General features: G+C 50.2%; 40 protein-coding genes and 2 pseudogenes (1 of these 42 running past the window's edge). 24 read left to right on the top strand and 18 right to left on the bottom strand.

Features of this window, described 5'->3' with window-relative positions; genetic code table 11:
• The 7 genes from rbsR to K7X24_RS12885 all read right to left on the bottom strand — a co-directional run.
• Window positions 1-995, bottom strand: a 995-nt coding sequence (rbsR, locus tag K7X24_RS12915; RefSeq protein WP_224555223.1) for a ribose operon transcriptional repressor RbsR, incomplete at its 3' end; no start/stop codon positions are given.
• A gap of 3 nt (window positions 996-998) precedes the next feature.
• Entirely contained in the window at window positions 999-1,925 is a 927-nt protein-coding gene (gene rbsK, locus K7X24_RS12910) for a ribokinase (RefSeq protein ID WP_224555221.1), read from the bottom strand.
• A 71-nt stretch (window positions 1,926-1,996) separates the two neighbouring features.
• A complete protein-coding gene (gene rbsB / locus K7X24_RS12905) occupies window positions 1,997-2,884 on the bottom strand; it encodes a ribose ABC transporter substrate-binding protein RbsB (protein ID WP_224555219.1) in 888 nt (295 codons plus the stop codon).
• Between the two features lie 25 nt (window positions 2,885-2,909).
• Window positions 2,910-3,878, bottom strand: a complete 969-nt coding sequence (gene rbsC, locus K7X24_RS12900; protein WP_224555217.1) for a ribose ABC transporter permease — start codon at window positions 3,876-3,878, stop codon at window positions 2,910-2,912.
• 7 nt (window positions 3,879-3,885) lie between these two features.
• The gene (gene rbsA / locus K7X24_RS12895; protein ID WP_010300119.1) at window positions 3,886-5,391 is read right to left on the bottom strand and encodes a ribose ABC transporter ATP-binding protein RbsA; all 1,506 of its coding nucleotides are present in this window, start codon (window positions 5,389-5,391) and stop codon (window positions 3,886-3,888) included.
• A gap of 7 nt (window positions 5,392-5,398) precedes the next feature.
• Entirely contained in the window at window positions 5,399-5,818 is a 420-nt protein-coding gene (rbsD, locus tag K7X24_RS12890; RefSeq protein WP_103943320.1) for a D-ribose pyranase, read from the bottom strand.
• A gap of 204 nt (window positions 5,819-6,022) precedes the next feature.
• Window positions 6,023-6,418 (bottom strand): YgiW/YdeI family stress tolerance OB fold protein, encoded by a 396-nt coding sequence (locus K7X24_RS12885; protein ID WP_010300116.1) that lies wholly within the window; start codon window positions 6,416-6,418, stop codon window positions 6,023-6,025.
• A gap of 257 nt (window positions 6,419-6,675) precedes the next feature.
• On the opposite strand from K7X24_RS12885, the gene qseB reads away from it, so the two are divergent.
• Window positions 6,676-7,338, top strand: coding sequence for a quorum sensing response regulator transcription factor QseB (qseB, locus tag K7X24_RS12880; RefSeq protein ID WP_224555215.1), 663 nt, complete (start codon window positions 6,676-6,678; stop codon window positions 7,336-7,338).
• Window positions 7,335-8,684, top strand: coding sequence for a quorum sensing histidine kinase QseC (qseC, locus tag K7X24_RS12875; protein WP_224555212.1), 1,350 nt, complete (start codon window positions 7,335-7,337; stop codon window positions 8,682-8,684). Before qseB ends, qseC begins: the two co-directional genes overlap by 4 nt.
• A gap of 179 nt (window positions 8,685-8,863) precedes the next feature.
• Here qseC and kup read toward each other — a convergent pair whose 3' ends face one another.
• Window positions 8,864-10,732, bottom strand: a complete 1,869-nt coding sequence (gene kup / locus K7X24_RS12870) for a low affinity potassium transporter Kup (protein WP_039533588.1) — start codon at window positions 10,730-10,732, stop codon at window positions 8,864-8,866.
• Window positions 10,733-11,334: 602 nt separating this feature from the next.
• On the opposite strand from kup, the gene ravA reads away from it, so the two are divergent.
• Together ravA and viaA are read left to right on the top strand one after the other, a co-directional pair.
• On the top strand, window positions 11,335-12,834 hold the full coding sequence (gene ravA, locus K7X24_RS12865) for an ATPase RavA (RefSeq protein WP_130623271.1): 1,500 nt from the start codon (window positions 11,335-11,337) through the stop codon (window positions 12,832-12,834).
• 5 nt (window positions 12,835-12,839) lie between these two features.
• Window positions 12,840-14,318: an ATPase RavA stimulator ViaA gene (gene viaA, locus K7X24_RS12860; RefSeq protein ID WP_130621345.1), complete on the top strand. Its 1,479-nt coding sequence runs from the start codon at window positions 12,840-12,842 to the stop codon at window positions 14,316-14,318.
• Here the strand turns inward: viaA and asnA are convergent.
• Window positions 14,315-15,307: an aspartate--ammonia ligase gene (asnA, locus tag K7X24_RS12855; protein WP_010681470.1), complete on the bottom strand. Its 993-nt coding sequence runs from the start codon at window positions 15,305-15,307 to the stop codon at window positions 14,315-14,317. The genes viaA and asnA overlap by 4 nt on opposite strands.
• Before the next feature lie 152 nt (window positions 15,308-15,459).
• Here asnA and asnC point away from each other — a divergent pair, with 152 nt between their 5' ends.
• The 14 genes from asnC (at window position 15,460) to K7X24_RS12785 (ending at window position 28,143) form a co-directional block, all read left to right on the top strand.
• Entirely contained in the window at window positions 15,460-15,921 is a 462-nt protein-coding gene (gene asnC / locus K7X24_RS12850) for a transcriptional regulator AsnC (RefSeq protein ID WP_010300103.1), read from the top strand.
• 89 nt (window positions 15,922-16,010) lie between these two features.
• Complete coding sequence (mioC, locus tag K7X24_RS12845) at window positions 16,011-16,454, top strand: FMN-binding protein MioC (RefSeq protein WP_039275940.1); 444 nt, start codon at window positions 16,011-16,013, stop codon at window positions 16,452-16,454.
• Between the two features lie 390 nt (window positions 16,455-16,844).
• Window positions 16,845-18,734 (top strand): tRNA uridine-5-carboxymethylaminomethyl(34) synthesis enzyme MnmG, encoded by a 1,890-nt coding sequence (gene mnmG, locus K7X24_RS12840; RefSeq protein ID WP_039275941.1) that lies wholly within the window; start codon window positions 16,845-16,847, stop codon window positions 18,732-18,734.
• 82 nt (window positions 18,735-18,816) lie between these two features.
• Window positions 18,817-19,437, top strand: coding sequence for a 16S rRNA (guanine(527)-N(7))-methyltransferase RsmG (gene rsmG, locus K7X24_RS12835; protein ID WP_224555210.1), 621 nt, complete (start codon window positions 18,817-18,819; stop codon window positions 19,435-19,437).
• A gap of 623 nt (window positions 19,438-20,060) precedes the next feature.
• Window positions 20,061-20,444: a F0F1 ATP synthase subunit I gene (atpI, locus tag K7X24_RS12830; protein WP_039487785.1), complete on the top strand. Its 384-nt coding sequence runs from the start codon at window positions 20,061-20,063 to the stop codon at window positions 20,442-20,444.
• 22 nt (window positions 20,445-20,466) lie between these two features.
• The gene (atpB, locus tag K7X24_RS12825; RefSeq protein ID WP_103862423.1) at window positions 20,467-21,267 is read left to right on the top strand and encodes a F0F1 ATP synthase subunit A; all 801 of its coding nucleotides are present in this window, start codon (window positions 20,467-20,469) and stop codon (window positions 21,265-21,267) included.
• A 49-nt stretch (window positions 21,268-21,316) separates the two neighbouring features.
• On the top strand, window positions 21,317-21,556 hold the full coding sequence (gene atpE / locus K7X24_RS12820; RefSeq protein WP_005976545.1) for a F0F1 ATP synthase subunit C: 240 nt from the start codon (window positions 21,317-21,319) through the stop codon (window positions 21,554-21,556).
• A 63-nt stretch (window positions 21,557-21,619) separates the two neighbouring features.
• Window positions 21,620-22,090, top strand: coding sequence for a F0F1 ATP synthase subunit B (atpF, locus tag K7X24_RS12815; protein WP_010681466.1), 471 nt, complete (start codon window positions 21,620-21,622; stop codon window positions 22,088-22,090).
• 14 nt (window positions 22,091-22,104) lie between these two features.
• A complete protein-coding gene (atpH, locus tag K7X24_RS12810) occupies window positions 22,105-22,638 on the top strand; it encodes a F0F1 ATP synthase subunit delta (protein ID WP_010300085.1) in 534 nt (177 codons plus the stop codon).
• Between the two features lie 12 nt (window positions 22,639-22,650).
• Window positions 22,651-24,192, top strand: coding sequence for a F0F1 ATP synthase subunit alpha (gene atpA / locus K7X24_RS12805; protein ID WP_005976551.1), 1,542 nt, complete (start codon window positions 22,651-22,653; stop codon window positions 24,190-24,192).
• Between the two features lie 52 nt (window positions 24,193-24,244).
• Window positions 24,245-25,108 (top strand): F0F1 ATP synthase subunit gamma, encoded by an 864-nt coding sequence (atpG, locus tag K7X24_RS12800; protein WP_005976554.1) that lies wholly within the window; start codon window positions 24,245-24,247, stop codon window positions 25,106-25,108.
• A 47-nt stretch (window positions 25,109-25,155) separates the two neighbouring features.
• A complete protein-coding gene (gene atpD, locus K7X24_RS12795; protein ID WP_039317443.1) occupies window positions 25,156-26,538 on the top strand; it encodes a F0F1 ATP synthase subunit beta in 1,383 nt (460 codons plus the stop codon).
• Window positions 26,539-26,557: 19 nt separating this feature from the next.
• Complete coding sequence (locus tag K7X24_RS12790; protein WP_005976558.1) at window positions 26,558-26,977, top strand: F0F1 ATP synthase subunit epsilon; 420 nt, start codon at window positions 26,558-26,560, stop codon at window positions 26,975-26,977.
• A 371-nt stretch (window positions 26,978-27,348) separates the two neighbouring features.
• The gene (locus K7X24_RS12785; protein ID WP_224555208.1) at window positions 27,349-28,143 is read left to right on the top strand and encodes a hypothetical protein; all 795 of its coding nucleotides are present in this window, start codon (window positions 27,349-27,351) and stop codon (window positions 28,141-28,143) included.
• A 99-nt stretch (window positions 28,144-28,242) separates the two neighbouring features.
• Here the strand turns inward: K7X24_RS12785 and K7X24_RS12780 are convergent, their stop codons facing one another.
• Both K7X24_RS12780 and pelX read right to left on the bottom strand, forming a co-directional pair.
• Complete coding sequence (locus K7X24_RS12780; RefSeq protein WP_224555206.1) at window positions 28,243-29,283, bottom strand: IS630 family transposase; 1,041 nt, start codon at window positions 29,281-29,283, stop codon at window positions 28,243-28,245.
• Between the two features lie 250 nt (window positions 29,284-29,533).
• Entirely contained in the window at window positions 29,534-31,768 is a 2,235-nt protein-coding gene (pelX, locus tag K7X24_RS12775; RefSeq protein WP_224555204.1) for a pectate disaccharide-lyase PelX, read from the bottom strand.
• 324 nt (window positions 31,769-32,092) lie between these two features.
• Here pelX and glmU point away from each other — a divergent pair, with 324 nt between their 5' ends.
• Together glmU and glmS are read left to right on the top strand one after the other, a co-directional pair.
• Window positions 32,093-33,463, top strand: coding sequence for a bifunctional UDP-N-acetylglucosamine diphosphorylase/glucosamine-1-phosphate N-acetyltransferase GlmU (glmU, locus tag K7X24_RS12770; protein ID WP_224555202.1), 1,371 nt, complete (start codon window positions 32,093-32,095; stop codon window positions 33,461-33,463).
• Between the two features lie 201 nt (window positions 33,464-33,664).
• The gene (glmS, locus tag K7X24_RS12765; protein WP_224555201.1) at window positions 33,665-35,497 is read left to right on the top strand and encodes a glutamine--fructose-6-phosphate transaminase (isomerizing); all 1,833 of its coding nucleotides are present in this window, start codon (window positions 33,665-33,667) and stop codon (window positions 35,495-35,497) included.
• 189 nt (window positions 35,498-35,686) lie between these two features.
• On the opposite strand, the pseudogene K7X24_RS12760 reads toward glmS, so the two are convergent.
• Window positions 35,687-35,800, bottom strand: a pseudogene (locus K7X24_RS12760) (IS3 family transposase); the annotation flags it as partial.
• Between K7X24_RS12760 and K7X24_RS12755 the strand changes: the two are divergent.
• Window positions 35,795-36,034 (top strand): annotated as a pseudogene (locus K7X24_RS12755) (transposase); the annotation flags it as partial. The pseudogenes K7X24_RS12760 and K7X24_RS12755 sit on opposite strands and share 6 nt — an antisense overlap.
• Window positions 36,035-36,136: 102 nt before the next feature.
• Here K7X24_RS12755 and K7X24_RS12750 read toward each other — a convergent pair.
• Window positions 36,137-37,021 (bottom strand): LysR family transcriptional regulator, encoded by an 885-nt coding sequence (locus K7X24_RS12750; protein ID WP_224555200.1) that lies wholly within the window; start codon window positions 37,019-37,021, stop codon window positions 36,137-36,139.
• A gap of 211 nt (window positions 37,022-37,232) precedes the next feature.
• Here K7X24_RS12750 and K7X24_RS12745 point away from each other — a divergent pair, with 211 nt between their 5' ends.
• Window positions 37,233-38,369 carry an alpha/beta hydrolase gene (locus K7X24_RS12745; RefSeq protein ID WP_224555199.1) on the top strand — a complete coding sequence of 379 codons (1,137 nt, stop codon included), beginning with the start codon at window positions 37,233-37,235 and terminating at the stop codon, window positions 38,367-38,369.
• A 271-nt stretch (window positions 38,370-38,640) separates the two neighbouring features.
• Here K7X24_RS12745 and mnmE read toward each other — a convergent pair whose 3' ends face one another.
• The 5 genes from mnmE to rpmH all read right to left on the bottom strand — a co-directional run bounded on the left by mnmE (window position 38,641) and on the right by rpmH (window position 42,511).
• A complete protein-coding gene (gene mnmE, locus K7X24_RS12740; protein WP_224555198.1) occupies window positions 38,641-40,005 on the bottom strand; it encodes a tRNA uridine-5-carboxymethylaminomethyl(34) synthesis GTPase MnmE in 1,365 nt (454 codons plus the stop codon).
• A gap of 129 nt (window positions 40,006-40,134) precedes the next feature.
• Entirely contained in the window at window positions 40,135-41,769 is a 1,635-nt protein-coding gene (yidC, locus tag K7X24_RS12735) for a membrane protein insertase YidC (protein WP_224555197.1), read from the bottom strand.
• 2 nt (window positions 41,770-41,771) lie between these two features.
• The gene (gene yidD, locus K7X24_RS12730; protein ID WP_010302384.1) at window positions 41,772-42,029 is read right to left on the bottom strand and encodes a membrane protein insertion efficiency factor YidD; all 258 of its coding nucleotides are present in this window, start codon (window positions 42,027-42,029) and stop codon (window positions 41,772-41,774) included.
• Window positions 41,993-42,352, bottom strand: a complete 360-nt coding sequence (gene rnpA, locus K7X24_RS12725; protein WP_010302382.1) for a ribonuclease P protein component — start codon at window positions 42,350-42,352, stop codon at window positions 41,993-41,995. Before rnpA ends, yidD begins: the two co-directional genes overlap by 37 nt.
• Before the next feature lie 18 nt (window positions 42,353-42,370).
• A complete protein-coding gene (rpmH, locus tag K7X24_RS12720) occupies window positions 42,371-42,511 on the bottom strand; it encodes a 50S ribosomal protein L34 (protein WP_005976668.1) in 141 nt (46 codons plus the stop codon).
• Between the two features lie 675 nt (window positions 42,512-43,186).
• Here rpmH and dnaA point away from each other — a divergent pair.
• Window positions 43,187-44,584, top strand: coding sequence for a chromosomal replication initiator protein DnaA (dnaA, locus tag K7X24_RS12715; RefSeq protein ID WP_224555196.1), 1,398 nt, complete (start codon window positions 43,187-43,189; stop codon window positions 44,582-44,584).
• Between the two features lie 4 nt (window positions 44,585-44,588).
• Window positions 44,589-45,666 carry the 5' portion of a DNA polymerase III subunit beta gene (gene dnaN, locus K7X24_RS12710; protein ID WP_224555194.1) on the top strand. 23 nt of this gene lie beyond the right edge of the window, so the window shows 1,078 of its 1,101 coding nt (coding positions 1-1,078); it begins with the start codon at window positions 44,589-44,591; its stop codon lies off the right edge, out of view.

Genomic DNA, 45,666 nt, shown 5'->3' with positions numbered 1-45,666 from the left:
CACCGGACAGACTGACGCACCATCAATTCCGGCGTCAACACCAGCGCATTAGGTTCAGTATTGGGATGCTCTAGACGATACAAGAGTGTATCAACCGCTAATTCGCCGAGTTCATCTTTAGGTTGGTGAACGGTAGTAAGAGGTGGAGACATATAGCGGGCCAGTTCAATGTCATCGTAACCAATAACTGCCATGTCTTGCGGAATAGAAAGTCCAGCCTGATAAAGCGCATGGTAAACACCAACGGCCATCGCATCATTACTGGTGAACACCGCTTCAGGTTTATCTTCCAGCGCTAACAACTGCTGCATAGCGCGATAGCCCGCTTCAAACTCAAAATCCCCGAAAATTTCATAATCAGCGGGAACGGATAGCCCTGCGAGCTGCATCGCCTGTCGATAACCTTCTAATCGGTTATAGGCTGTCGTCTTATCTTTCGGACCCGCAATGCAGGCTATCTTTTTATAACCACGGGAAATGAGGTAATTGGTCGCGATCTCTCCACCGAGCAGGGAGTTATCTTTAATGACATCCATGACGCCTTCAAAGGGTGCCCAATCCATCATGACCATAGGTATAGAAGGATAGCGGCTCATCATTTCAGGCAAGGGGCGATGGCTTTCCGTGCACATAAGTAATACGCCGTCGACCCGCTTTTGCAGCAGCGTTTCAAAGCTATGGCTCATTCTGTCGCGATCGCCTTCGGTGTTACACAGAATCAGGCTATAGCCCCGCTCATAACAACAGCGCTCTACGCCACGCACCACTTCGGCATAAAACGGATTATTACTAGCAGTAAGTAACATGCCGATGGTACGGGTCTGGTTTATTTTCAGACTTCTGGCCAGCGCAGACGGCGCATAGTTGAGATCCTCAACGGCCTTCATTACTTTTTCGCGAATGGTATCGCTGACAAAGCGATTGTTATTAATGACGTGAGATACGGTAGAAGTAGAAACGCCCGCAAGACGGGCGACATCTTTCATGGTGGCCAAAGATCACCCCTGGGTTTGCAAAAATGCGTCGATCTCTTCACGCCACGGGACAGAGGGCTGAGCACCTCGGCGAGTAACGGCTATAGCAGCTGCCGCATGGGCAAATTTTACTGCGGAGGACATGGGTTTATTTTCCAGCAATGCAGTCACTAACGCGCCATTAAACGTGTCTCCGGCGGCGATAGTATCCACGGCTTTTACACGATATCCCGGAATTCGCTGACCCTGACCGTTTTCACTTAACCATACGCCACGGCTACCCAATGTGATGAGCACCGTTTCGATACCTTTATCGTGAAGAACCTGTGCTGCGCGAGCCGCATCATCTTCCGTCTCAACGGTAATTCCCGTCAGGAACTGTGCTTCGGTTTCATTCGGCGTGATCATATTGACCAGCGATAACAGTTCATCGGGTAGCTCGCGAGCAGGAGCGGGGTTCAGAATCATTTTTGTTTGGTGTTCATGCGCGAGTTTAGCAGCCGCAATAACCGTTTCCAACGGCGATTCAAGCTGCATAAGCAACGCAGAAGCATCAATAATGTGTTGCTGATGACGATGAAGGTAATCAGGCGTCACCGCAGCATTCGCACCTGCGTTAATCGCAATCATGTTCTCAGCGTCGGCGTTAACAAAAATCAGCGCAACGCCGGTTGTTTCCCCAGAGATAACCTCAACGGCGGAAACATCAATATTATCCTTGGATAGCTGCAGGCAAATACGGGTGCCGATATCATCTTCTCCAACGCAGGCAATAAAGGCGATGTCTGCACCGCTTCGGCCAGCGGCAACGGCCTGATTGGCACCTTTCCCACCGAAAGCAACGCTATATTGCTCACCGATCACCGTTTCGCCCGGGCGGGGAAATTGCTCAAGATTGAGAATATGGTCAGCATTAATACTGCCCAGCACCACCAGCTTACCCGTTTTCATTATGTTGAATCCCGCTACGTTAATAATGCGCCACCACAAACGGGTGGCGCGAGCCCTGCTTTATTCTTTAATTATTTTGCAACCAGCTTAAGGTCAACCGGAATGATGGCCTGCGTTTTTTCGCCTTTCAGCACTTTCGCAGCGGTTTCAATACCAATCACACCGATCTGATCAGGACGCTGAGCAACGGTTGCAGCCAGTTTGCCTGACTCAACGGCCTTCACGCCATCCTGAGTACCGTCAAAGCCCACAACCAGCACATCTGTTTTACCTGCGGTTTGCAATGCACGCAGTGCGCCTAATGCCATTTCATCGTTCTGGGCAAATACAGCCTGAACGTCAGGGTGCGCGGTCAGCAGGTTCTGCATCACGTTCAGCCCTTTAGTACGGTCGAAGTCAGCAGGTTGGCTGGCCAGCATCGCGAATTTATTTTTCTCAGCAGATTTCATGAAGCCCGCCCCACGCTCACGCGCGGCAGACGTTCCGGCAATCCCTTCCAGTTGAATCACCTTGGCACCTTCACCCAATCTCTTGGCAATGAAGTCACCGGCAACTTTACCACCGAAGGCATTATCAGAAGCAACGTGGCTCACAACTTCACCACTGCTGGCAACACGGTCCAGCGTAATAACAGGGATCTTGGCCTGATTGGCCATTTTAATCGCATTACCTACCGCATCAGAATCGGTCGGGTTGATCAGCAGAACTTTGGTTCCACGCACCGTCAAATCCTGAACGTTAGCCAGTTCTTTTGCTGGGTTATTCTGGGAATCCAGCACAATCAGCTCGTAACCCAGTTTGTCAGCTTCTTTCTGTGCACCCTCTTTCATTGAAACAAAGAACGGGTTATTCAGCGTAGAAACCACCAGAGCAACCGTATCTTTGGCCAAGGCATTAGCACTGACAGTCGCGCTCAGCGCAACAGCGGAAACCAGAGTAGCCAGCTTTTTCATATTCATAACTCAATTCCTGTGTGAATGAAGGTTATTTACTGCTTTTGTTATCTACCAGAACCGCCAGCAAAATGACGACTGCTTTAACGATCATTTGGTAGTAAGAAGAAACACCTAATAAATTCAGTCCGTTGTTGAGGAAGCCAAGGATAAGTGCGCCGATCAACGTGCCAACGATACGCCCTTTACCTCCAGCCAGACTGGTTCCGCCCAATACTACAGCCGCGATGGCATCCAGTTCATACCCTGTACCCGCCGTAGGCTGTGCAGAGGACAAACGTGCGACTTCGATAATTCCCGCCAGGGCAGACAGCAGCCCACACAGTGAATAGACAATAATCTTGATTTTATCAACGCTGATACCAGACAAACGGGTTGCAGATTCATTGCCGCCCAGCGCATAGATATAACGCCCTAGTCGCGTATGGTGGAGCATGTACCAAGCCGCCGCGAACACGATAGCCATGATCCAGATTGGCGTCGGAATCCCCAACGGACGACCGATACCAAACCAGCCAAACGTATCTGCTACGTCGGAAAAGCCGGTATTGACCGGGCTGCCGTTGGTATAAACCATCGTCACACCGCGCAGTAACAGCATCATGACTAATGTAGCAATAAACGCCTGAACTTTGCCTTTGGAGACAATGACCCCCGTACCCGCACCAATCAGCGCACCCAGCGCCAGTGCGCCAAACACCGCCACCAGCGCATTGACTTCAAGCCCGACGATGGAAGCCGCTACGGCACCGGTCAATGCCAGCAGTGAACCCACCGACAAATCGATTCCCGAGGTCAGTATCACCAGCGTCATGCCAACGGCCATGATGGCGTTCACCGACGTCTGCTGAAGAATATTGAACAGGTTGTTCAGGGTAAAAAAGTTAGGGCTCATAGCGGACACAACCGCAATCAGGATCAGGAGCGCGATCAGCGATTTCTGCTCCAGTAACCACTCTTTGCTGAACCAGCGTTTTGCCGCGATAGATTGAGAACTCATGTCTGACTTACTCCTGCTTTGCGCCGTATTGCTTACCAACGGCCGCGGCCATCAGTGCTTCCTGGGTTGCTTGCTCAATAGGGAAATCACCGCTCAAGCGCCCTTCATGCATCACAATGATGCGATCGCTCATTCCCAAGACTTCGGGCATTTCGGATGACACCAATATGATGCTCAGCCCTTCTTCTTTGAATTGATTGATTAACTGATAAATCTCTTTCTTCGCCCCGACATCGACGCCACGCGTCGGTTCATCGAGGATCAGGACATTCGGGCGCGTCATCAGGCCACGGGCAATCGCCACTTTCTGCTGATTACCGCCGGAAAGCAGGCCGATAGGCTGCTCCATCGAAGGCGTTTTCACGTTGAACAGCCGAATAAAATCGGCAACCGTCAGTTGCTCTTCGGCGTGTTTCAGGCGACCGCCCGCATGGCTGAAATAGCGCAGTGCGGTTAAGGACATGTTTTCTTTTACCGACATGCCCAGCACCAGACCATCGCGTTTGCGATCTTCCGATATATAAACGATGCCGTTCGCCAAGCCATCCTGCGGTTTACGGGTCACCACGTCGCGGCCATCCAGCGTCACATTGCCGCCCGTACGCGGCAGTGCGCCGTAGAGAATCTTCATCAGCTCGGTACGACCCGCGCCCATCAGCCCCGCGACGCCCAGAATTTCGCCTTTTCGCACCGTAAAGCTGACGCGCTCTACGCCCGGCCCTGACAGGTTCTGCACCTTAAGGCGAACCTCTCCCGGCACTTTACTTGAACGCGGGTACTGATCTTCCAGCTTACGACCCACCATCATTTCAATCAGCGTATCTTCCTCTAAGTCACTGACCGGACGCTCGCCGATAAACTGACCATCGCGGAAAACAGTAATGTCATCGCAGATTTCAAAGATTTCTTTCAGACGGTGGGAAATATAGACAATGCCGCATCCCTGAGATTGCAGCTCTTTGATCACGCTGAATAGCGAAGCGGTTTCGGTATCCGTCAGAGCATCGGTAGGTTCATCCATGATGATGACTTTCGATTCAAAGCTCAGCACTTTGGCAATTTCTACCATTTGCTGATCGCCAATCGATAAATCCCCGACCATACGACGACTGTCGTAGCGCAGATTAAGGCGTTTCAGCAGCTTATCGGCTTCCGCATACATCTTGTTCCAGTCGATACGACCGAAGCGGTTGGTAAACTCACGGCCAAGGAAGATATTCTCGGCAATCGTGAGCTGGGGAATCAGGTTAAGTTCCTGATGGATAATACCGATACCTGCTTCCTGAGACGCTTTCGGCCCGCTGAAATCCACCTCTTGTCCCAGAAAATGGATGCTGCCGGCATCTTTACGATAGATCCCGGTCAGGACTTTCATCATGGTGGACTTGCCCGCACCGTTTTCGCCCACCAGCGCCATCACTTTTCCCGGATAGACATTGAGTGCCGCACCGGAAAGCGCTTTAACGCCGGGAAAAGATTTCGTGATGCCTTGCAGTTGCAGTAAAGGTTGCATTGATGCCTCAGAACGTTACGCCAGCACAAAGGATGACATTGGCATACGGAGAACACTCTCCGCTGCGAATGATCGCCCGGCTTTTGCCGCTTTGGGTTTTAAATTCTTCATGGCTAACATAGTGCAATGCAATTGAGTTTCCCTGGTGTTGTTCAAGTTGCTTCAATTGATCGAGTAATGCGTCATGGATTGCGGGGTTCTTTTCAATAATCTCTTCCGCCAGAATAGCGGCCTCGACCTGCATTTCGCTGGTGACAACGCTAACGACCTGCAAGAACGTCGGCACGTTATGCGTCAACGCCAGATCGATACGGGTCGTCGTTTCAGGAATCGGTAAACCGGCATCACCAATAACAAGGCTATCGGTATGCCCCAGTCGAGAAATCACGGAAGAAATATCTGAATTCAATAATGCTGCTTTTTTCATCTTCTCACCCCACCAGCGAAACGTTTCGCTAATAACATTCTAGAAAAAGAAGCAAGAAAGGCAATGAAGAGATAAAAAAAATGTGATCGCTATCGAAACGTTTCGCTAACAAAAAAATAAAGAGAACAAGAGGCCGTTATAGAAGGTTGATAAATAGAGAAATGGCGGGCAATGGCCCGCCACGAGGGAATTGAGGATAACGATTTAGAGTTTGCGAATCTGCTTCACATCCAGCTCGACGGAGTTGAAGTCTTTATCCAGCTCACCCTGAATTTCCACTTTGTCGGTGGGCGAAACCATCTGACCATTCCAGCGTTTGTGATCGATTTCGACTTCCATCGTGCCTGTCGCGTCGCGGAACAGGTAGTTTTCATCACCGATCCGTTTTTCAATATTACCGCTCAGCGTCACCCAACTGTCATCACGCAAATCTTTAGCTTTATCTACCGTGGTGAGGGAACTCTGTTGATCAATGAATCCCCCTTGATGTGTACCAACGGCTGGTGTTTCTGGGTTGACGAAACCACCGCCGCTTTGTGCGGCAAATACGGGTGCAGAAACCAGAGCGGTAATGGCAAGTAACGCAGCTGCTTTTTTCATGTTTACCTTCCTTATTTTTTCTGTTGTTTCACAGTCAACGGTTTCGCAGTCAGCCTGCGGGAGTAATCGGTCTTCGGGAAGGATTAAAGCAAACCGTTCTTAACAGAATCTTAAGGAGTCAGCGTTTACTTTCTTATTTTTTTATATTGCCGAAATCGCCCGATTTCAGCGATTTGTCCTGTACACACCGCCTCTCTATTTCGTATAAAACCGGAAAAGACATAAGCGCAACAGCAGTACATTCCCTGCGAGACCCCATGAGAATATTGTTAATCGAAGACGATCGCTTGATTGGTGACGGCCTGAAAGCTGGGTTAAACAAACTGGGCTTTAATATTGACTGGTTTATGGAAGGTAAAGCGGGTGCCGTGGCATTGAAGGCTGCCCCCTATGATGCGGTTGTGCTCGATCTCAGCCTGCCGGGCATGGACGGGATGGATATTCTGCGTCAGTGGCGTCAGGCGGGATATGATGAACCGGTGCTGATCCTGACCGCCCGCGATGCGTTAGAACAGCGCGTAGAAGGGCTACAGCAGGGTGCCGATGATTATTTATGTAAACCCTTTGCTCTGACAGAAGTGGCCGCTCGCCTGCAGGCGCTGATTCGCCGTCGTCATGGCCAACTGCAACCGACATTAACGCACGGCACAGTTTCCCTTGAGCCGGGATCGCGGAGCGTCACCCTTAACAATGAACCGCTGATACTAAAGTCTCGCGAACTGGCGTTACTGGAACTGTTTTTGCTCAATCCGAACCGCGTACTCACACGCGCGCAGTTGGAAGAAAAGCTCTATGGGTGGGACGATGATGTCTCCAGCAATGCGGTAGAAGTGCATATCCACCACCTGCGCAAAAAGCTGGGTGGCGGGTTTATCCGTACCGTGCATGGCGTTGGCTATATTCTGGGAGATGCACCATGAACCGACTCAGCCTGCGTTTACGCCTGATTGCGGGTTTCACGCTTCTGACGCTGATTTGCTGGGGCGTAGCCAGTTTGCTTTCGTGGTATCAAACGCGTCATAACATCAATGAGTTATTTGATACCCAGCAAATGCTGTTTGCTAAACGTCTTGCCACGATGAACCCCGATGAATTGCGAATTCAGTCGACTTCTCTGCCCAAAACCAAAAGTCTGGTACATAAGGATCGAGGCAAGCAGGACGACGATGCCCTAGCCTTCGCCATTTTTACTCGCGACGGGAAGATGGTGTTGAATGATGGTGAGAACGGCAAAGATTTCATTTTTGATTACCAGCGAAACGGCTTCACCGACGGCAAATTGCGCAATGACAACGACGCATGGCGCATCGTCTGGTTAACGACGGCAGATGATCGTTACGTGATCGCTGTCGGACAGGAATGGGAATACCGTCAGGACATGACGCTGGATATTGTAAAAACCAACCTGATGCCCTGGCTGTTCGCACTGCCGATCATGTTGGCGCTGCTGTTCTGGCTGGTCACGCGTGAACTCTCACCGTTAAAACGTATTACCGCCGAGCTTCAACAGCGTTCACCGGACGAAAGTACACCGCTGGCGACACAGCACATCCCTCAGGAAGTCCGCCCGCTGGTCAATGCATTGAACCACCTGTTTTCCCGCATCAGCGACATGCTGGTTCGTGAACGCCGTTTCACCTCCGATGCCGCTCACGAACTGCGTAGCCCTCTGGCAGCGTTGAAAGTTCAAACCGAAGTCGCACAACTCGCGCATGATGATGAAGCCATGCGGCACCATGCACTGGTCAATCTGGACAAAGGTATCGATCGGGCTACACGGCTGGTGGATCAACTCCTAACGTTATCGCGGCTGGATGCCGAATCATCCCCCGAAGGCATGCAGCCCGTTCTGTTTAATGACTTACTGCAACAGGCGGTGATCGCGCATTACCACACGGCGCAAACTGCGGGTATCGAACTGACGCTGGATTTACCAGCCCCCCCTGTTATCCGGCAAGGCCATCCGCTGCTGCTGACCCTGCTGGTGCGCAATCTGCTGGATAACGCCATTCGCTATAGCAATGAGGGAGGGACGGTAAGCCTGACACTAACAGAGCGGGGCTTTAAGGTTGCCGATAACGGACCGGGTATCAGCGATGAAGCGCTGGCAAGAATCGGCGAACGCTTTTATCGCCCGCCGGGGCAGGAAAAATCCGGCAGCGGCCTGGGGATTTCCATCGTGAACAACATCGCCACGCTGCACCACATGCGGGTCACGTTCACCAATCAGCCCGAAGGCGGGCTGATCGTGTCGGTGAATTGGTAACTATTATTCTCTCTATCTATACGTTAACGCACTGAGCAATATGGTTTCCCCAACAGGCAGCAACTCGCTGCTTGTTATTAGGGAAACACGGGGATGAGGTTCCCGCAGGGACGCCTCGCCCCGTGGTCGACCGTATATCTCGATCTTATCCCAACATAGCGCCCTAATCGTGGGATCACTTAAATCTCGACCTGTATCCCTAGCTCAATCAGCCTGTTCGGCGGTATTTCAAACTGATCCGCCGCCCGCAGCGCATTTCTGCTAAGCATCATGAATAGCTTACCGCGCAAGCGCAGATACCACGGGCGCTCACCGATAATCAGCGATTCATTGGACATAAAGAAAGACGTTTCCATCATTTGGCAGGTTAACCCATCCTGCCAGCAGCGCTGAAAGACCTCTTCCACATCCGGCGTCTCACGCCAGCCATAGTTGGCAATCACGCGCCAGAACGTCGGCGAAAGCTGTTCAACCGTCACTCGGCGAGCGTTCAATACATAGGGCGCATCCTCCGTTCGCATGGTCAACAGCACCACACGCTCATGCAGGATTTTATTGTGCTTAAGGTTATGCAGCAGTGCGAACGGAATCACGCGAGTCGCACGCGAGAAATACACGGCGGTCCCTGGCACACGCGTCGGCGGCGTTTTCTCCAGTGACGCAATCATGGCATCCAGCGAGTTACCATGCTCATGCAACCGGCGCAGCAGCCTGAAACGCTCGCTTTTCCATGTGGTCATGATGATAAACATCACCATACCCAGCGCTAGGGGTAGCCAGCCGCCAGAGAGGATCTTGACTACGTTTGCCAAAAACATCGGCACGTCAATAATCAGCAGGCCCGCCAGCAAAACCCACGCCAGATAGCGATTCCAGAGCCAGTTCTTCACCGCCACCGTACAGAACAGAATGCTGGTAATTACCATCGTGCCCGTTACTGCAATCCCGTAAGCCGCCGCCAGATTGCTCGAATGCTCAAAGCTGACAATCACGATGACGACCGCGATATAGAGCATCCAGTTAATGGCAGGAATATAAATCTGACCGGATTCCATATCTGACGTGTGTACGATACGCATCGGCGGTAGATAGCCCAGCCGCACCGCTTGACGCGTCAGGGAGAACACACCGGAAATCACCGCCTGCGAGGCAATAATTGTCGCCAGCGTGGCCAATATCATCAGTGGAATCAGCGCCCAATCAGGCGCCAGCAGGAAGAACGGGTTTTTGATGGCTTCCGGGTCTTTTAACAGCAACGCGCCCTGGCCGAAGTAATTTAACACCAGCGACGGCAGCACCACCGTAAACCAGGCAAGACGAATCGGGAATTTACCGAAGTGGCCCATATCGGCATACAGCGCTTCGACCCCAGTAATCGCCAGCACCACCGCCCCCAGCGCGAAGAACGACACCGCTTTATACTCGACAAAGAAGCGTACAGCGTACATCGGGTTCAACGCCTGCAAGACTTCGGGGTTAGCGATAATGCTGCGCGCGCCCAGGATACCAAGCGTTAAAAACCAAATCAGCATCACGGGAGCAAACAGCTTGCCGACGCTACCCGTACCGTGTTTTTGAATGATAAACAGTAATGTCAGGACGACAATCGAGAGCGGGACGATATAGCTGTCCATCGACGGCGCGGCGATTTCCAGCCCTTCCATCGCCGACATCACTGAGATAGCAGGCGTGATGACGACTTCCCCATAAAAGAAGCTGCCACCAATCAACCCCATGATGACCAGCACGGACGTCATGCGATCGGAGGTATTGCGCCCGGCTAGCGACATTAATGTCAGAATCCCACCTTCGCCTGCGTTATCGGCACGCATCACATAGGTCAGATATTTCAGCGAAACAACAAGAACCAACAGCCAAAAGATCAGTGAAAGAAAACCAAAGACCGAGTCAGGTTCGACCCCAAAACCAAACTGCCCTGATAAACATTCCCTTAACGTATAAAGAGGGCTGGTTCCTATATCTCCATAAACCACCCCGATGGCCGCCAGCGTGACAGCCGGAAGCGAACGTTTATGTTCTGAGCTCATAAACCTATCTTCTGTTGTTAATCAGTCCGCGAAGCGCGTCATTCACAGCAACTCGTCCAAAAGCGCACAGTATGCACAAATCAGGGTAAAAACCCATTTTTATTGTGCGGGCCATCTTCTACACCCTAAATAATTCGGGTTGCGGACAAAACGTTAACGTTTTGAACAACGCAAAGCGTTGGCCCTTTAGGACGATGCTCAGTTATGAGCATCGTAACGCGGCAAGCGAGGGACAAATTCGTCGGGAACGAATTTGACCAGCCAGCGGCTGGCCTTCGGTGAGAGACAGGATGTCTCTCATTTCATCCCGATGAGCTTACTCAAGTAAGTGATTCGGGTGAGTAAGCGCAGCCAACACACCTGCAGCTTGAAGTATGACAGGTGTATACGAAACATCCTGTAAAGGGTGGTTTATTGCTTACTTACCCCGTTAGGGTGAATAATCCGTAAAAGTATTCTAATAAAAATCTGTGATCTGCCGTTTATTATTACTATTGTCTTTCTGAAAGTAGGGTTTTTCTGAGACACCGCTTTCAGTAGAGCAACCAAATTCAAAAATAAACGATTTCAGTACATCACATCATGGGACTAACGGATTAATTATGCGTCAAACCGCGGCATTGGCTGAAAGAATTTCTCGCCTCAGCCATGCGCTAGAACATGGGCTCTACGAAAGACAGCACGCCATTCGTCTCTGTCTGCTGGCAGCGCTAAGCGGGGAAAGTGTTTTTCTCCTAGGGCCGCCAGGTATAGCCAAGAGTATGATTGCCCGGCGCCTTAAATTCGCTTTTCGTCATGCGAATGCGTTTGAGTACCTGATGACCCGCTTTTCCACTCCGGAAGAGGTATTCGGCCCCCTTTCCATTCAGGCATTAAAAGATGAAGGCCGCTACCAGCGCCTCACCGCCGGCTATCTGCCGGAAGCCGAAATCGTATTTTTGGATGAAATCTGGAAAGCGGGTCCCGCTATTTTGAATACCCTGCTGACGGCCATTAACGAACGACGTTTCCGTAATGGCAACAGCGAAGATACGATCCCCATGCGCCTGCTGGTCGCGGCCTCGAATGAACTGCCGGAGGCGGATGGCGGTCTGGAAGCGCTCTACGACCGAATGCTTATCCGTCTGTGGCTCGATCGCGTGCAGGAAAAACAGAATTTCCGTGCGCTGCTTGTGAATAACAGCAGCGATCGCGATAACCCCGTACCACCCGCCCTTAGCGTCAGCGATGAAGAGTACCAACAGTGGCAGAAGGATATTGAGCATATCGCATTGCCGGAGTTCGGTTTCGAGCTGATTTACACGCTGCGTCAGCAGCTCGATGCGCTGGAAAAGGCGCCTTACATTTCCGATCGACGCTGGAAAAAAGCCCTGCGCCTGCTTCAGGCCAGCGCATTTTTCTGCGGACGGGACACCATTACGCCGGTTGATATCATTCTGCTGAAAGACTGTCTCTGGCATGACCAAAGCACCTTAACACTCATCGAACACCAGCTTGAATTGCTGATTACCGAGCACGCCTACCAGCAGAAAAGTCTGCTGTTCCGGTTGCAACAGGCGAATACCAAACGTCAGCAATATCAGCGTGAACAAAGCGAATTACAGGCATTTTCGGTAGAGAAACAGGGGCACTTCCTTGGCCGGAAATTCCATTACACGTTGCCTGACACGATCGTCGCTGAAACGCTGGATCTGGTGCTGCAACGCCCGCTGATCCTGCACGATATTGAAGTCAATCACCTGATCATTGAAAAGAATGCTTTGCAAGGCTGGCTGCAAAAAGGGGGAGAAATCCGGGGCAAACTCAACGGCATCGGCTTTACTCAACGTCTCGATCTGCTGGTAGACGATCGCCAGCATCTGACGGTTCGCGATATCAGCCTGCAATCCTCCATTCTTTCTCTGCCAGAAAAGCGCGACTGTGCGCTGCCTGCCGACATTACCGATGAATATGAAAAGCTGAACATGCAGTTGCGCGAACAGCGCCGCTTATTCAGCCAGCATCAGCCTTGTCTGTTCGTCCCCGCTGAGTGGCTAGCTAAAATAGAAGCCAGCCTGCAGCAGGTTGCCGAGCAGATCCAGCAATCAGAGCAACAGGAATAACGCCGATGATCACGCTGGAATCACTGGAAATGCTGCTGTCTATCGATGAAAACGAACTGCTGGACGATCTGGTCGTCACGCTGTTGGCAACGCCGCAGCTCGCTTTCTTCTTGGAAAAGTATCCCAGCCTGAAGTCCGCGTTACTCAACGATCTTCCTCACTGGAAAGAAACCTTAAAGCAGCGCCTGCGCACCACGCAGGTACCGCCAGAGCTGGAAAAAGAATTTAGCTGCTACCAACGTTCACAATCGATCGACAACCAGGCTTTTCAGACACGCCTGCCTGCGATTATGGATATGCTGAACAACGTAGAATCCCCTTTTCTGGCACAGGCCTCACAGCTCATTACCTCTCCAGAGAGAACCTTAGGGCAGAAGATCACCAGTGGGCTCCACGCGCTCTTTCTGCAGCGCTGGCGGCTAAGCCTCACACTGCAAACCGTTTCACTGCATCAGCAGTTGATGGATCAGGAACGGGAAATCCTGCTGGATGAACTGCAACAACGCCTGACCCTCAGCGGCAAACTCGAACCTATTCTGGCCGAAAACGAAAACGCGGCCGGGCGGCTCTGGGATCTCAGCGCAGCGCAGCGTATTCATACCGATCCCCGCCCGTTACTGGATTTCGGTGCTTTCCTGCAACGCCAGCCCGCATTACAAAAACTGGCGGAACGCTTAGGCCGCAGCCGGGAAACCAAATCCATCCTCACGCAAGAGGCGCCACAAGAAGCCTTCCGGGTAAGAGTTCGAGAACCGGCCACCGTGCCCGAACAGGTCAGCGGCGTTCATCAGAGCGATGACATTTTGCGTTTGATGCCGACGGAGCTGGCCACGTTGGGCATTAGCGAACTGGAATATGAATTCTATCGTCGCCTGCTAGAGCATCGACTGCTGACCTATCGCTTACAAGGGGAGAGCTGGCGCGAGAAAATCACCGAGCGCCCCGTTGTCCATCAGCAAAACGAACAGCAGCCGCGTGGCCCGTTTATCGTCTGCGTCGATACATCAGGCTCGATGGGCGGCTTTAATGAACGCTGTGCCAAAGCCTTCTGTCTGGCGCTGATGCGCATCGCGCTCGCCGACAACCGCCGTTGCTACATCATGCTGTTTTCTACCGGCGTGGTGAAATATGAGCTTACGTCTGCGGACGGATTAGAGCAGGCGATACGCTTTCTCAGCCAGTCTTTCCGCGGCGGCACGGATATGAGCGCCTGCCTGTCAGCATTATTGGATAAGATGGATGATGCACTCTGGCATGATGCCGACGCGGTAGTGATTTCGGATTTTATCGCCCAGCGGTTGCCGGATGAGGTGGTAAATAAGGTGAAAAGCCGCCAGAAGCAGCTACAGCATCGTTTCCATGCTGTAGCGATGTCCGATCATGGCAAACCCGGCATCATGCACATCTTTGACCATATCTGGCGCTTTGATACCGGGTTAAAAAGCCGCTTAATGCGCCGTTGGCAACACGGCAAGGCTTATTAAAGCAGGCCAGAAACCGACTCACGCAGCGGCTGTGGCCATACGCCGCACTGAACCTGACCAATGTGTGGCAATTGCAGCAACAGCATGACCAGGCGAGACTGACCGATTCCCCCACCGATCGTTTGCGGCATTTCACCGCGCAGCAGCGCCTGATGCCATTCCAGCTTCAGACGTTCTTCATCCTGCGTCAGCGCAAGCTGGCGTGTTAACGCTTCCGCATCGACACGGATGCCCATTGATGAAATCTCAAACGCATCGTTCAGGACCGGGTTCCACACGACGATATCGCCGTTCAGACCTGCCAGTTCCTGCTCGCCTGGTGTCGTCCAGTCATCATAATCCGGCGCACGCACATCGTGAGAGTGTCCGCTGGACAGCTTACCGCCAATCCCAATCAGGAAGACTGCACCCAGTTCTTTAGCGATAGCGCGTTCACGCCCTTTAGCATCCAGATCGGGATAGCGCTGTAGCAGCGTTTCGGTATGCACAAAATGAATCTGTTCTGGCAGGAAAGGCTGAATGCCAAACGCCTGATGTACTGCCGCTTCCGTCGCTTTAATGCCCTGATAAATACGTGTCACCGTCGATTTCAGATACTCGGCATTGCGCTCGCCGTCCCCCATCACGCGCTCCCAGTCCCACTGATCGACATAAACCGAGTGGATCGGGCTCAGACGATCTTCGTCCGGGCGCAGTGCTTTCATGTGGGTATAGATACCTTCACCGAAGCTAAAGTCATACGCGCCCAGCGTTTTACGTTTCCATTTCGCCAGTGAGTGCACCACTTCAAATGTGGCATCCGGTAGGGCTTTAACCTTAACCTGCACCGCTTTTTCCGTACCGGACAAGTTATCCTGAGTACCATCACCGATACGGCTGAGAATCGGTGCCTGGACTTCAATCAATCCCAGAAGCTGCTCCAGTTGGCTGGAGAAGAAAGATTTAACGAAGCTGATTTGCTGTTGTTTTTCGATGTACTGCTTTTTCATTGCCGCGTCTCTTATTCATCGTATTTAGTTATTCATTAAGCAATAAAAACTGCCTGTCATTCAATAATCTTATGGATAAATTGCACTTGTGCTTTTAATCCGTCATTTTATAGCGGTATAAAATCATTATTCGATAAAATAGGGGGCTCAAAGTGGCAGAAATTTATCAGATCGATAATCTCGATCGCGGCATTCTTTCCGCCTTAATGGAAAATGCACGCACGCCTTATGCCGAACTGGCAAAACAATTTTCCGTCAGTCCAGGTACGATCCACGTTCGGGTGGAAAAAATGAAGCAGGCGGGCATCATTGTCGGTACACGTCTGGATGTGAATCCAAAACAGCTGGGCTACGACGTATGCTGTTTTATCGGCATCATTCTGAAAAGCGCCAAAGATTATCCCTCCGCGCTGGAGAAGCTGAACAATCTGGAAGAAGTAGTCGAGGCCTACTACACCACTGGGCATTACAGCATCTTTATTAAGGTCATGTGCCGCTCGATCGAGGCGCTACAACATGTGCTTATCAACAAGATCCAAACAATTGATGAAATTCAGTCCACTGAAACGCTGATCTCCCTGCAAAACCCCATCATGCGGACGATCGCGCCGTAATGCTTTTTTCCTATACCCATATTATCCACAGGTAGATCCCAGCCAGATCACAGCGTACAATGTCCCGTCTTTTATCGGATGGGATCGCTATGGCAGACATTACCTTAATCAGTGGCAGTACCCTTGGCAGTGCCGAATATGTTGCAGAACATTTAGCCGAACTGCTGGAGAAGGATGATTTTTCCACTGAAACTCTCCATGGCCCCACGCTTGATGCACTGCCTGAAAGCGGTGTATGGCTGGTGGTGACGTCTACACACGGTGCAGGGGAATTCCCTGACAACCTGAAAGCACTGTTTGAACAGCTGGAACAGCAAAAGCCCGATCTTTCTCAGGTGAGTTTCGGTGCAGTGGGGATCGGTAGTAAAGAGTACGACACATTCTGTGGCGCGATCCAAACAGCGGATCGTGTACTGGCTCAATTAGGGGCCAAACGGATCGGTGAAATCCTCGAGATCGACATCACCCAACATCAAATTCCAGAAGATCCAGCAGAAGAATGGCTAGGATCGTGGGTTAATTTACTCAAATAAGATGAAATATTCGGCAGTTGAATGTGGATAACTATGCTTATTTCAGGTGTAAAAGCAGTAGTTATCCCAATAACAACCCGAGTATGTTTTTTGTCCTGTGCATAACTCCGCATTAAGATCCCAGCTTATACTGGCTAGGATCACCGATCATTCACAGGTAAGGATCATCTCCATTCTCTTGATCTTTAATATGAATAATCACTTATCCACACAACATGACGATCCTAATAAGAGATCTAATAAAGAGATCTTTAAATAAAAAGATCTTTCTTTAATTAACGAGGATCCAACGGACTTGGTCGTTGGCTCAAAGTTGAGTAGAATCCCCTCCCCAGGGCAAATAACGATCGTTCGCCACTCATCATTCGCGATAATGCGAGGAGCAGTACCATGTTTTATCCAGATCCATTTGACGTCATCGTGATCGGTGGCGGTCATGCCGGAACAGAAGCAGCAATGGCTTCTGCCCGAATGGGCCAACAGACGCTTTTGCTCACACACAATATCGACACGCTGGGACAAATGTCTTGCAACCCAGCGATCGGCGGTATTGGGAAAGGTCATCTGGTTAAAGAGATCGATGCCATGGGAGGCTTGATGGCGCGAGCCGTCGATCAGGCAGGTATACAGTTTAGGATACTAAACAGCAGTAAAGGCCCGGCCGTCAGAGCAACGCGCGCACAAGCGGATCGCGTGCTCTATCGTCAGGCTGTTCGGACCGCACTGGAGAATCAGCCAAATCTGACGATCTTCCAGCAAGCTGTTGACGATCTGATCGTGGAAAACGATCGCGTTGTCGGTGCGGTTACCCAGATGGGACTAAAATTCCGTGCAAAAGCCGTGGTGTTGACGGTAGGCACCTTCCTTGATGGCAAAATTCATATCGGGTTGGATAACTACAGCGGTGGGCGTGCAGGCGATCCACCTTCCATTCCGCTCGCGCGCCGCCTGCGTGAACTGCCTCTGCGCGTCAACCGCCTGAAAACCGGTACTCCGCCGCGTATTGACGCCAGAACAATTGATTTTAGCGTGCTGGCACAACAGCACGGTGACAACCCGATGCCGGTTTTCTCATTCCTGGGGAATGCGAGTCAGCATCCGGCACAAATGCCGTGCTACATCACCCATACCAATGAGAAGACCCATGATGTGATCCGTAATAATCTGGATCGCAGCCCGATGTATGCCGGGATAATCGAAGGGATCGGGCCACGCTATTGCCCATCGATCGAAGACAAAGTCATGCGCTTTGCCGATCGAAATACGCATCAGATCTTTCTTGAACCTGAAGGACTGACTAGCAACGAAATTTACCCTAACGGGATCTCAACCAGTTTACCGTTTGACGTCCAGTGGCAGATTGTTCGCTCAATGGCAGGGATGGAAAATGCACGCATCGTTCGTCCTGGCTATGCCATTGAATACGATTTCTTCGATCCTCGCGATCTGAAACCTACGCTGGAAAACAAATTTGTTCATGGCCTGTTCTTCGCCGGACAGATCAACGGAACAACAGGTTATGAAGAAGCCGCAGCACAAGGCATGCTGGCAGGGCTGAATGCCGCTCGACTAGCTGCTGATAAGGAAGGCTGGTCACCGCGTCGCGATCAAGCTTATCTCGGCGTGTTGGTTGACGATCTCTGTACGCTGGGGACGAAAGAGCCCTACCGTATGTTTACCTCACGCGCTGAATATCGTCTGATGCTGCGTGAAGATAACGCCGATCTGCGTTTGACTGAAATGGGTCGTGAGCTGGGAATGGTCGACGATCATCGCTGGGCACGTTTCAACGAGAAGCTCGAGAGTATTGAAAAAGAGCGTCAGCGCTTGCGCGACATTCACGTTCATCCGCAATCTGAGCAGCTAGACCAGATCAACTCACTGCTGAAGACGCCGCTGTCCCGTGAAGCGAATGGTGAAGAGCTGCTTCGTCGCCCAGAAGTGGATTACGTTCAGCTTACTGCGCTACCGTTGTTTGCCCCAGGATTAACTGACGAGCAGGCTGCAGAACAGGTTGAAATTCAGGTCAAATACGAAGGGTATATTGCTCGTCAGCAGGATGAAATCGAGAAACAGCAGCGTAATGAAAATGCACTGCTGCCTGCCGATCTGGATTACAAACAGGTGAGTGGATTGTCCAATGAGGTGATTGCCAAGCTGAACGATCATAAACCTTCGTCGATCGGCCAGGCTTCACGGATTTCTGGCATTACGCCAGCGGCGATCTCCATTCTGCTGATCTGGCTTAAAAAACAGGGTCTGCTGCGCCGCAGCGCCTGATTTACGGTAAACTTATCCCCTAAATAGCCGGTTCTCCGGCTATTTTTATTATTAACCTCATATTTTTCATCGGGATCTTATTGTGCGCAACACACTCGATAATCTGTTAAACGCGGCTGGTATTGTGATTTCAGATAAGCAAAAAAATCTTCTGATACAGTATGTTGACATGCTGAATAAGTGGAACAAAGCTTATAACCTGACGTCGGTACGCGATCCGCAGCAAATGCTTGTCCGCCATATCATGGACAGTATCGTGGTTGAGCCACATTTACACGGGCAGCGTTTTATCGATGTGGGTACCGGGCCTGGGTTACCGGGAATTCCATTGGCGATTGTTCGCCCTGAGTCGCATTTCACCTTGTTGGATAGCCTGGGTAAGCGTGTGCGCTTCCTGCGTCAGGTACAGCATGAACTACAACTTGAAAATATCACGCCAGTGCAGAGTCGCGTTGAGGCGTTTCCAGCAGAACCGCCTTTTGATGGGGTGATCAGCCGGGCATTTGCCTCTTTGCAGGACATGATTAGCTGGTGTAGTCATCTTCCAGCCAGACCAGCAGGGCGGTTTTATGCTCTAAAAGGCGTACTTCCAGAGGATGAATTGTCATCCTTGCCACAAGGTGTCCTATTAGATCAGGTTGTTCGCTTATCCGTTCCCGATCTGGAAGGTGAGCGCCATTTGATCGTGCTTAAACCAAACTAATTTTGTTTTTTATCAAAAAAATTATAACTAAATATTGCGTGTCAGGATGCCACCTCGTCTATCGGTGGCATGGTTCCAGAACGCATCGCGATCACTGAAATTTTACATCTTCATTTTTTCAGCGTTGTCCTTTTGCTTTCGCACTGAATAATAACGAGTGAAAATAAATCATCGGCATCAAAATTTAGTTATTTTTGTGTTAATTAAGTAAAAAAACGATATCAATAATGTCAAGAGATGGTTGAAGCGTTGTTTATTGCTCTTTTTGAACGCCGTTTTTATTAACTTATTGAAATTAAATAGAATAAATGCGTTTTATGGCTAAGGGCAAAAAAAGACACATCCTGTTGTAAATATTCGTAAGCCCTTTTATGTGAGTCATATCACAGATTGGAGGCCTTTAGAAATTAATGACACCAGACATGAGTCGTGAGGATTGTTAGTAAAAACGGGGCTTCAGAAAGAAATTTAAATAATTGTTCACCTTTTCGCTACTTATCGATTGAATTCGCAGGTATGACCCGTATAATTTGCTCGTTTTTTGCTGCTTGACTCAGTGGTGTAAAGGCAGTTTTATACGTCATTCGGTATACCTCTGAAAAGGTACGGAGAGAGCAAACGTCATGCCTGTATCCCTTTACAGCGGAAAAGTAGCCTTAAGGCTGCTGTTGTTACAGTTAGTGACTTTTGCTTTGTTGAGTGCTGCTTTCAGCCTCAATAGCGTCAACGCTGCTGCTTCTGCATTAGGCGGAGGATTAGCAGCCTGGTTACCGAATGTGTTGTTTGTGCTGTTTGCCTTGCGTCACCAGTCACACAAGCCTGCTGATGGGCGTGTGGCCTGGTCATTCGCGATTGGCGAGGCGCTTAAGGTATTTATCACCATTGCACTGTTAGTGGTGGCGTTAGGCGTGTTTAAAGCGGCATTCTTTCCGCTTGGCCTGACTTATTTATCGGTGCTGGTTATGCAGATCGTGGCACCGGCCGTAATTAATCGTTACCGTAATTAACAACAAAAGGGTAAGAGACATCATGGCTGCTGGAGAAATCTCTACTCCGCAAGAGTATATCGGTCACCACTTGCAACATTTGCAGGTCGGGACGGGTTTTTGGTCGATCAACGTCGATTCGATGTTTTTCTCCATCGCTCTTGGGGTCCTCTTTCTGGTTATTTTTCACCGCGTAGCGAAACGTGCGACCAGCGGTGTGCCAGGTAAGCTGCAAACGGCCGTCGAACTGGTTATCGGTTTCGTTGATGGCACCGTACGCGATATGTTCCATGGCAAAAGCAAACTGATTGCTCCTCTAGCACTGACCATTTTCGTCTGGGTTTTCCTGATGAATATGATGGACCTGCTGCCTATCGATCTGTTGCCACAAGCCTGGGCGGGTATCTATAGCCTGCTGGGATACGATCCGGCGCATGCTTATCTGCGTGCTGTGCCGACGGCTGACGTGAACATCACGCTGTCGATGGCGCTTGGGGTGTTTGTTCTGGTTCTGTTCTACAGCATCAAAATGAAGGGTCTCGGTGGTTTTGTTAAAGAACTGACCATGCAGCCGTTCAACCATCCAGTATTTATTCCTATCAACCTAATTCTTGAAGGTGTCAGCCTGCTGTCCAAACCTATTTCCTTAGGCTTGCGACTGTTTGGCAATATGTATGCGGGTGAGTTGATCTTCATCCTGATTGCCGGTCTGTTGCCGTGGTGGTCACAATGGCTGTTAAATGTGCCTTGGGCTATTTTCCACATTTTGATTATTACGCTTCAGGCTTTTATTTTCATGGTTCTGACGGTTGTTTATCTCTCGATGGCATCTGAAGAGCATTGATTTTCTTTCAACAAATAACGTTTTTAACTGAAACAAACTGGAGACTGTCATGGAAAACCTGAGTGTGGATCTGCTGTACATGGCTGCCGCGTTAATGATGGGTTTGGCGGCAATCGGTGCTGCGATCGGTATCGGCATTCTGGGTGGTAAATTCTTGGAAGGTGCTGCTCGTCAGCCTGACCTGATTCCTTTACTGCGTACACAGTTCTTTATCGTCATGGGTCTGGTTGACGCCATCCCGATGATCGCTGTTGGTCTGGGGCTGTATGTGATGTTTGCGGTGGCCTAAGCAGAATGTTTTCTGCTGAGGTTAAAACATCAACTTATTTAACTTTGAAAGAGGCATTGTGCTGTGAATATTAATGCAACAATCCTCGGCCAGGCCATTGCGTTCGTCCTGTTTGTCTGGTTCTGCATGAAGTATGTATGGCCGCCGATGATGGCAGCCATCGAGAAACGTCAGAAAGAAATTGCTGACGGTCTGGCTTCTGCTGAACGTGCCAAAAAAGATTTGAACTTGGCTCAGGCCAATGCGACAGATCAACTGAAGAAAGCCAAAGCGGATGCTCAGGTTATCATCGAGCAGGCGAACAAACGCCGTGCTCAGATCCTGGATGAGGCGAAAGCTGAAGCGGAAGCTGAACGTAACAAGATTGTGGCGCAGGCGCAGGCTGAAATCGAAGCCGAACGTAAACGTGCTCGTGAAGAGCTGCGTAAGCAAGTTGCCGTATTGGCGATTGCCGGTGCCGAGAAAATTATTGAACGTTCCGTGGATGAAGCTGCTAACAGCGACATCGTTGATAAACTGGTCGCTGAACTGTAAGGAGGGAGGGGCTGATGTCTGAATTTGTCACGGTAGCTCGCCCCTACGCCAAAGCAGCTTTTGACTTTGCGGTTGAGAATCAGGCCTTGGATCGCTGGCAGAACATGCTGGCGTTTTCGGCCGAAGTAGCGCGCAATGAGCAAATTGCCGAATTGCTTTCTGGTGCAGTCGCACCGATTGAACTGGCGAAAACGTTCATTGCCGTTTGTGGTGATCAACTTGATGAAGCCGGTCAGAACCTGATTAGGGTGATGGCCGAGAACGGACGTTTACCAGTGCTTACTGAAGTACTGGAACAATTTATTCAACTGCGGGCAGCGCTAGAATCGACGGTTGACGTCGATGTCATTTCTGCCAATACGTTGAATGAGCAGCAGCTATCGAAGATCGCTGCTGCTATGGAAAAACGTCTGTCACGCAAAGTGAAGCTGAATTGCAAAATTGATAAGTCTGTCATGGCCGGCGTGGTTATTCGCGCGGGCGATATGGTGATAGATGGCAGCATTCGCGGTCGTCTGGAACGTCTGGCAGACGTCTTGCAGTCTTAAGGGGACTGGAGCATGCAACTGAATTCCACCGAAATCAGCGAACTGATCAAGCAGCGCATTGCTCAGTTCAATGTGGTGAGCGAAGCTCACAATGAAGGTACTATTGTTTCCGTCAGCGACGGAATCATCCGTGTCCACGGTCTGGCAGACGTGATGCAGGGAGAGATGATCTCTCTGCCGGGTAACCGTTATGCGATCGCTCTGAACCTGGAGCGCGACTCCGTTGGTGCGGTAGTAATGGGTCCGTATGCGGATCTGGCTGAAGGCATGAAAGTAAAATGCACCGGCCGTATTCTTGAAGTTCCAGTTGGCCGCGGCCTGCTGGGTCGCGTGGTCAACACGCTGGGTGCACCGATTGACGGTAAAGGCGCACTGGATCACGACGGTTTCTCTGCGGTTGAAGCGATTGCGCCTGGCGTTATCGAACGTCAGTCCGTTGATGAGCCGGTACAAACGGGCTATAAGTCCGTTGACGCCATGATTCCAATCGGTCGTGGTCAGCGTGAGCTGATTATCGGTGACCGTCAGACGGGTAAAACCGCGCTGGCCATCGACGCCATCATCAACCAGCGTGATTCCGGCATCAAATGTGTGTACGTCGCTATCGGCCAGAAAGCCTCCACGATTTCTAACGTGGTACGTAAACTGGAAGAGCATGGCGCACTGGAAAACACCATTGTTGTTGTTGCTACCGCGTCTGAATCTGCTGCTCTGCAATACCTGGCACCGTATGCCGGTTGTGCGATGGGTGAGTACTTCCGCGATCGTGGTGAAGATGCACTGATTATTTATGATGACCTGTCTAAACAGGCCGTTGCTTATCGTCAGATTTCTCTGCTGCTCCGTCGTCCGCCAGGTCGTGAAGCTTATCCTGGTGACGTTTTCTATCTCCACTCCCGTTTGCTGGAGCGTGCATCGCGTGTTAACGCCGATTACGTTGAAGCATTCACCAAGGGTGAAGTGAAAGGGAAAACCGGTTCGTTGACCGCTCTGCCGATCATCGAAACGCAAGCAGGTGACGTTTCTGCGTTCGTTCCGACCAACGTAATTTCTATTACCGATGGTCAGATCTTCCTGGAATCCAACCTGTTTAACGCCGGTATTCGTCCTGCGGTTAACCCAGGGATCTCCGTATCCCGTGTGGGTGGTGCAGCACAGACCAAGATCATGAAAAAACTGTCCGGTGGTATTCGTACCGCGCTGGCACAGTACCGTGAACTGGCAGCGTTCTCTCAGTTCGCTTCCGATCTTGATGATGCAACCCGTAAGCAGTTGAGCCACGGTCAGAAAGTGACCGAGCTGTTGAAGCAGAAACAGTATGCGCCGATGTCTGTCGCACAGCAGTCTCTGGTTCTGTTTGCGGCGGAACGTGGTTACCTGGAAGATGTTGAGCTGTCGAAAGTCGGTAGCTTTGAAGCGGCACTGTTGGCTTATGCTGACCGTGAGCATGGCGAACTTCTGCAACAAATCGACCAGACTGGCGCTTATAACGATGAGATCGAGGGCAAGTTTAAAGGCATCCTCGATACTTTTAAGGCAACCCAGTCCTGGTAACGCCCGGTGGCCTGCTGTAAAGCAGGCCGCAAGGCTTTGAGGAGAAGCAAAGATGGCCGGCGCAAAAGAGATACGTAGTAAGATCGCAAGCGTCCAAAATACGCAGAAGATCACCAAAGCAATGGAAATGGTCGCCGCTTCCAAAATGCGTAAATCGCAGGATCGTATGGCGGCCAGCCGTCCTTATGCGGAAACCATACGCAATGTGATTGGTCACCTTGCGTTAGGAAATCTGGAATATAAACACCCGTACCTGGAAGAACGCGATGTTAAGCGCGTTGGGTATTTGGTGGTGTCTACTGACCGTGGTCTGTGCGGTGGTTTGAACATTAACCTGTTCAAGAAACTGCTGGCTGATATGAAATCCTGGAGCGACAAAGGCGTTGAAACTGATTTAGCGCTGATTGGTTCCAAAGCGGTTTCTTTCTTCGGTTCGGTAGGCGGAAACATTGTTGCTCAGGTTACCGGTATGGGGGACAACCCTTCCGTATCAGAATTGATCGGCCCGGTTAAAGTTATGCTGCAAGCCTATGACGAAGGTCGTCTGGACAAGCTGTATATCGTCAGCAACAAGTTTATTAATACCATGTCTCAGGAACCGCTTGTTGTTCAAGTGTTACCGTTACCGCCTTCGGATGACGGTGAGTTGAAGAAGAAAGCCTGGGATTACCTGTATGAACCCGATCCTAAGTCGCTGCTGGATACCCTGCTGCGCCGTTATGTAGAATCTCAGGTTTATCAGGGCGTCGTAGAAAATCTGGCTAGTGAGCAGGCCGCGCGAATGGTTGCGATGAAAGCCGCGACCGATAACGGCGGTAGCCTGATCAAAGAGCTGCAGTTGGTATACAACAAAGCTCGTCAGGCCAGCATTACCCAGGAACTCACCGAAATCGTCGGGGGAGCCTCCGCGGTTTAAAGCAGGTTTACGAATTACGTATTGTCGAATTACGTAGAGGATTCAAGATGGCTACTGGAAAGATTATCCAGGTAATCGGCGCCGTGGTGGACGTCGAGTTCCCGCAAGATGCCGTACCAAAAGTGTACGATGCGCTTGAGGTAGAGAACGGCGCTGAAAAACTGGTGCTGGAAGTGCAGCAGCAGTTGGGCGGCGGCATTGTTCGTTGTATCGCAATGGGTTCTTCTGACGGCCTGCGTCGCGGGTTGAACGTGAATAACCTGGACCACCCGATCGAAGTGCCGGTAGGTAAAGCAACGCTGGGTCGTATCATGAACGTATTGGGCGATCCAATCGACATGAAAGGCGACATCGGCGAAGAAGAGCGTTGGGCTATCCACCGTTCAGCTCCGAGCTATGAAGAGCTGTCAAACTCACAGGAACTGCTGGAAACCGGCATCAAGGTTATCGACCTGATGTGTCCGTTTGCCAAGGGCGGTAAAGTGGGTCTGTTCGGTGGTGCGGGCGTAGGTAAAACCGTAAACATGATGGAGCTGATCCGTAACATCGCGATCGAGCACTCCGGTTACTCCGTGTTTGCAGGTGTTGGTGAGCGTACCCGTGAAGGTAACGACTTCTACCACGAAATGACCGACTCCAACGTAATCGATAAAGTATCACTGGTGTATGGCCAGATGAACGAGCCGCCGGGTAACCGTCTGCGCGTAGCATTGACCGGTCTGACCATGGCGGAAAAATTCCGTGATGAAGGCCGTGACGTACTGCTGTTTGTCGATAACATCTACCGTTATACCCTGGCCGGTACGGAAGTATCTGCACTGCTGGGTCGTATGCCTTCTGCGGTAGGTTATCAGCCGACGCTGGCGGAAGAGATGGGCGTTCTGCAAGAACGTATCACCTCAACCAAAACCGGTTCTATCACCTCTGTTCAGGCCGTTTACGTTCCTGCGGATGACTTGACTGACCCGTCACCAGCCACCACCTTTGCTCACTTGGATGCAACCGTGGTACTGAGCCGTCAGATCGCTTCTCTGGGTATCTACCCGGCAGTTGACCCGCTGGATTCCACCAGCCGTCAGTTGGATCCGCTGGTTGTTGGTCAGGAACACTATGATGTTGCCCGTGGCGTGCAGTCTATTCTGCAACGTTATCAGGAACTGAAAGACATCATCGCGATTCTGGGTATGGACGAGCTGTCTGAAGAAGACAAGTTGGTGGTATCCCGTGCGCGTAAGATTCAACGCTTCCTGTCTCAGCCGTTCTTCGTAGCGGAAGTATTTACCGGTTCTCCGGGCAAATACGTTTCCCTGAAAGACACTATCCGTGGCTTTAAAGGGATTATGGAAGGCGAATACGACCACCTGCCAGAGCAGGCGTTCTACATGGTTGGTTCCATTGAAGAAGTCGTGGAAAAAGCCAAGAAACTGTAACGCCTTGTAGGAGGGTGACATGGCTATGACTTACCATCTGGATGTCGTGAGTGCAGAACAGCAAATGTTCTCCGGTCTGGTGCAGAAGATCCAGGTAACGGGGAGCGAAGGCGAACTGGGTATTTATCCGGGACATGCCCCTCTGCTTACTGCCATTAAGCCGGGTATGATTCGTATCGTTAAGCAGCACGGTGAGGAAGAGTATATCTATCTTTCTGGCGGCGTCCTTGAGGTGCAGCCGAATATGGTCACCGTACTGTCTGATACCGCTATCCGTGGGCAGGATCTGGATGAAGCACGTGCGCTGGAAGCGAAGCGTAAAGCCGAAGATCATATCCGCAATTCGCATGGCGATGTGGATTATGCTCAGGCTTCCGCAGAGCTGACTAAAGCGATTGCGAAGCTGCGTGTTATCGAGCTGACCAGAAAAGCGATGTAACAGATAAGCTTGCAATAATTGAAGGCCAGTCAGTTCACACTGACTGGCCTTTTTCAATGGTAATTTAAAACCACGTCCTGTGGATGTGTTTATTAGTCGGTTTTAAATTTAACAAGGTTGATGTAGAGGAAATAATGTCAATTTTAATTATCTTCCCACAGTAACAGTAAAGCTAAAATTTAAAAAATGTGAAATGGGGGCTCTGCAATTAACCAATGCAGATAAAGTATCTACATAAACGAAATAGGTTTTTTTATCATATTTTCAATCGAGTCTTTTATTTACCCACAAGATTGGTTTTTTATATTAATAATATTAATTAAAATATATACTTTGATTTTTAGTAATCTAAATCTGAGTGGTGATTAATAATGAATATTGGTAATTATGTTAAGGCTCATTTTTTCAATAGCTCAAGAGCTGCATCTGAACTAGCAAGAGAAAATAGTAAATACAAAGGTTTTGCTGATAAACTTATTAATAATAAAATCAAAAATATATCTAATGCCTGCACCACGGATGAATCAATTAAGAAAAATAAATTAGATAAATACCATAGGCTATTAAGTTATATAGATGAAGGCTCTTTTGGCCAATCAAAAAATAATCCCCTGTCATCAAAAAAAATTATCTATCGAGTAGAAAATAGTGAAAAAATACCGGATAAGACAAATGATGATTTTGCTGAACATTTTATTAAATCAATGGATTCTCTTGAGGATATTCTTTTTATGAAAACAAAAATTGCAAAATCATGCGATTGCGTTCTTAATTATGAAGAAAAAAAAGAAAATACAGAAGAAGAAAAAGAATCAATGGTGCAAGCGGTGCGCTCTATTGTCACGGCCCTGGAGGGATTTTGTAAGTTAAAAAATAGTGAAAAAGAAAGTAGTAAAAAACTTGCTTTAGACGCTAGTTATTTTTTAGAAGAAAAGATAAAAGACAACCATAACTTTAGAATGTTTGGCGATACAAATAAAAATAAACATGAAGCTGAGGTGTTACAAAAACTGAAAAAAAATATTGCTAGTATTGTTGAATGGTTAGAAACAGGTGCACGAGCAGAGCCAAAAGCAGAGCCAAAAGCAGAGCCAAAAGCAGTGTTACAAGCTGATATAATAGCTGATCTCAAATCCAAGTTCTCACAGAAGAATAGCAGCCATTAGCCTTCAACTCTGGTCTCGACAGATTTACTAAGTAACTTTACCGGAAATGAGAGACTGGATGTCTCTCGCTGAGGCTAGTCGTTGGCTAAATAACTTCGCCTAATACCGCTCCACTTTAGCCAGACCATGCTGATTGCTGGGGAACGGCGAAGCGGCATTCATAAATAGCTTTACCTGCTCCAGTAACTGCCACATATACCGGCACTGATGGTTACGCGTTATGGTCTCGTGTAACGACAACCAGAGCAACTCTATTGGATTCAGCCACGGCGAATACGTGGGCAGGAACAACAACCGGAACTTCGTATTTTTTTCCAGCCAACGTTCCACCTTGCGGCTTTTATGAATGATGTAGTTATCAACGACCAGCGTAATAGTTTTCGCTCGCCGATATGTCCGCCGTAATGTCTCTAACAGATTGATAAATAAATCAGAACATTTTTTATTGCCGCCGACGTAATGGACTCGCCCTGTATCCGAATGCAGTGCCCCGGCCAGATAATACTTTTGGTTATGTCCCGGCGTAGTTATACGTTTCTGTTGCCCTTTGAGCATCCAGTCCGCACCGATTTTCGGGTTCAGGTCGATATCCACTTCATCCTGATAAAATACCGGATGATTCGTCTGCTTCCAGGAGACGGCCTGTTCGATGGCGAGTCGCTTTTCCTCATAATGCGGGTCTTTGATTTTCAGTGTTGGCGCGGCTCTGCGCCAGACAATACCGGCTTGTCTCAGGTAGCGGTGCAACGTGGCGGGATGAAGCGCTACATTAAAAAGCCGATTAACGATAAGTGCCAATAACTCAGTGCTCCAGCGGGAGCGCAGCCAGCCAAAATCCTGAGGAGAACGCTGAACCAAAAGCGGCAAAATATGCAGGATATCCACGACTGGCCAGCGTGGTGCTCGTCCAGACTTGAGGCTCTTTAGTCCTTCAACACCATGTAAAGTAAACCAATTTATCCATCTCCCAACGGATGAGCGAGCAGCACAGAGCAGTCTGGCGACATCGGTGACGGTCATTCCCCGATGCAGCATCAGTATGGCGATGAGTCGTCTGGAATGGTTTTTATCGCGTGTTTGTTGGGCTTCTTTACGCATTAGTCGTCGTTCTTCATCAGGGATTGCTGCTATGATCGGCATCGCTCAGTCCGGTTGGTGATTTGTTTTGATTTGGCGATTGATCAGATCGCACAACTCGGACTGAGTTCCCTCCAAGTGATCTACTATTTGGCGAAGCTATTTAGTCAAATTCCTTCCTGAAGAATTTGACCTTCTCTTATCGCTTTCCCGTGCTTGGATTATTTAGTGTATAAATGATGTCGAGTTATCTTCATGAGGTCTCGACATCATTTTACGTCTTTAATAATGAATTCCTTTTCCTGCGTAATTATCATTTTTTCTTTAGGAAGTCGCCAAATACCAGATTACCTTTGGCATCACGTGTAAACATCTCCGGAACGGTAACGGATACGAAGTTATTTACGGTGATTTCCTTGCCTTGCGCGTTAACCGAACGGTCTTCTTTGATGAAATAGTTGGTGCTATCGATATTGCCGACAACCGCATCATCATATTTACCCGCTTTGGTTTTCAGCGAAATGTTGTTCTTGAAGACACCTTGTTTTTCCGGGCCAGAGTAAGGGCTTGGGCGGAAAATAAAGTTAAAGCGTTCGTTATCCAACGCGATGTTGTCTTCAACGATCAATGCGCCAGGGTTGAAGTTGTCAGTGAAACCATCGAGCTTGTTGCCCACGGCAATGCTGTGTTTGACCTGATGCGCCACTGGCTGGCCTTCACCACCCATTTTGAAGCCATTGCTGGTGTTGTTCATGGCAATTGAATTCTCGATCACCACAACGCCGTTGGCACCGTCTTCAATTTTATTAAACAGGTCGAAGCCGTCATCGATATTGTTGTGCGAGAACGCGCCGCGGATCACGTTGCCTTCACCCACACGCATTTTCACCGCGAAACCGTCAGCGTTAATTTTGCCTGGATCCTGGTTGCTGTGAGATTCTGAATTCAGAATCAGGTTATGGCTGGCCCACAGTGGTCTGCCTACATCTGCCGTCGAGGTCACCTGAATACCCGTATCGTCAGCGTGGTGCGCCAGAACGCGTTCGATGGTGTTGTAGCTCCCTTCGATACGGAATGGTTTCTCTGTAATTTCAATCCCTTTAACATGCCAATGGCTTGCTTTCAGCTGCAGGCCATGAATGACGGCTTTATTGCCGACAGCAAACAGGTGCTTGACGGTTTTTTGCTGGCCGCTGGCGCTGACAGGGATTTCAACCGCGCTGTAATCACCATCGTTGAGCCAGATAGTGCCACCTGCTGGCAGAGCGGCGACGGCGCTGGCTAAATCGATCGGTGCATTTTTACTGCCGTCGTTGCTGGCTGAACCTTGTGGTGAAACATACAGATTTTTGGCGTCTGCATAAGCCACTCTTTCAACCTTGAACGTGCTCTCTTTTATCGCTTTATCATCCCCTTCTGCGGGCTGGTAGGCTATCTTGAACTCAGCACCGTTACCGGCAATTTTCGCTGGCAGAGATAAGGTTTCTCCCGCTTTTACCTGCTTCGCATCACCCAGAGATTTACCATCTTGTGACACCGCGATCGTGCCATTGTAATTGGCTCTAGCCTGAACCACATAGTGTTCGCTGGTGGTTTTAGGTGATGACATCACCTGGAGCAAAGGATCATAATCCTTGGCTTTAAACTCCGGTGAGGCTTTGGTTTGCGCTGGCGTCGTGGTCAACTGTGCATTGCTGACGGTGATTTTGGCGTTACGGGAGGCAAAGAAACCAACGTAGTAGTGGTCTTTATCCAACTTGGTGACGATATCCGCGCCTTTGACTTCTTTTGATACCCAGTTATCCGTGCCTTTCGGTGCATAAGAGGTAATGAAGCCGTCGTTGGTGCGTTCCAGTTTCAGGCGGAACGTCGGCGTTTGCTCCAGATTTACATTTTCCTGATAGCTGGTTTTGGTAATTTTCGCGCCCGCGTTGCCCCACGGTTGCGTGACGCCATTACGCAAAATCGCCTGTAGTTTGATTTCGGTATTGGACTTTTTATCCTGCGTCATGATGGCGTTCATCACCATGTTGGATGCCGCAGGGAATTCCTCATACCCTTCTTTCAGCGGTTCCTGACGCGGCACGCCGATAATATCGCGCACCAGAATTCCCGCGCCTTCCTGAGCCGCAGGCTTGGCGCCGTTTTCTGGCCCAAACTGTTCCACGGTAATATCAGACTGAAGAGTGAAGTTCACATTTGCAGGCAGCTGTGTATAGAAGAACGTCAGCCCATCATGGGTGTTGGCAATCTTTCCGCCACGACTTTCAATCGTGATTGGTGCGGACAAATCAGCGTTATCCCCTGGCGCTAATTTCTTGCCATTAATGGTGACGTCGTTGACGCCAATTTTTTCCGGCAGAACGTTGGATGAGAAGTTTACATCTGTCGATTGACCAAAGGCGATGCCGTGCCAGACTGGTGTTGATTCTGTCGCGGCGTGTGTACTGAAGCTAAAGAGTAATGCATTCGTCAACGCGACGGCTGCGAGGCGTGAAGAACGATGTTTCCGTGAAGAGTCACATTTCTGTGAAGAACAACGTTTCATGGTCTTTCCTTCGTTATTGAATTATTTTCCCGCGTATATTGCTATAAATGAAACGCTGTTTCTTTTGTGTGTGTCACAAATGGACATACTTAAAAACAAAGTCTGTTTTTTATAAAGTGCTGTGTCATTTCTGTTTGTGAGATAGCGCAGTGCCTGCTTCCTCTTCTTGTGAACACTCACGGTTTTTTTCGTGATTTTCAGAAAAAACTCACCAAAAAATATCCGCGTTATGCACCAGCTTCGGTAAACTCTGGTTATTCATGCCGTAACAGGCTAGCCATTTTTATTCTTGCGAGGCAGTGGCTTCGTATTGTCAGGATACTTATGTCAAATAGTGCTATGAGTGTAGTGATCCTTGCTGCGGGTAAAGGAACCCGTATGTATTCCGACCTTCCCAAGGTGTTGCATCAACTGGCGGGTAAGCCAATGGTTCAGCACGTTATTGATGCTGCAATGACGACAGGCGCACTGCACGTTCATCTGGTATACGGCCACGGCGGTGATTTACTAAAACGTGAATTGACCGATCCAGCGTTGAACTGGGTATTGCAGGCGGAACAGCTGGGAACTGGGCATGCTATGCAGCAAGCCGCGCCTCATTTTGCTGATGATGAAGATATATTGATGTTGTATGGCGATGTGCCGCTGATTTCATCGCAAACGCTGGGACGTTTACGTGAGGCTAAGCCGCAGGGCGGTATCGGCCTGTTGACGGTGAAGCTGGACGATCCGACGGGCTATGGGCGAATTGTGCGTGAAAAGGGCGCGGTGGTTGGGATCGTTGAGCACAAAGATGCCAGCGAAGAACAGCGCCAGATTAATGAGATCAATACCGGCATTCTGATTGCGAACGGCAAGGATCTGAAGCGTTGGTTAAGCCAGTTGAATAACAACAACGCACAGGGTGAGTTTTACATCACCGATATTATTGCGATGGCAGCGGAAGAAGGTCAGCGTGTTGAAGCGGTCCATCCAGAGCGGCTGAGCGAAGTTGAAGGCGTTAATAATCGTCTGCAACTGTCGGCGCTGGAGCGGGTCTATCAGCGTGAACAGGCGGATAAACTGCTGCTGGCGGGTGTCATGCTGCTCGATCCGGCACGATTTGATCTGCGTGGCGAACTGACTCATGGTCGCGATGTGGTGATTGATATCAATGTGGTCGTGGAAGGCAATGTTAAGCTGGGCAACCGGGTGAAAATTGGTGCTGGCTGCGTAATCAAAAATTGCATCATTGACGATGACACAGAGATCAGCCCTTATTCTGTATTGGAAGATGCCGTGCTGGAAGCACAGTGTACCGTTGGCCCGTTTTCCCGCTTGCGTCCAGGCTCGGAATTGGCTGAGGGCGCGCATGTCGGCAATTTTGTCGAACTGAAAAAAGCGCGGCTGGGTAAAGGATCAAAAGCGGGTCACCTCAGCTATTTGGGTGATGCGGATATCGGTTCCGGTGTTAATATTGGCGCAGGAACGATCACCTGTAATTATGACGGCGCCAATAAACATAAAACGGTTATTGGTGACGATGTATTTGTTGGTTCGGATAGTCAGCTGGTAGCGCCCGTTAGCATAGCCAGCGGTGCGACGATCGGTGCAGGAACGACGGTTACGCATGATGTGGCAGAGAATGAGCTGGTGGTCGGTCGCGTGAAGCAACGGCATATTTCCGGCTGGCAACGTCCGGTGAAAAAGAAATAATATTTAATGCCTCCGCACGCGGCGGAGGCGGTTTTGCCCTGTGCTTTGGCCTATCCCCTGTGTGGGTCGGTCCCCGAGCACAGAACAAAACATAATAATCCCCAACTCTCTACAAGGCTCGGGGAACCCGGAAAAACCGGAACAATCAGGTCTAAGACATCCCTGGTGACACAATATGTCACTTTTATAGGAATACCATCGATGTGTGGAATTGTAGGCGCTGTTGCGCAACGTGATGTTGCTGAAATTTTGTTGGAAGGTTTACGCCGTCTTGAGTACCGCGGCTATGACTCTGCGGGCCTGGCGGTTGTTGACAGCGAAGGACATGTCGCTCGTTTGCGCCGTTTGGGGAAAGTGCAGGTGCTGTCTCAGGCAGCCGAAGAGCATGAACTGCATGGCGGTACGGGTATTGCCCATACTCGCTGGGCAACGCACGGAGAACCTTCTGAAGAGAACGCACACCCGCATGTTTCTGAACATATCACTATCGTCCATAACGGCATTATCGAAAACCATGAACCGCTGCGCGAACTGCTGATCGATCGCGGCTATCGTTTTGTTTCTGAAACCGATACCGAAGTGGTTGCTCATCTGGTTCATTTTGAACAGCAGCAGACCGGCGGAACGCTGGTTGACGTGGTTAAGCGTGTGATCCCACAGCTGCGCGGTGCGTATGGCATGGTGGTGTTGGATAACCTCGACCCAAGCGTACTGGTTGCTGCGCGTTCTGGTAGCCCGCTGGTGATTGGTCGTGGTGTGGGTGAAAACTTCATTGCTTCCGATCAACTGGCATTACTGCCTGTGACTCGCCGTTTCATGTTCCTGGAAGAAGGTGACATCGCGGAAATCACCCGTCGTGATGTGCGCGTGTTTGATAAATCCGGCCAGCTTGCCGCACGCGAAGAAATTGAATCAAAAGTGAATTACGATGCCGGTGACAAAGGCGCGTATCGTCACTACATGCAGAAAGAGATCTACGAACAGCCGATGGCGATCAAGAACACCCTTGAAGGGCGTTTCAGCCACGGCGAGATCAATCTGTCTGAGTTAGGCCCAGAAGCGGATGAGCTGCTGGCGAAGGTTGAACACGTTCAGATTATCGCCTGCGGTACGTCCTACAACTCAGGTATGGTTTCCCGTTACTGGTTTGAAGCGCTGGCGGGGATTCCGTGCGATGTAGAAATTGCTTCCGAATTCCGCTATCGCAAACCTGCCGTGCGTAAGAACAGCCTGATGATTACTTTGTCTCAGTCCGGTGAAACCGCAGATACGCTGGCGGCACTGCGTTTGTCCAAAGAGCTGGGCTATCTGGGTTCGCTGGCCATTTGTAACGTTGCGGGTTCCTCGCTGGTGCGTGAATCCGATCTGGCGCTGATGACCAAAGCGGGCGTAGAGATTGGCGTGGCTTCGACCAAAGCCTTCACCACCCAGCTTACCGTTCTGCTGATGCTGGTGGCGCGTGTTGGCCGCCTGCGCGGTATGGATGCGAAAATTGAGCATGAGATCGTTCACGGTTTGCAGGCGCTGCCAGCGCGTATTGAGCAAATGCTGTCTCAGGACAAGCTCATAGAATCTCTAGCGGAAGGTTTCTCTGACAAGCACCATGCGCTGTTCCTCGGTCGTGGCGATCAGTACCCGATCGCAATGGAAGGGGCGCTGAAGCTGAAAGAGATTTCTTACATCCACGCGGAAGCCTATGCGGCAGGCGAGCTGAAACACGGCCCACTGGCGCTGATTGATGCGGATATGCCGGTTGTCGTCGTGGCACCGAACAACGAACTGTTGGAGAAATTGAAATCCAACATCGAAGAGGTTCGGGCGCGCGGCGGTGAGCTGTATGTCTTTGCTGACGAAGATGCCGGTTTCACCAGCAGCGAAAATATGAAGATTATTCCACTGCCGCATATCGAAGAAGTGATTGCGCCAATCTTCTATACGGTGCCGTTGCAGCTGCTGTCTTATCACGTCGCGCTGATTAAAGGCACGGATGTTGACCAACCGCGTAATCTGGCGAAATCCGTTACGGTAGAGTAATTTTTAAAAATGAAGGTAAATAGCCAATAGTGTTATTTACCTTCATTTATTTTTTTATGCTACGACTCATTTTTCATACCCATTCTTTTCAAGCCCACCGCACTCTCCTCATTAAAATTTATTCGGTATATTGGTTTACCCATATTGAATATTGATTAGTGATCTGTCCCTGAAATTACTCCCACCTAATTATACCGCAATTTCATAATCCACCGGTGTTTGATAACCCAGCGTTGAATGTTTGCGACGACGATTATAAAACACCTCGATATAATCGAATATCGCGTTCATCGCCTCTTCTCGGCAGATATCCGCAAAGTCATCTATACAACCCACGCTATTGAGTCACTGAACAGCGTGATCCGGCATGCAATCAAGAAACGGAAGGTATTCCCGACGGACGAGTCAGTGAAAAAAGTCGTGTGGCTGGCAATCCAGGCGGCCTCGCGAAAATGGATGATGCCGCTGAGGGACTGGAGAATGGCAATGAGCCGTTTTATTATCGAATTCGGTGATCGTCTGGACGGTCACTTCTGAGAAAAGGCATTTATACAGAATCGTGTACAGGGTCTGGCCTGGGGATCATTATGGGCCGATTGCTTTTGAGGTGGTAAGTGTTTACTTCCTGATGTAATTTGCTTATATCCTTAATGCATCCACCACCATTCTCAATGCTGGCGACACATTACGATGGGGATAATACAGGTGTAATCCGGCTAGACGGTGGCTATAACGTGTCAGTACACGTATAAGGGTGCCACGTTCCAGATCTTCTGTTACCAACTCCTCGGGAATATATGCCAGTCCCAGCCCTTGCCTTGCCGCCGCAGTTTCCATGTAGCTATCGGAAAAAATCCATTGCCCTTGTGGTTTATGCTTTATCAGATTTCCTTCATGCCATAATTCCCACTGATAAATGCTTCCATCAGCAAGCTGATAGGCAATGCAAGGATGTATTGCTAAATCAGCTGGTGTTTGTGGAAACCCATAATGAAGAAAATGATCTGGCGTTGCCACTGCAACCATCTCCATGCTGGGCGTAATGCGCACGGCCACCATCCCCTCGTCCACCTCGCCCCCCAGACGCACACCGGCATCGAACCGTTCATCAATGATGTTCACAAAGCGACTTTCGCTAATTAGTTCTAGCCGAATATCTGGATAATGCTGTCTGAATATTGACAGCTTTGGCAGTAATACCTTATCAATCGCGTGCTGGCTGGCGTTAATCCGCACTGTGCCTGAAGGGGTATCACGAAAATGGGCAAGTGTAGCCAGGCCCATATCCAACGATTGGAAACTGGTCAACGCGGTGCGATAAAGTTGCTCACCCGCCTGAGTTAGCGACAGTCTGCGGGTGGTCCGCGTCAGGAGTTGTAAACCTAAACGAGTTTCCAGGTCGCGGATTGTGCGGCTGATACCAGATTGAGCCAAACCAAGCCTTGTTCCCGCTTTCGTAAAGCTGCCTTCACGAGCAACCAGCATAAATACATAGAGATCGTTGTAATTTTCTCGGTCTGTCATGTTTATTCACATCCATAAGTTCAGACTGGTTCTGTATTGTTTTTAATCAATTCCCTTTAAATATTCATAACATATACACATGAATATTATCTCATTTTAGCCTCTAATCATCACTAATTGTTCTAACTACAATGAAGCTTATGGGTCACAAAATCAACAAACCCATACCGAAGAGCCACAAACCGAAAATATGTTTTAAAGGAGCTTTTCCATGAATGTCCTCCCTAAGAAACTGACAGCTATTGCGTCGGCTTTGTTATTGAGTGTCGCGTTAACCGGAGTTTCCACTATGACGTATGCACAAAACAGTAATCCTAATGAACCGGTTTCCATGGTGACTCAATGGGATAAGACCTTTGCTCAAAGTAATAACGTCGACCACCGCAAGGTGACCTTTCAGAACCGTTACGGTATTACCTTAGTGGGCGATCTCTATATCCCGAAAATCCGGGGAGATCGCAAACTGGCCGCTATCGCCGTGAGCGGGCCTTTTGGTGCAGTGAAAGAGCAATCAAGTGGTCTATATGCGCAAACGCTGGCCGAACAAGGTTTTATCACATTGGCGTTTGATCCCTCCTATACCGGTGAAAGCGGTGGGAAGCCACGCAACGTCGCCTCACCTGACATCAACACCGAAGATTTCAGTGCAGCCGTTGATTTTCTCGGCATGCAAAAAGAGGTCGACCGCAACCGGATCGGTTTGCTGGGGATCTGCGGTTGGGGCGGTATGGCCTTAAATACGGCAGCAGCGGACACACGGGTGAAAGCGGTAGCTACCAGTGTGATGTACGACATGAGTCGTGCAATGGGACATGGTGTGGGTGACGGTAAGGATCGTTATACTACTGCCGATCGCCGTGCTGTATTGAAATATCTCAACGATCAGCGTTGGAAAGATGCTGAAAGTGGCACTTTTGCTCCCAGTGGGCATGATATTTATGTTGATAAAGACGGTAAGGTCACTGCTGCCAATCGTATATTGCCTGAAGCTCTACCAGAAAATCCGCACCCAGTGCTGAAAGAGTTTTTTGACTATTACCGCGAACCTCGTGGCTTCCATGAGCGCTCTGTTAATTCAACAAGTGCCTGGAATGCGACTATGCCGCTGTCGTTTATGAATATGCCGCTTCTGAGCTATGCGGGCGAAATTACTATCCCGACACTGATCGTGACCGGTGAACAAGCTCACTCGCGCTATTTTGCCGAAGATGCCTACAAATTAGTCGGCAGCAAGCGTAAGGAACTGGTAGTGATACTGGGCACCAATCATGTGGACTTGTACGACAATCAGGCAGGAAAAATACCGTTTGATAAGTTTGAGCAATTTTTTAAAACCAATTTGCGGTAAATACAATCAAGGGTGAGAAAGCGTCAGCGACTACAATCTCATCCGCGATGTTATAGCCATGTAGCCCTTGGTTTTTACTGGGGCTACTGGCCACATAAGCATGTTTTACCCAGTTCGTGTAGTACTCGTTGGGATTGTCTGCCCCTGTCGCGTAGATAATCAGCACTATCCACGGGACCTCTCCTAAAATTGTGTCATTTATTCTCTACGTTTCACCCCAGATAGCTTTCACCTTTTACATCACTGCTTTGGTTTGATGCGTTTTACTCTTTTATTTCCCAATACAGAAACTCGAAAAAATACGGCCTAGCAGGTCGTCAGAGGTGAACTCGCCGGTGATTTCACTCAGAGACTGCTGTGCCAGCCGCAGTTCTTCTGCCAGCAATTCGCCTGCGCAGGCGCTCACCAGCTGTTCTTTCCCCTGAATTAGATGCTGTGCAGCCAGTTCGAGTGCTTGCAGATGACGACGTCGAGCCAGGAAACCACCTTCTGTATTGCTGGTGAATCCCATGCTTTGCTTGAGGTGGTCGCGTAGCGTATCGATACCTTCACCCGTACGGGCGGACAGGCGGATAAGTGAGTGAGTATTCACTTCTTCGATGCCGAGCATTTCGCCAGTTACGTCAGCTTTGTTACGTACCACGGTAATCGGCAGCGCTTTTGGCAGGCGCGCCATAAATTCTGGCCAGATCTGCTCAGGTTCGGTCGCCTGCGTGGTGGTGCCGTCTACCATGAATAGCACGCGATCGGCCTGTTCGATTTCCTGCCAGGCTCGCTCAATACCAATGCGTTCGACTTCGTCGCTGGCATCTCGCAGCCCAGCGGTGTCGATGATATGCAGCGGCATGCCGTCGATATGGATGTGCTCGCGTAATACGTCGCGTGTTGTTCCCGCGATATCCGTCACAATGGCAGCTTCACGACCGGCTAACGCATTGAGTAAGCTAGATTTACCGGCATTAGGACGACCCGCAATCACGACCTTCATCCCTTCACGCAGCAGGCTACCCTGATGCGCTTCGGCTCTGACGGCGTCCAGATCGGCCATCACGCCATTTAACTGCGCTTCAATTTTGCCATCAGAGAGAAAGTCGATCTCTTCATCCGGGAAGTCGATGGCAGCCTCTACGTAGATTCGCAGGTGAGTAAGTGCTTCCACTAACTGATTTATACGGGTGGAAAATACGCCTTGCAGAGAGTTCAGCGCTGAGCGTGCGGCCTGTTCCGAGCTGGCATCAATCAGATCGGCAATGGCTTCCGCCTGTGCAAGATCGAGTTTGTCGTTCAGGAAGGCGCGTTCAGAGAATTCGCCAGGACGTGCAATCCGCACGTTAGATAGCGTCAGAATACGTTGCAGGAGCAAATCAAGAATAACCGGACCGCCGTGACCCTGAAGCTCCAGCACGTCTTCACCGGTAAAGGAGTTCGGGCCGGGAAACCAGAGGGCGATGCCCTGATCGAGCGTGGTGCCGTTGGCATCACGAAACGGCAGATAATCGGCGTGGCGAGGCTTGGGAAGCTTGCCCAGAACGGCATGCGCGACGTCGGCGGCGGCCTGTCCTGAAATGCGTAAAATACCCACGCCTCCGCGTCCCGGTGGCGTGGCTTGGGCGACGATGGTGTCGGTATTACTCATGATGTTCTCTCTGCATTGATGCCTGTCTGGCAGGCTATTTTACGTATCGTTGGCTGATAAAGCAGCCGTTAAAAAAATAAGGCGGTCAATGACCGCCTTACGCTTTCTATCGGTTAGCTATCAACCGGATTATTTTTTCTCGCGGCTATGCAAGCCACGTTTTTCCAGACCGCGGTAAATCAACTGCTGCTGGAGAATGGTAACCAGATTGCTGACGATGTAGTACATAACCAGACCTGACGGGAACCACAGGAAGAAGACCGTAAAGATGACCGGCATGTAGGTCATGATCTTCTGCTGCATTGGGTCGGTCACGGTGGTTGGTGACATCTTCTGGATGAAGAACATCGTCACGCCCATCAGGATTGGCAGGATGTAGTACGGGTCTTGTGCAGACAGGTCATGAATCCACAGAGCGAACGGCGCGTGACGCAGTTCAACGGAGCCCATCAGCATGTAATACAGCGCCAGGAAGATTGGCATCTGAATCAGCAGCGGGAAGCAGCCGCCCAGCGGGTTCACTTTCTCTGATTTGTACAGCGCCATCATTTCCTGACTCATGCGCTGTTTGTCATCACCAATACGCTCACGCATAGCCTGCAATTTAGGTTGCAGTAAGCGCATTTTCGCCATTGAGGTGTATTGCGCTTTCGTCAGCGGATACATGATACCGCGCACGATAAAGGTAATGGCAATGATGGAGAAGCCCCAGTTGCCGATGAAGCTATGCAGGAATTTCAGCAGCTTAAACAACGGCTGAGAAATGAACCACAGCCAGCCGTAATCTACGGTCAGATCCAGATGTGGTGCGACAGCAGCCATCTTATCCTGAATCTCTGGGCCGACCCACAGAGTGGTCTTCAGATCTTGCTGGCTACCTGCGGCAACCACAACCGGAGCGGATTTGAAACCAATCGCGGCCTGACCGTTACCCAGCTTGCTGGTATAGAAGGTGTTAGCGCCTGCCGTCGTCGGAATCCATGCGGTTGCGAAGTACTGTTGAAGCATCGCTACCCAGCCACCGTTGGTGGTGATGTTCAGGTTTTCGTCCATGTCGCTGAAGCTGTACTTTTTGTACTTGTCTTCACTGGAGGAGAACGCCGCGCCACGATAGGTGTGCAGTGCAAAGTTGCTGCTGCCAGTATCGCGGTGCTTAGGTAATTCCATAGACTGCTTTAACTGACCAAACAGCGTGAGTTCCAGAGGCTGAGCGCTGGTGTTGTTGACGCTGTAGTCAACGTTCAGCGCATAGTCGCCACGTTTCAAAACAAACGTTTTGGTGTAGGTCACGCCGTCAGCTGCGGTATATGTCATCGGGATGCGCAGTTCGCTCTGACCATCCGCCAGCTCGAAGCTATCTTGCGTTGTGGTAAACAGCGGACGCGGGCCATTAGCCGGGTTGTCTGGGCCGTTTTTGCCGGTCAAACCGCTCTGAGCCTGATAGACAAAGTCGGAGGTGGTTTCCAGCAGGTGGAAAGGTTTATCTGAACCCAATGTATCTGGGTAAGCCAGCAGATGCGCTTGCTCGATGTCGCCGCCACGCGTGTTGATTATCAGCGACAGCACATCGGTTTTCACAGTGATCAGTTTGCCTTGACCGCTGGCTGGTACGCCCTGGTTGGTAGCATCACCGGCCACTGCATTCGTCGCCTGCTGTATGGTCTGCGTGGTTGCTGGCGGATTTTTATCCGTCTCCCAAGCTTGCCAAAGCATAAAGGTTACGAATAGCAGAGCGATGAGAAGAAGATTGCGTTGCGAATCCATCGTTAATGTTCTCTGTTATTGTCGGTTTTTGGCGGTACGGGATCATCACCACCAGGGTTCAAAGGATGGCATTTTAATACGCGTTTAAGCGTCAACCAACAGCCTTTTATCATGCCGAACCTGCGTATTGCTTCAATACCGTATTGCGAGCACGTTGGCTGGAACCGACAATGCGGTCCCAGCAACGGGCTGATAACGAGTTGATAACCGCGTATCAACCCGATCAGGAGTCGGGAGCCAAACGACAATGCCGACGCCATAGTTTTTCCAATGCTTCCGTCAGGGTACGGTTATCCAGTTCAGACACCCCTTTTTTCACGAGCACCACAAAGTCCATTGAAGGCAATGAATGTTGGTGCAGGCGAAAACTTTCGCGCGTCAGGCGTTTAATCCGATTGCGTTCATGAGCACGTTTCACATGCTTTTTGGCGACGGTAAGACCGATGCGGGGATGCCCCAGCGAGTTCAGGCGGCCGAGGATGGTGATTTGCGGCGTGCCAGCCCGTTGCGGTTGCTGAAAGACGAAAGTGAAATGACTGGGAGTTAACAAACGTAACTCCCTGGGAAATGCTAGCTTAACCACTCGGTGGGTTAGCTTTTATTACTTAGAAACAGACAGACGAGTACGGCCTTTCGCACGACGGCGGGCCAGAACTTGACGACCATTTTTGGTGGCCATACGAGCACGGAAACCATGGCTACGGTTACGCTTCAATACGGACGGTTGGAAAGTGCGTTTCATGGCGATTTCTACCTAAACTTGGAAAATTATAACTTCACAGTAAACGCGTTTGGCTGTTCGGCGTGAAAAAATGACCGACGCCTCAATCGCATATCACAGCTATATAACGGAAAGAGGCAGGATTGTAATAATTGTACAGTCCTGAGTCAATTAACATCACACTTAACACGCCAGCCATTCCGATTATTTTTGGAATTTCTGCCTGCCAGAGCACAGAAAAGGCGTAGACGCGCGGGCAGGGAATTATACGGACTCTATTGCAAAGCGCAAGGATCCTCCAATGATCTGTCCGGTAAGATCATGATCGATGCCACCGTAACGATCGTGTCTCTGAGGGTATGCTTGAATGTGCGTCATATAGAACGGGTGAAATATGCGCTAACCGCCTCTCTGGCGTGTTGCGGGGAGCCGCGATGAGAATAGCCTGTGGATAAAAAGGATCGAAACTGTGTAGAAGGGGAAGATCTCTTTGGCGGATTAGGTTATGATCCGCGGTTCCGTTAGCGATCCTTTTGACGGGGTCGTCGGGGTAAACCGCCACGCTACGTGGTGTGTCTGCTGTCTGAATTGTGAATGAAACCATCGTGGATGACGCAGGCGCCAAAAAATCATGAGTCACATAAATAACGTCTTATTCTTTTCTTTTTGATCGTTCTTGTTCGAGTGGAGTCCGCCGTGTCACTTTCGCTTTGGCAGCAGTGTCTTGCCCGTTTGCAGGATGAGTTACCTGCCACAGAATTCAGTATGTGGATACGCCCGTTGCAGGCGGAGCTGGGTGATAACACTCTGGCACTCTATGCCCCCAATCGCTTTGTGCTGGATTGGGTTCGTGATAAATACTTAAATAATATCAATGTCCTGCTGAATGATTTTTGCGGGATGGATGCACCGTTACTGCGTTTTGAAGTGGGGAGTAAACCGCTAGTTCAGGCCGTAAGCCAGCCTGCGCAGTCGCACCACAATCCTGTCAGCGTGGCGCGGCAACAGCCAGTACGTGCGGCACCAGTACGTCCAAGCTGGGATAACTCACCAGTGCAGGTAGAGCATACCTACCGTTCCAATGTGAACCCCAAGAATACGTTTGATAACTTCGTTGAGGGTAAATCGAACCAGTTAGCACGCGCGGCGGCACGTCAGGTAGCTGACAACCCAGGCGGTGCGTATAACCCGCTGTTTCTTTATGGCGGTACTGGTTTGGGTAAAACACACCTGTTGCACGCCGTGGGGAATGGCATTATTGCCCGCAAACCCAACGCGAAAGTGGTCTACATGCACTCCGAGCGTTTCGTGCAGGATATGGTGAAGGCGTTGCAGAACAATGCAATTGAAGAGTTCAAACGCTACTACCGCTCGGTTGACGCACTGCTGATCGATGATATCCAATTCTTTGCTAATAAAGAGCGTTCACAGGAAGAGTTCTTTCATACCTTCAACGCGCTGCTGGAAGGCAACCAGCAAATTATTCTGACTTCTGACCGCTATCCGAAAGAGATCCACGGCGTGGAAGACCGCCTGAAATCCCGCTTCGGTTGGGGGCTAACCGTAGCCATTGAACCGCCAGAGCTGGAAACCCGCGTGGCGATTCTGATGAAAAAGGCAGATGAAAATGACATTCGCCTGCCTGGCGAAGTGGCATTCTTTATTGCCAAACGCCTGCGTTCTAACGTGCGTGAGCTTGAAGGCGCACTGAACCGCGTTATCGCAAATGCCAATTTTACTGGCCGCTCGATCACCATTGATTTTGTGCGTGAGGCGTTGCGCGATCTACTGGCGTTGCAGGAAAAACTGGTTACTATCGACAATATTCAAAAGACCGTAGCGGAATACTATAAAATCAAGGTTGCCGACCTGCTGTCTAAACGTCGTTCCCGCTCGGTGGCGCGTCCGCGCCAGATGGCGATGGCGTTGGCAAAAGAACTGACGAATCACAGCCTGCCGGAAATCGGCGATGCCTTTGGCGGGCGTGACCATACGACGGTGTTGCATGCCTGCCGCAAGATTGAGCAGTTGCGTGAAGAAAGCCACGACATCAAAGAAGATTTTTCCAATTTAATCAGAACACTATCTTCATAACATTATGAAATTTATTGTTGAACGCGAACGTCTGTTAAAGCCATTACAACAGGTCAGCAGCCCGCTGGGCGGCCGGCCGACTTTACCGATTCTGGGCAACCTGCTGATTCAGGTGACGGAAGGTGCGTTGTCGCTCACCGGTACCGATCTGGAAATGGAGATGGTGGCGAAAGTTGCGCTGATGCAGCCGCATGAGCTGGGCGCTACGACCGTCCCTGCCCGCAAACTGTTTGATATTTGCCGGGGTCTGCCGGAAGGCGCGGAAATCACGATTATGCTGGATGGCGATCGCATGTTGGTGCGCTCTGGCCGCAGCCGTTTCTCGCTGTCCACGCTGCCCGCAGTGGATTTCCCTAATCTGGACGACTGGCAGAGCGAGGTTGAATTCTCTCTACCGCAGGCGACGATGAAGCGTTTGATCGAAGCGACGCAGTTTTCGATGGCGCATCAGGATGTCCGTTACTACCTCAACGGTATGCTGTTTGAAACGGAAGGCGAAGAGCTGCGCACGGTCGCGACCGATGGCCACCGTTTGGCGGTTTGCTCCATGCCGGTTGGCCAATCTTTACCGTCACATTCGGTGATCGTACCGCGTAAAGGCGTGATGGAGCTGGTGCGTCTGCTGGATGGTGGTGATACTCCGCTGCAACTACAGATCGGCAGCAACAACATTCGCGCGCATGTCGGCGACTTCATTTTCACGTCGAAGCTGGTCGATGGTCGTTTCCCTGATTATCGCCGCGTATTACCAAAGAACCCAGATAAAACGCTGGAAGCCAGCTGCGATCTGCTCAAGCAGGCCTTCTCCCGTGCGGCGATTTTATCGAATGAAAAATTCCGTGGTGTGCGTCTTCATCTAATTAAGAATCAGCTCAAAATTACTGCTAACAACCCAGAGCAGGAAGAAGCGGAAGAGATTCTGGATGTACAGTACGACAGCACTGAGATGGAAATCGGCTTTAACGTTAGCTACGTACTGGATGTGCTAAACGCGCTGAAATGCGAAGGTGTGCGTTTACTGCTGACCGATTCCGTTTCCAGCGTGCAAATCGAAGATAGCGCCAGCCGGGCGGCGGCCTATG

The sequence above is a fragment of the Pectobacterium versatile genome, from assembly GCF_020166435.1.
Taxonomy (GTDB): Bacteria; Pseudomonadota; Gammaproteobacteria; order Enterobacterales; family Enterobacteriaceae; genus Pectobacterium; species Pectobacterium versatile.
Note: the sequence above shows the minus strand (reverse complement) of the source record. Positions and strands in the feature narration are given on the sequence as shown.

What these genes read in the sequence shown, in the direction of transcription:
- rbsK (WP_224555221.1), bottom strand. Translation starts at nt 1,925, where the DNA reads ATGAAAACGGGTAAGCTGGTGGTGCTGGGCAGTATTAATGCTGACCAT.
- rbsB (WP_224555219.1), bottom strand. Translation starts at nt 2,884, where the DNA reads ATGAATATGAAAAAGCTGGCTACTCTGGTTTCCGCTGTTGCGCTGAGC.
- rbsC (WP_224555217.1), bottom strand. Translation starts at nt 3,878, where the DNA reads ATGAGTTCTCAATCTATCGCGGCAAAACGCTGGTTCAGCAAAGAGTGG.
- rbsA (WP_010300119.1), bottom strand. Translation starts at nt 5,391, where the DNA reads ATGCAACCTTTACTGCAACTGCAAGGCATCACGAAATCTTTTCCCGGC.
- rbsD (WP_103943320.1), bottom strand. Translation starts at nt 5,818, where the DNA reads ATGAAAAAAGCAGCATTATTGAATTCAGATATTTCTTCCGTGATTTCT.
- K7X24_RS12885 (WP_010300116.1), bottom strand. Translation starts at nt 6,418, where the DNA reads ATGAAAAAAGCAGCTGCGTTACTTGCCATTACCGCTCTGGTTTCTGCA.
- qseB (WP_224555215.1), top strand. Translation starts at nt 6,676, where the DNA reads ATGAGAATATTGTTAATCGAAGACGATCGCTTGATTGGTGACGGCCTG.
- qseC (WP_224555212.1), top strand. Translation starts at nt 7,335, where the DNA reads ATGAACCGACTCAGCCTGCGTTTACGCCTGATTGCGGGTTTCACGCTT.
- kup (WP_039533588.1), bottom strand. Translation starts at nt 10,732, where the DNA reads ATGAGCTCAGAACATAAACGTTCGCTTCCGGCTGTCACGCTGGCGGCC.
- ravA (WP_130623271.1), top strand. Translation starts at nt 11,335, where the DNA reads ATGCGTCAAACCGCGGCATTGGCTGAAAGAATTTCTCGCCTCAGCCAT.
- viaA (WP_130621345.1), top strand. Translation starts at nt 12,840, where the DNA reads ATGATCACGCTGGAATCACTGGAAATGCTGCTGTCTATCGATGAAAAC.
- asnA (WP_010681470.1), bottom strand. Translation starts at nt 15,307, where the DNA reads ATGAAAAAGCAGTACATCGAAAAACAACAGCAAATCAGCTTCGTTAAA.
- mioC (WP_039275940.1), top strand. Translation starts at nt 16,011, where the DNA reads ATGGCAGACATTACCTTAATCAGTGGCAGTACCCTTGGCAGTGCCGAA.
- mnmG (WP_039275941.1), top strand. Translation starts at nt 16,845, where the DNA reads ATGTTTTATCCAGATCCATTTGACGTCATCGTGATCGGTGGCGGTCAT.
- atpI (WP_039487785.1), top strand. Translation starts at nt 20,061, where the DNA reads ATGCCTGTATCCCTTTACAGCGGAAAAGTAGCCTTAAGGCTGCTGTTG.
- atpB (WP_103862423.1), top strand. Translation starts at nt 20,467, where the DNA reads ATGGCTGCTGGAGAAATCTCTACTCCGCAAGAGTATATCGGTCACCAC.
- atpE (WP_005976545.1), top strand. Translation starts at nt 21,317, where the DNA reads ATGGAAAACCTGAGTGTGGATCTGCTGTACATGGCTGCCGCGTTAATG.
- atpH (WP_010300085.1), top strand. Translation starts at nt 22,105, where the DNA reads ATGTCTGAATTTGTCACGGTAGCTCGCCCCTACGCCAAAGCAGCTTTT.
- atpA (WP_005976551.1), top strand. Translation starts at nt 22,651, where the DNA reads ATGCAACTGAATTCCACCGAAATCAGCGAACTGATCAAGCAGCGCATT.
- atpG (WP_005976554.1), top strand. Translation starts at nt 24,245, where the DNA reads ATGGCCGGCGCAAAAGAGATACGTAGTAAGATCGCAAGCGTCCAAAAT.
- atpD (WP_039317443.1), top strand. Translation starts at nt 25,156, where the DNA reads ATGGCTACTGGAAAGATTATCCAGGTAATCGGCGCCGTGGTGGACGTC.
- K7X24_RS12790 (WP_005976558.1), top strand. Translation starts at nt 26,558, where the DNA reads ATGGCTATGACTTACCATCTGGATGTCGTGAGTGCAGAACAGCAAATG.
- K7X24_RS12785 (WP_224555208.1), top strand. Translation starts at nt 27,349, where the DNA reads ATGAATATTGGTAATTATGTTAAGGCTCATTTTTTCAATAGCTCAAGA.
- K7X24_RS12780 (WP_224555206.1), bottom strand. Translation starts at nt 29,283, where the DNA reads ATGCCGATCATAGCAGCAATCCCTGATGAAGAACGACGACTAATGCGT.
- pelX (WP_224555204.1), bottom strand. Translation starts at nt 31,768, where the DNA reads ATGAAACGTTGTTCTTCACAGAAATGTGACTCTTCACGGAAACATCGT.
- glmU (WP_224555202.1), top strand. Translation starts at nt 32,093, where the DNA reads ATGTCAAATAGTGCTATGAGTGTAGTGATCCTTGCTGCGGGTAAAGGA.
- glmS (WP_224555201.1), top strand. Translation starts at nt 33,665, where the DNA reads ATGTGTGGAATTGTAGGCGCTGTTGCGCAACGTGATGTTGCTGAAATT.
- K7X24_RS12750 (WP_224555200.1), bottom strand. Translation starts at nt 37,021, where the DNA reads ATGACAGACCGAGAAAATTACAACGATCTCTATGTATTTATGCTGGTT.
- K7X24_RS12745 (WP_224555199.1), top strand. Translation starts at nt 37,233, where the DNA reads ATGAATGTCCTCCCTAAGAAACTGACAGCTATTGCGTCGGCTTTGTTA.
- mnmE (WP_224555198.1), bottom strand. Translation starts at nt 40,005, where the DNA reads ATGAGTAATACCGACACCATCGTCGCCCAAGCCACGCCACCGGGACGC.
- yidC (WP_224555197.1), bottom strand. Translation starts at nt 41,769, where the DNA reads ATGGATTCGCAACGCAATCTTCTTCTCATCGCTCTGCTATTCGTAACC.
- yidD (WP_010302384.1), bottom strand. Translation starts at nt 42,029, where the DNA reads ATGGCGTCGGCATTGTCGTTTGGCTCCCGACTCCTGATCGGGTTGATA.
- rpmH (WP_005976668.1), bottom strand. Translation starts at nt 42,511, where the DNA reads ATGAAACGCACTTTCCAACCGTCCGTATTGAAGCGTAACCGTAGCCAT.